Origin of the sequence: Hyphomonas sp. GM-8P (assembly GCF_003263315.1) — a bacterium.
GTDB lineage: Bacteria > Pseudomonadota > Alphaproteobacteria > Caulobacterales > Hyphomonadaceae > Hyphomonas.
In genome coordinates, this window is record NZ_AWFE01000072.1 from 110,720 (window position 1) to 160,123 (window position 49,404).

Sequence of the window (49,404 nt, forward strand, 5' to 3'; positions counted from 1 at the left end):
CGGGAGGACACGGAATGGCCAGCGGAAACACGAATCTGGAAACTGCCACAGCGCTGGACACAGCTGCGCTGGTTCGAAGCGGTCAAATCAGTGCGGTAGAGGCCTGCGAGGCGGCCATCGAGCGGATCGAGGCGAAGAACGGCCCGCTGAACGCCGTGGTCGTCAAGGACTATGACCGTGCGCGCGCCGCCGCAAAGGCCGTGGATGAAAGCCGCACAGCAGACGACGCCCGGCCATTCCTGGGTGTGCCGATGACGGTGAAGGAAGCCAATGATGTCGCGGGCCTGCCGACGACCTGGGGCTTCGAAATGTTCGCGAACTTCCAGCCGCAGGAAGATTCGCCACCCATCGCCCGGCTGAAGGCGGCAGGCGCCGTGATCCTCGGTAAGACGAACGTGCCAGTAGCGCTGGCAGACTGGCAGAGTGTGAACCCGGTTTATGGCCGCACGGTGAATCCCTATGACCACAGCCGTACGCCAGGCGGGTCTTCCGGCGGATCAGCCGCGGCGCTTGCCTCCGGCATGGTGCCGCTGGAGCTTGGCTCGGACATCGGCGGGTCGATCCGCTTCCCTTCAGACTTCTGCGGCGTATGGGGACACAAGCCGACCTATGGCATCGTACCGTTGAAGGGGCATAACGTGCCGGGTACGGATGGTGTGGATGTGCCACTGGCGGTGGTCGGCCCGATGGCCCGCAGCGCGGCGGATCTGAAAGCCGCGCTGGAAGTTGTCGCCGGACCCCTGAATACCGGCTGGAAGCTGGACCTGCCTGCAGCTCGGCACAGCTCGTTGAAGGCCTTTCGTGTACTCGTCCTCTCGGCGGACGACATGCCGCCCGTCGATGACGAAGTCGCCGCCCCGATTGAAACGCTCGCGGGCGCGCTGGAGAAACTCGGCGCCACGGTTATCCGCAAGGTGCATGGCCTACCGGACTTTGCCAGCGTGCATGAAGACTATCTACGACTGCTGAATACTGCGATCATGCGCGGCACGCCCGACGCCCGGCCCATCGATGCGCACACCTACATGAACCTGCTGGACGCCCAGTTGAATCTTCAGCGCCAATGGGCAAACTTTTTCCGCGACATTGATCTTGTCTTGTCGCCCGCCTTCAGCACGGCGGCGTTCCCGCATACGGACGAACCGGACTGGAGCAAGCGGTCAGTGATCGTAAACGGGCAGGCCGTGCCCTATGCGACGCAGCTGATGTGGGCGGGGCTGGCGACTTTTCCTGGCCTGCCGTCGACTGCCGTACCACTGGCGCGCACATCGGAAGGCTTGCCGACAGGCATGCAGGTGGTCGGCAATCTCTATGAAGACCGCACGACGCTGGCATTTGCAGAATTTCTTCAGGCGGAAGGGCTGTCGGCCTAGTCGGTGACCGGCAGGTCCAGCAATAGGGCCGGGTCGATATAGAAATCGCCGCCCCGGTTGCTCGCTTCCGGATTGCGCCACTTCACGGCCCAGTGCAGGTGCGGGCCCGTGGTGCGGCCGGTGTTGCCGGATTTTGCCAGCAGGTCGCCGCGCGCGACCGTGTCGCCTGCTTCCACGTCCACTTCCGACAGGTGCATGAACACCGAGACGAGGCCATGGCCATGGTCGAGGAAGATCGCGCCGCCCTCATAGTAGAGGTCGGGATCGGCGAGGATCACCGTACCGGCGGCCGGAGCCACGATTGGCGTGCCGACCGGTGCGGCCATGTCATAGCCCTGATGGACGGAGACGGATTCGCACGGCTCGCCGGTTACCTTGCTGACGCCGATATATTTCCGCGTCGGGCCGAAGGGCGATGAAGCCGGTGCGTCAGCGGGTTTGATAAAGCCCGTCAGGGCGCCGGGACCGTCATTGAACGTCGCGAACGCGTCCTGCTTCTTCACCCAGGAGCGGGCGGCATGGGCTTTTTGTTCTTCGCTGCGCGCATCGACCTTGTCGCAGTCAAAGCCCTTGATTGTGCGGAAATCGTCATGGCGCGTTTCAATGGCCAGATCGCCGAACGCGCCTGTGTCCGATGACCAGCCGATCACCGAAGGCGCGTCGGTCGCGATACCGAATTGGGCAGAGCCTGATTTCCCGGCGGTCAATTTCCGGCCCGCGACCGTGAACACGGTGCCTGGCGCGCCATGGCAGATGATGAGCCCGCCCTGAGTCAGCGCACCGTCGCAACTTTCCTGGGGTGCCGGAGGAGGTGTGACGGCTGTTTCGGCTCCAGCCATCGGCGCAGCGAGGCATGCACCTGTGCACATCACCACCATCAGGAGCATGTCACGCATCATGCGTGCATCAGTCCTTCGCCGGGACCATGCGGGATGAGGCGGCGTCCGCATCCCAATAGGCTTCCTGCCGGTCGACACTCCAATAGCGCAGGGCCTGGACCGGGATTTTCCGGCTGGTAACGGCGCAGATAACATAATCGCCCGGTGCGAGCACTTCGATGTCGGCATCGAGATAGCGGAGGCGGGCTTCGCCGGCGGGTTGGCTGGATCGTTTAAGCATGGGCAGGAGCATGCCTGAAAGCCGCTTGAAAGAAAAGAGCAGCCTGCAGGAAGTTTCCTGTTTGTTCCGCAGAACAAACGTGGTACACACGATTCAGATGAGGCGACCGGGGGGCCTTGCCAAAAACACCCCCATAGTGGACCAAAGGAGACGACTCATGGCGAAACCAGCGCTGCAACTCGTGGACAAGGAAACCGGCGTGGACAAGCAGAAGGCTCTCGAAACGGCGCTCAGCAATATTGAACGGTCCTTTGGCAAGGGCTCGGTCATGCGCCTCGGTGACAAGAAGGCCATGGATGTCGAAGCCGTTTCAACGGGTTCGCTCGGGCTGGACATCGCCCTCGGCATTGGCGGCCTGCCGAAAGGCCGCATCATCGAGATCTACGGCCCGGAAAGCTCGGGCAAGACGACCCTGTCGCTGCACAGCGTGGCCGAAGCGCAGAAGAATGGCGGTGTGTGCGCCTTTATCGACGCCGAACACGCGCTGGACCCGGTCTATGCTGCCAAGCTCGGTGTGGACCTGGACGATCTCCTGATCTCGCAGCCGGACACGGGTGAGCAGGCGCTTGAAATCGCCGACACGCTGGTACGGTCCGGCGCGGTGGACCTTCTGGTCATCGACTCCGTGGCGGCCCTCACGCCGCGCGCCGAACTGGAAGGTGAAATGGGCGACTCGCTGCCTGGCCTGCAGGCCCGCCTGATGAGCCAGGCGCTGCGCAAGCTGACGGGTTCGATTTCCAAGTCGAAATGCATGGTGATCTTCATCAACCAGATCCGGATGAAGATCGGCGTCATGTTCGGCAGTCCGGAAACCACGACCGGCGGTAACGCGCTGAAATTCTACGCCTCCGTCCGCCTCGACATCCGCCGCATCGGCGCGATCAAGGACCGGGACGAAGTGATCGGCAACCAGACCCGCGTCAAAGTGGTGAAGAACAAGGTGGCCCCGCCTTTCCGGCAGGTCGAGTTCGATATCCTCTATGGCGAAGGGATCTCCAAGACGGGTGAACTGATCGATCTCGGCGTGAAAGCCGACGTGATCGAGAAATCCGGCTCCTGGTATTCCTACAATGGAGAGCGGATCGGCCAGGGCCGTGAGAAAACTCGCCAGTTCCTGAAGGAGAACCCGGCCATTGCGGACGAAATCGAAGATGCCGTCCGTCGCAATGCCGGCCTGCTCGCCGATGAGCTGCTCTCGGCCGGCATGGAGAACTCAGAAGAAGACGATACACCGGATGCTGCCGAGGGCTGATCGGGGCTGACCGGCCCGCTCTCTCGCGTTTTCCCTGCAGAAAGCGTCCTCTCAGGGCCGGTTTCCACTCTCTCGTCCGGCAAACTGGCCCCTTTGTGGTGCGCCAATCTTGGCGTGCGGCAAAGGGGCCTTTATATCGCGCGTAAAGGCCCCGCGCCGGATTCGGCGTTTCGGGACAATTTTATACGCCGAGGACCCTGAGATCATATGACCAGCGTAAACCAGATCCGCGAAGCTTTTCTCGCCTATTTCGAGAAGCACGGGCACACCCGCCGGGCGTCTGCGCCGCTGGTGCCGCAGAACGATCCGACCCTTCTGTTCGTGAATGCCGGCATGGTGCCGTTCAAGAACATTTTCACCGGGGCCGAGACGCCGGACTCCCTGCGTGCAGTGACCTCGCAGAAATGCGTCCGCGCCGGCGGCAAGCACAACGACCTCGACAATGTCGGCTATACGGCCCGCCACCACACTTTCTTTGAGATGCTGGGGAATTTCTCCTTCGGCGACTATTTCAAGGACGAAGCCATCGCCTTCGCCTGGGAAATGGTGACGAAGGAATTCGGCCTCGATCCGAAGCGCCTGCTTGTCACGGTCTATTCCGAGGACGACGAAGCCGCTGCTATCTGGAAAAAGGTCGCCGGGTTCGACGACTCCAGGATCATCCGTATCTCCACCTCGGACAATTTCTGGTCCATGGGCGATACCGGTCCGTGCGGCCCATGCTCCGAAATCTTCTACGACCATGGTGAAGACATTCCCGGCGGCCCCCCTGGCAGCCCGGATGAGGATGGTGACCGGTTCATCGAGATCTGGAACCTCGTCTTCATGCAGTTCAACCAGCTGGCTGGCGGCAAGCGCGAAAACCTGCCGAAACCGTCCATCGACACCGGCATGGGCCTGGAGCGGATTTCCGCCGTGCTGCAGCACGTTCACAATAATTACGAAATCGACCTGTTCCGTAGCCTGATCGAAGCGGAAGAAAGCGTTTATGGAACAAAGGCGGCGGGCGACAAGCTGGCCTCCTTCCGCGTCATTGCGGACCATCTGCGAACGTCCGCCTTCCTGATCGCCGACGGCGTTCTGCCGTCGAATGAAGGCCGCGGCTACGTTCTGCGCCGCATCATGCGCCGCGCCATGCGCCACGGCCACTTGCTGGGCGCGCGCGAGCCGGTGATGCATAAGCTGACCCCGGCCCTGATCAGCGAAATGGGCGAAGCCTATCCGGAGCTCGGCCGCGCCAAGGCCGCCATCGAAGCTGCCCTGGAACAGGAAGAGGCCCGCTTCCAGCGCACGCTGGGCAATGGCTTGTCGCTGCTGGAGAAAGAAACCGAAACGCTGAAGGCAGGCGCCGCCCTGCCGGGCGAGACCGCCTTCAAACTGTACGACACTTATGGCTTCCCGCTGGATCTCACGCAGGACATCCTGCGCGCCCGCGGCATGACGGTCGATGTCGATGCGTTCGATGCTGCCATGGAAGTGCAGCGCGAAGGCAGCCGCGCAGCCGGCTTTGCGTCCGGCGATCAGGCAACGGATGAAATCTGGTTCCGCGTCCGCGACAAGGCCGGTGCCACAAAATTCACAGGCTATGGCAATATGGAAGGTTCCGGCAAGCTCGTTGCGATTGCGGCTGGCGGGGCGCTGGCCGACACGCTGTCGCCCGGCCCGGCAGAACTCGTCTTCGACACGACACCGTTCTACGCCGAATCCGGCGGCCAGGCGGGTGACCATGGCGAGATCGTCTTCGAGGGCGGCGCGCGCTTTATCGTGCGCGACGTGCAGAAACGCGCCGGTGACGTGCATGTTCATATCGGCGAGCTCGTATCTGGTACTGCGAAGACCGGCGCCAAGGCGCAGCTGCATGTCGATGCCGTCCGCCGCAAGGCCGTGATGGCGAACCATTCGGCGACGCACCTGATGCACGCCGCCCTGCGCAAGGTGCTGGGCGAGCATGTCACGCAGAAGGGCTCCCTCGTGGAGGCCGATCGCCTGCGCTTCGACTTCTCGCATGGCGGCCCGCTCAGCGCGGCCGAGATCGAGGCCGTGGAAGACGAGGTCAACGCCCAGATCCGTGCGAATATGCCGACCGGCATTCAGGTGACGTCACCGGAGAAGGCCATCGAGGCAGGCGCACTGGCGCTATTCGGCGAGAAATACGGCGATGAAGTCCGTGTGCTGTCGATGGGAACGGGCGACGACCGGCGCTATTCGGTCGAGCTTTGCGGCGGCACGCATGTGGAACGCGCTGGCGATATCGCCGTGTTCGTCATCACGTCGGAAAGCGGCGTGTCCGCCGGTGTCCGCCGGATCGAGGCTGCCACAGGCGCCGAAGCGCTCGCTTACCTGAAAGGCCGTGCCCAGATCGGCGCCGACATTGCCGACAGTCTGAAAGTGCCGCTGAAAGACCTGCCGAAGCGTGTCGCCACGCTGGGCGAGGAAAAGCGCAATCTTGAGCGCGAACTGGCCGAAGCGAAACGCAAGCTCGCGATGGGCGGCGGTGGCGGTACCCCGGCTGGCCCGGAAGAGATCAATGGCGTGAAGCTGCTGGCCCGCGTGGCCGAGGGCGTCGGCGGGAAAGACCTGCGCGCCCTCGTCGATGAAGCGAAGACGCAGATCGGCTCCGGCATTGTGGCCTTTGTCGGCGTGGCCGATGGCAAGGCCGGAGTCGCCGTGGGCGTCACAAAAGACCTGACGGATAAGTTCTCCGCTGTCGATTTGGTCAAGGCCGCGTCCGAAGCTGTTGGCGGCAAGGGCGGCGGCGGCCGGCCCGACATGGCCATGGCCGGCGGCCCGGATGGCTCGAAAGCCGAAGACGCCCTGAACGCCGTCCGCGCGATCCTGAAGGGCTAGGCATCGCAGCAAAGATATAAAGGCGGGCCGGTTCTCCCGGCCCGCCTTTTCCTATTGTGCCGGGCTGAAGACGGCTTGCTGCTGCGCGGCTTTGAACACCGGAATGGCCAATACCGTCGCCATGACCAGGGCCAGCGCATCCGACACCGGAAACGCGAACCAGATCGCCTGTGCGCCTTTCACCACAGCGAATGCCGCGATCATGGCGGGCAACAGGACGAAGGCTTTGGACAAGGTCAGCAGGCCCGCCTTCTGCGGTAATCCAATGGCCTGGAAGTACATCGCCAGCGACAGGACTGGTCCGGAAAACATGTAGAACACGCCCATGGGCCGCAGAATGTCTGCCACAAGCTCAATGATTTTCGGATTGCCGATGAACGCCGCGCCTATGATGTGTCCGCCTGCCAGGAACAACACTTCCACGCACATGCCATAGACCAGGGCGGTCAGCATGGCGATCTTGAGGACACGCCGTACCCGGTCATGCAGGCCTGCGCCCCAATTGTTCCCGGCGATGCTTTGCAGGGCCAGCGCGATGGCCATGCTGGGCAGGAAGGCAAAACCGAGCACGCGGGTCACGATGCCATAGGCGGCGATCGTGTCCGCATAGCCTGCACCGGCCGTCAGGCGCAGCGCGAGGATGACGCACGAAGACACAAGCGCGATGCCGATGAAGCTGAGGCTGAGCGGCGCGCCGAGCCCGGCGAGCGTGCCCCATCTCCCAGTCCAGCGATGGCGGCGCAAGGCAGACAACGGCACCGCGTCTTGCCCGCGTCCGCGCAGCAACACGAGTAGGAAAAGCCCGAAGACCTGCGCCAGCACGGTGCCCCAGGCAGAGCCTGCCACGCCGAACTCCATCATGCCGATCAGCACATAGTTCAACGCAATGTTCGCGAGCGTCACGCCGACGGACAACAGGGCGACGAGCCCGGCCCGGCCTTCGTTCCGCCAGATGTCCGCATGCAGACCGAGGGCAAACTGAACGGGCACCGCAAACACGGTGATCGCCATATAGGTGTATGCCATGCCGGCGATGGCCGGATCGGACGCGGAAAGCTGGTCCGCTACCACGCGTCCGCCGCCGAGAAAGGCGATCATCACAAAAGCTGCGATGGAAAGGGCCAGGCCATGGGCGCGGGCGACGGTTGCCCCGGCGCCGTCGGTATCGCCTGCGCCTAATTGGCGGGCGAGCAGGCTGGACATGCCGCCGCTGACCAGGTTCGTCAGCGCGATCAGCACCATGACGGCGGGAAAGACGAGGCCAATGGCCGTCATCGCTTCCGTGCCGACGAAATGGCCCAGGAAGGCCGCATCGATAATGTTGAGCAGCCCGTTCATCAGCATGATCAGCATCATGGGCAGCGCGTTGAGCACAAACACCCGGCCGGGTGGCAGATGCAGGAAACGATTGTCGGGCGATGGTCGTGAAGACATCACACACTCCTCAATGGAGGCATTCCGACTGGGATGGGGGCCTGCATTACCCACCGTCGAAATGCATCGAGGGTGAGGGATAGATGTCTTGAAAGAGCTTCACCGTGACGAGACGTCTGCAGGCGGCAGGTGCTCAGGACCTTGCGGGGGCCAATAGTCCGGTCCGGGGCGGTCTGTCAATCGGGGATCGGGGGGTGAGGCAGTAAGAGCGCCTGCTTGCGCGGCGCGCATATCTTTCCTCTTTTTGATCCACCGGATCAGGCGAGGCTTTCGCTTGCGCTTCAGTCATTCTCAAACTGAAATCGATCCGCCGGATCGATTTCTGCGGTTGCGCGTCACCATTTGAGAATGGTCGGAGTGAGAGGATTCGAACCTCCGGCCCCTGCCTCCCGAAGACAGTGCTCTACCAGGCTGAGCTACACTCCGCGCCGAAGAACGGGCTGTTTACGCCCCGCGGCGGATTTTGCAAGGGGGCAAAAGCGGGCGGGTGCAGCTTATCCGGCAACAGGAAGCGCGGGCTCGGCCGCGCCGGGCGCCCATTGCGGATATTTCGCCATGATGGCGCGGAAGCGGGCACTGTCCTTGTGCCCGGCCAGCCAGGTTTTGACCGGGCCGGGCGCGGCGGTCTCCCACCAGTCCAGGTCGATGTGGGCGAACTGGCGCACGAAGGGGAAGATGGCCATGTCAGCCAGCGTCGGCGCCGGGCCGAAGAGCTGCCCGCCATGGTCCGCGATCTGCTCCGACAGGCTCTCGAGGATGGCCAGCCCCGCGTCGCGGTTCTCCACCGGGTCTGCGCCCTCATCCTCATACCGGTTCGGGTATTTGTAACGGTCGAGCGCGCGTTTGAACGGCCCGTCATTCTGGGCGATCAGCGCGTCGGTCTCCGCCGCATCGGCGCTGAGCCAGCCTTTGGGATCCGCCTCAGCCAGCGCCCAGCGCATCACGTCGAGGCTTTCGTCGACCACCTCGCCGTTTGGCAGCACCAGCACGGGCACAGTGCCTTTGGGGCTCGCCTTCAGCATCGCCGCCGGCTTGTCGCGCAGCACCACCTCCCGCACGCGAATGTCCAGCTGCGCCACCGACAGGGCTAGCCGCGCGCGCATGGCATAAGGACAGCGGCGGAACGTGTATAGGATCGGTGCGGCTGGGTCCGGCATCACTTCGCGGGAAAGCCTTCCGGGTATTCCGGAAGAGCATCTTTCGGGTCGTACCAGCTGGCGCAATCAGACCGCCAGATATGGCCCAGCGGATTGCCTTCGATCTCTGTGTCGAGGCAGCCGAGCCGCAACAGCACGACAGGCTGGTTCACCCGCTCCGCCATGATCTGAGATCCGCATTTGGTGCAGAAGTGGCGGAATTTGCCCGTGCTCGATTCAAACCGGTTCAGCGCCTCTTCGCCTGCCGTCCAGCGGAACGCGTCCCGCGCGACCGGCATGACGGAGGAAAACGCCGCGCCGTGCGCCTTGCGGCAGGTGTGGCAATGGCAGTGGATGATCGGGCCAGGATCGGCGGTCACTTCGTAGCGCACCGCGCCGCAGAGACAGCTGCCCTCAAGCATCTTCGGTTCCGGCAGCCTCAGCCTCTGCCTCTTTTGCCTCCAGAGCTTCTTCGCGGCGGCGGGCGGCGACGGCGGCAGCGTCGGGGCCCATATGCGCCTCGCCGCGTTCGCGCGCGAGGTTGATCTGCTTCTGGCGCTCGGCGAAGCGGCGCTTCTGGTCCAGCGTCATTTCGTCGATACAGTGCGGGCAGGACACGCCGGGCACATAGGCATTGCCCTTCTTGTCGTCCTCGGTGATCGGCCGCTTGCAGGCGTGGCACATGTCATAGTCGCCGGGCGTCAGATCGTGCTTCACCGAGACGCGCTCGTCGAACACGAAACATTCGCCGCGCCACAGGCTTTCTTCTTCAGGAACCTCTTCCAGGTATTTCAGGATGCCGCCGTGCAGATGGTAGACGTCGTCGATGCCTTCAGCCTTCACGAAGCTTGTCGCTTTCTCGCAGCGGATGCCGCCGGTGCAGAACATGGCGATCTTCGGCTTGCGGCCTTCGGCTTCGAGTTTTTCGCGGAAGGCACGGAACCATTCCGGAAATTCACGGAAGGTCTTCGTCTCCGGGTCGATGGCGCCCTCGAACGTGCCGATGGCGTACTCATAGTCGTTGCGCGTATCGATCAACACCGTCTCCGGGTCACTGATCAGCGCATTCCACGCGTCCGGCGCGACATAGGTGCCGACGAGGGCATTCGGGTCCGTGCCCGGTACGCCCATTGTGACGATTTCCTGCTTCAGGCGCACTTTCAGGCGCAGGAACGGGTTCTCGTCCGCTTCGGAGAATTTCGCCTCCAGCGCCTCGGCTCCTGGCAGGGCACGCAGCGCGGCGAGCGCCGTATCGATGCCTTCGGGGCTGGCGGCGATGGTGCCGTTCACGCCTTCGGCGGCCAGCAGCACGGTGCCTTTGACACCGGCCGCCTCCAGCGTGGCTCGCAGCGGCTCGCGCGCGGCCTCGAATGTGGGGAACGGGAAGAACAGGTAGAAGGCGGCGATACGTGTGGTCATGGGCCGAGCTTATGACAGATTGTCCGGCAGATTTGAACATTCGGCTGCACGCGGCAAAAAGCCGGTGCGCCGTTCATAGGCATCCGGTTCGCTTTGCCGCATGCAGGTCCGGTTTCGATTGCACCGCACCGGGGCTTCGCTTACCGTCCGCTAGGTAAAGCCCATGGAGACTTTAATGAAGATTCGTCAAACCACCTTTGCCGTCGCCGCGATTGCCGGCGTTTCCCTGCTCGCCGCTTGCGGCGGCAGCGACAGCAGCGCGCCAGCAGCAGACACCGCCGCGCCGGCGGCTGAAGAAGTCGTGCTCGACAACGGCATGACGCCGAAGGAGCAGATCGAGCTGCGCCAGGGCCAGCTGAAGAAAATGGGCAAGGCGTTCAAGACGATCAGCGACGAGCTGAAAGCCAGTGAGCCGGACATGGCCGCCATCCAGGCGGCTGCTGCCAGCGTGCCGGTGGAATCAGAAGGTATGGCAGACTGGTTCCCGGCCGGCACCGGTCCGGACTCCGGCGTGAAGACCGATGCGCTGGCGGCCATCTGGGAACAGCCGGACCTCTTCACCGAGAAAGTCTCCAACTTCCAGATGGCAGCAGGCGCTCTGGCAACGGCCGCGGAGACTGGTGATCTGGCTGTTATCGGCCCTGCCTTCGCCACGACTGGCGGCACCTGCAAGTCCTGCCACGAAACCTTCCGCGCGGACGATTGATCCGTCATGGCCGGCAGCACGCGCATCCTCGTCTGGGACGGGGCCCTGCGCCTGTTCCACTGGTCCGCTGTCCTTCTCGTCGCTGCTATGTGGTGGACGGCGGAGAATGGCGTGATGGACTGGCACAGGCGGATGGGCATGATCCTTGTCGGCCTGCTTGCCTTCCGGATCGTCTGGGGGCTGATCGGTCCGCAGACGGCCCGGTTCGGCAGCTGGCGCATCGGCCCGGCCGCCATCCTCGGCTACATCCGGAACCTGCGCAGAGGCGTCCACAAGCCGAGCTTCGGGCACAATCCCATGGGCACGCTCAGCGTCATTGCCATTCTGGCGGCGCTGTTCGTGCAGGTGGGCACGGGCCTCTTCGCGGTGGATGTGGACGGTCTGGAATCCGGCCCGCTGGCGTCGCTCGTCTCGTTCGAGGCCGGGCGCCAGGCGGCGGAGATTCACGAGATTAGCTTCAACGTCCTGCTGGCCCTGATCGGACTGCACGTTGCGGCTATTGTCACTTACCTGTTCTTCTTCAAGGACAATCTCGTCCGCCCGATGGTCACCGGCCGCCGGGCCAGTGAAGACTTTGGCGATGCTTCCTTAAGCGATGCAAGGCTTTCCTGGCTGCGCCTCACCATTGCGGTCGCCGCAGCGTTTGCCGTCATGTGGGGCGTTTCGAACGCGGGCTGATCGACCCCCCCGCTAGTTGCCTGCCATTGCCTCGTCAGCTGCATGCTCGATCATCCGGCTGATGTGGGAGTTGCGGTTCCGCAGAAACTCCGTCAGCAACTCCGGATAATCCGCACGCACCGCGCCGCGCACCGAAGTGCGGGCAGCAAGGCCTGCGCGCCATTCGGCCAGCGCCGGAAGGCCGTCCATCAGCGACAGGCCTGCCTGCGCCTCGAATGTGTCGAAGTACCGGAAGACCGGGCCATAGACAGCGTCGACCAGCCCGAACGTCCCGCCGTTGAAATAGGGTCCATCCGGACGGCTGGCGCGTTCCGCTTCCAGGCGTTCGAGGCTCGTTCTCAGCGCGTGCGCTTCCTTGTCCAAGGCTGCTTCGTCTTGCGCGTTGTAGAGACGGGATATGCCGGACAGAATGGCAGAGCCGAATTCCATCCAGCCGCGCTGGCGTGCGCGTTCCAGCGGTTCGGAAGGATATAGCGGGTTCGGCTGGGTCTCTTCGAGATATTCGAGGATCACGGCGGATTCGAAGATCACCGCTTCGTCGTCGCCGGTGCCGACCTTCAGGAGCGGCACCTTGCCCAGCGGCGACATATCCAGAAACCAGTCCGGCTTGTTGGAAAGGTCGATATCGATACGCTCGAACGGGATGCCTTTTTCGGCAAGGGAAATAGCGGCGCGTTGCACATAGGGGCAAAGCTTGTGGCTGATCAGGGTCAGGGGCGCCATACTCTCATCCTCCTCTTGGAGGGACGACGTGGGAATGGCTCCGGCAGGCACAATACGCGCTAACGGGAAGTTGATCAGTACGTCAGCCAGTCCGGCACAGCTTCCAATGCCGGCTGATGAAAAAAGCCGGGGACGCGGCAGCGCGCGTCCCCGGCCTTCCGAGGCAACCCCATCCTACTCGGCAGCGACGGGTTGGATCCGACCGGTTTCAAGCGGACGCTCAAGCGCCGCCCAGTCGATCTCCGCATCGGTTGCCGCATTCTCATACTGCAACACGCCGAGCGCCTCGAACTTTGGCTTCACTTTCTCGGTCAGCAGGCCGACCCGTTTCAAGTTCGGGATCATCCGCTCAAAGAGGAAATTGCGGAAGGCCTGTCCGCCCGCTGAGTCGATGGCGGCGCGGCGCGCTTCCTCGCGGTCGAAGCCGAACTCTTCCTCCACCACGGTGGAGAACAGCCGTTCGCGCATGATGGCGCAGGCTTCATAGGCGAACTGGGCGCGTTCCTCGATTTCCTCTTCCGGCAGCGACTTGATCCAGTCTTCCAGATAGTTGACGCCGAAGGCGACGTGCCGGCCCTCGTCACGCATCACCAACGTCACGATCTGGCGCAGCAGCGGATCGCGCGTCGTCTGCGCCATGGTCTGGAATGCGGCCAGCGCGAGCCCTTCGACCAGCACCTGCATGCCGATGAATTTCAGGTCCCAGCGCGGATCGGTCAGGATCTTGTCGAGCAGCAGCTTGAGGCTCGGATTGATCGGATATTCCACCCCGCAGCGCGTGCGCAGGTATTTGTTGAAAACTTCCACATGGCGCGCCTCGTCGAACGTCTGCGAGGAGGCATAGAGTTTCGCGTCATAGGTCGGCGCGCAGGAGACGAGCTGGGAGGCGACCATCATGGCGCCTTGCTCACCGTGCAGGAATTGCGACAGCACCTGTGCCTGCGAGCGCCAGGCATATTCATTCTTTTCATTGTCGCTCATGGCGCGATAGATCGGATGATCGTGCAGCGGATTGAGGCCGGCCTGCGAGGGGCCTTCGCTCTTGTCGAAGGGCACGTCCCAGTCGACATCGAGCTCGGCGTTCCAGTTGAAACGCTTTCCGAGTTCATAAAGGCGGCGGATCTTCGCGTTCGCGCTTTCATAGTCCCAATTGTAGGAGCCGGTCAGCGGCGTGTTGAAGATTTCGCGGATGATTTCGACGTCTTCGGGCGTCAGCTTGTCTGCCAGTTCACCGGGATCCTCGAAGGTGCGGACATCGGTGGGCGGGGCGTCGACGAGATGGACTTTCATGGCATTTCTCCCAGTTTATCGCCGGCCATGAACGGGCGGACTGGCCGGATTGGAGAAACGCTAACTCCTCAAAAACAGGGGCAAAATACGGAAAATGACGTAGGCGTCATTTTTTTTAGGTTAAATTTTGGACAGGTTCGGCGGGGCCGTTTCTATGCTTCCAGCCAGTTCCGCAGGGCCTGCGTCATGGCCTCCGGCTGTTCCAGCGGGGTCATGTGGCCGGCATTCGGGATCATGACGAGATCGGCCCCCGGTGTCAGGGCGGCCATCTCGCGGTGGCTTTTCGGCGTGGTGAGCATATCCTCTTCTCCGCAGGCGACCAGCACAGGGCAGTCCAGCGCTGCCAGCGCATCCCGGTTGTCGGGGCGGGGCAGGCGGGTCTGGCGGGCGAAGACATCGGCGCCGAGACGTTCGGTCATCGCACGGATCTCGGCCACCAATGCTGCATTCTCCCGGTTCTGCGGGGAGAGATAGGCCCCGGCCAACTGGTCGCTGAAGCCATGGAAGCGCGTCGAGCGTTCTGCCATATCGGCCGTCTTGCGCCGTGCGGCGAGCGTCTCCGGCGTGTCGGGCATCATGGTCGTATCGAGCAAAGCGAGCCGGCTGATCCGCTCCGGCGCCTGGCGCACCATGTCCATGGCGACGATGCCGCCAAAGGAGAAGCCGGCGAGCGCGAATGTGTCCTCCGCCATGGACAGCACAGACGCGGCCAGCTCCGCGAAGGAGCGTCCGCGTGTCACATCTGCCACGACCGGGCGGCAGACATCGGCGAGGGCTGCGACCTGATGGCGCCACAGGCCGTCATCATTGAGCCGGCCGGGAATGAGGATCAGCTGCGGCAGGGCCATGCGGGTCGGGTCTTATACGGTCAGGACGCGCGGCAGCTTGAAGGTCACCGTTTCGCGGGCGGTCTCGATGTTCTGGACGGTTACGTCAAACCGGGACCGGCAGGACGCGATCACGCCCTGCACCAGGTCTTCCGGCGCGCTCGCTCCTGCGGTGAGGCCGAGGATGGTGACGCCATCGAACCAGTCCCAGTCGATATCGTCGGCGCTGGCGACCAGTTCGGCCCGCGCGGCGCCTGCGCGCAGGGCGACTTCGACGAGGCGTTTCGAGTTGGAGCTGGTTTCCGCGCCGATGACGAGGACGAGACCCGTGCCTTCGCCGATCACTTTCACCGCTTCCTGGCGGTTGGTGGTGGCGTAGCAGATGTCTTCCTTGTGCGGGGTCGAGATGCCCGGGAACCGCCTTTGAAGCGTCGCCACGATGTCGGCTGTGTCGTCCACGCTGAGCGTGGTCTGGGTGACGAAGGCGAGGTTTGCCGGGTCCATCGGCTGGAAGGCCTCGGCATCCTCGACCGTCTCGATCAAATGGATGCGGCCGGGCGGCAGCTGGCCCATCGTGCCGATGACTTCCGGGTGTCCGGCATGGCCGATCAGCACGATCTCGCGGCCCTCGCGGTCATGGCGTTCGGCTTCGACGTGTACCTTGGAGACCAGCGGGCAGGTCGCATCGACATAGATCATGTTGCGGGACTGGGCCTCCGCCGGCACCGATTTCGGCACGCCATGGGCGGAAAAGATGACCGGGCGGTCTTCCGGGCATTCGTCCAGTTCTTCGACGAAAATGGCGCCCATTTCCTCCAGACGGGAGACGACATGGGCATTGTGGACGATCTCGTGGCGCACATAGACCGGGGCGCCCCATTTCCCCAGCGCTTCCTCGACGATCTGGATGGCACGATCCACCCCGGCGCAGAAGCCTCTCGGGGCGGCGAGGCGGATTGTAAGCGGGCGCCTTTCCGTCATTTCATCTCGTCTCCGGTTGCCTTGGCGACCTACCTGCCTTAGCGGCGTTGCACGGGGGCGCGTAGCCCTTTAACACAGGCCGGGCAAGTTCAGATGGGGCCGCCGGGCCGCCAAGCCAAGAGATACGCCCAGAGATAAGCCCAGAGTTTCTGGCCAAGAAGGACAGCGAAACGCATGCGCATCATCCTACCGATCCTCGCCCTGGCACTGGTGGCCGGCTGCTCCAGCACCAAGGACCTGGCCGAGTCGCTCGACACCCGCCAGAACGCCGGTGCCTGTCCGCCGGTCGGATCGATCTATGATGCCTCCCGGATTGTGGAATTCCGCGACGGTTCGGACGAGCTCTACACCGATATCCGCTACACCGGCGAAATCACCGATGTGCGCAGCTTCTGCCGCTATACCGGCGACAATCCGCTGACCGCCGAGCTGGAAGTGGACTTCGCCTTCGGCAAGGGCGCCGCAGCCGAAGCGAATTCGCACGATTTTGCCTACTGGGTGGCCGTCACGCGCCGCAACGGCAAGGTGCTGGCGAAGGAATACTACACCGTCACCGCCAAGTTCGAGGGCGGCAGCAAGCTCGACGGCACGTCCGCCAGGATCGACCGGATCACCATTCCCCGCGCCGATGAGACCATCGCCGGCTCCAACTTCGAAATCGTGGTCGGCTTCGACCTGACCGAGCAGGAGCTGGAGTTCAACCGCGCGGGCAAACGCTTCCGCATGGACGCCGGGTCCTGATCCATGGCCAGCCTGATGAAAGACCTGTCGGCGGCCGCCAGCGCCGCCTTTGAGGCCATGGGCCTCGAAGCCCGCTGGGGCGATGTCCGCCGGTCCGACAAGCCAGAACTGGCAGACTTCCAGTGCAATGGTGCGATGGGCGCGGCCAAGAAGGCCGGCAAGATCCCGCGCGACGTGGCTGCCGAGGTCGCCGCCGCGCTGAAGGAACATGAGATGGTCCTGTCGGCGGAAGTTGCCGGGCCGGGCTTCATCAACATCCGCGTGTCGGACGAGGCGCTGGCCGCCCGCGCCGAAGCTGTGCGGGGCGAGAAGATGTCTGGCGCCGAAGGCGCGCCGGACCGGCAGGTCACTGTCATCGACTTCGGCGGCCCGAACGTTGCCAAGCCGATGCATGTCGGCCACCTCCGCTCGGCCGTGATCGGCGACACGCTGCGCCGCCTGCTGACCTTCCTCGGCGATGATGTGACGGGCGACGTCCACCTCGGCGACTGGGGCCTGCAGATGGGCCACCTCGTCACCGAGCTTCAGGACGAGCAGCCGGACCTCATCTATTTCGATGCCTCTTTCGAAGGGCCGTACCCGGAGGATCCGCCGGTCACGATCGACGACCTCGCCCGCATGTATCCCGCCGCCAGCGCCAAGGCGAAGGACGACCCGGCACGCCTCGAGCGCAGCCAGAAGGCTGTCGCCGAGCTGCAGGCCGGGCGCCCCGGCTACCGCGCGCTGCTGAAGCATTTCATCGATGTCTCGGTCGCCGCGCTGAAGATCGACTATGAATTCCTGAACGTCCATTTCGACCTCTGGAAGGGAGAAAGCGATGTCGACGACCTGATCCCGGAACTGGTCGAGCGGTTCAGAAATGCTGGCATTGCCGAAGAAGACGCCGGCGCCGTGATCGTGCGAATTGCGCGCGACAGCGACAAGAAAGAAATGCCGCCCGTCATGCTGATCAACAGCCGCGGCGGCACCGGCTATCACACGACCGACCTCGCCACGATCATGGATCGGATGGAGAACCTGAAGCCGGTGCCCCAGCGCATGCTGTACGTGGTGGACCAGCGTCAGGCGCTGCACTTCGAACAGGTCTTCCGCGCCGCCGAAATGGTCGGCCTGATCGATGAAGGCCGCCTCGAACATATTGGCTTCGGAACGGTCAACGGTCCGGACGGCAAACCCTTCAAGACCCGCGAAGGCGGCGTCCTGCGCCTGGCTGACCTGAACGCCATGGCGCTGGAAGAGGCGCAGAAGAAGATCGTCGAGGCGGGCAAACTGCCGGAAGACATGGGCGCAGAGGAACGCGATCAGGTCGCCGCGAACGTTGCGCTCGCCGCGCTACGCTTCTCGGACCTGATGAATACGCGGACCACGAACTATGTCTTCGACCTCGACAAGTTCACGAGCTTCGAGGGCAAGACCGGGCCGTATCTGCTATACGCCGCCGTGCGCGTGAAATCATTGCTGCGCCGCGCCGAGGCCGACGGCAACAAGGCAGGCGACATTGTTATCGGCCACGATGCCGAACGTGCGCTGGTCCTGCAGCTCGACCATTTCGCGACCGCCTGCCTTCAGGCGCGCGAAAAGCGCATGCCGCACGTCCTGTGCGAGCATCTCTACAATCTGGCGCAGGCCTTCAGCAGTTTCTATGCGGCCCTGCCGATTGCGGCGGAGTCGGATGATGCCACGCGCGCCAGCCGTCTCGGTCTTGCCTCTGCGGTGCTGAAACAGCTGGAGACGGGCCTGGACCTTCTGGGCATTCGCGTGCCGGAACGGATGTAACGGCGCCCGCGCGCTCAAGACAGCAGATCTGAATGAAGGCCACGGCCTGCAGTGCGGCCAGCATCAGCGCGGGCAGGAACACGGCGTCCGTCGGCATCATGCGGCGGAAGTGGCGCGGGTCCGGGTCTCCGCTGATCCAGTAGAGCGCCGCCACGGCCGGGATCAGCAGCACGATGACGGCGTCGAATATCCGGTGCAATCTGCGCTGGTGCCTGTGGTCCGCCGCATGCCGGGGCAGCAACAGCGTGCCGAAAGACCAGGCCGCGTACCAGATCACGCCGCCGGCCAGCAGCCAGAGATTGGCGTGCAGTTTTGCGCGCTCCAACACGAAGGCGAAGCTCTGGTCCGGCTGCCGCTCCAGCAGGAAACTGCCCAGCCACAACCACGGTCCGCCAGCGAGAAAGGCGGTAGTCCAGCAGGCATGGCGGGCAGGGGCGCGCAGGCGGGTCATGGGAGGGCTCCGAAGGTCGGCTCCCGATGTGGCATGTCCCGGAAATCCGGAAAAATCACATGGGCTCACACTTGCGTGGGCGGCGGGTGATACGGGTAAGTCCGGTATAGTCCGTCATGGTCTTGGATGATCATGCCTGGTCATGGCGTAGACGGATTTGGTGCTGGTGTGATCATTCCCCACACGCGTCACGCCCGCTGGCCAACGGCCATCTCCGAACGCGCAGGCAAACACGTCAAGTCATGACGTTCCCGAGGTCATGTTCAGAGCTGGATCCCCAGACCGTTGCGCGGTCGGGGATGACGCAAGTGGGGCGCTATCCACCAGCCCGATGCACTGAACCTGCTGCAATCACTGCCTCAAGAACAAAACTATCCGACACCTCTGTATCCGGATGTATATTGCCCGGCATGTCGCTGTTTCGCCTTCCTCCGGGCTGCCCGCCGCAGCTTGCCTTTCTCTGGCCCCTGATCTGGGTCCAGATACTGATGCTGCGCGCGCAGATCTGGGCGGCCTATGGTCGGGGTGTGAAGTATCGTTGGAGCGTGACGGACAATCTCCGTCTACCTGGTCAGCATCGACTGGATTCCGGGGTAGAAAAGCGAACGCGGGTGGCTGAAGCCGCGTGCGCATTCCAATGACCGCCTCGCTGCGGCCTGCGACGGCCGGGCGGCGGCGCCAGAATATCTCCACCTGCAGCCCCTCATCTCAACACTTGCTCCGGCGGACGACGCGCGTCTGCGTGTCGTCGAAAGCCGAGGGGAGCGAGGCTTTCTTCTCCCCCTGCCGGAAACCCGACGCGTTTCTGCCCTCCGAAAATCTGACCTTCCACCAAGCGCCTTCACGGGCGTCGGTCCTGCTTGTGCAAAGGCGGGGGTGTTGCGTCTGCTCCAAGGCTATCCCACCTATAAGGGGGAGTTCAGCTCAAGAGCAGGGAGGATACGCGACATGGCCAAAAAAAAGGCCAAGGCGGTACCGGGCCCGGACCAGCCCGCCAAGGACGGCATGGAGTGGGAGCTTGCGTCCCAATGGGCGCAAGGCTGGAAATTCCTCAAATGGTCGGCCACCGCCTTTCTGGTGATCGCCTTCCTCGTCGTGATCGGGCAGGGCTTCCTGTTCTATCGCATGTTCGACGATGTCCATCCGGTGCTGGGCTATGCCTATATCGTCATCCTGGCGCTGATGCTGGTGGTGCTGGTCGGCCGGCCCATCATGGGCTTTCTCGCCATGCCGGTCGCCGCGAAGCCGCCTGCCATTGCGATTGACCCGAAAGCGCCCGCCCCGAAAGCGCTGGCTGCGCGGCTGCGCTATGACCTGAAATACCTGCTGATGCTGTCTGAAAACCCGCTGGTTCAGGAGGAGCGCGGCGAACTGGAAGAAAGCATCCTGCGCGGACAGGCCCTGCTGGAGCGCGCGCGCCGCGCCACGCCGGAAGAAGCGCTGATGATCTCCGCCGACCTCGAACACTTCGAGCGCGACCATATCGAGGCGGTCCTGAAGCCGCTCGACAAGAAAGTCGACCAGCTGATCCATGCCGAAGCAGTTGCTGTCGGCGTCGCCACGGCGGTCTCTATGAATGGCACGGTGGATGCCTTCATTGTGCTGTGGCGGAACGCGAATCTCGTGGCCAAGGTCGCCCGGACCTATTTCGGCCGCCCGCACCTCTGGGGCAGTCTGCGCATCCTGCGCGATGTTGCCGCCATCGTCGTCGTCGCCCGCGCGCTGGAGGATGTGACGGATCTCACCGGCGATGTCATCGGCAGCCTGCTCGGCCGGATGGGCGGCCTCGTCGCCGGGCCGGTCATGGATGGCGGGGTGAACGCGATGATGACGCTGAAGCTCGGCTATCTCGCCAAGCGCCGCTGCCGCAGTTTCAAGGGCTGGTCGTCCGGGCAGGCAAAAGCGATTTCGGCCGAGGCGCTGAAGGATGTGAAGGAAGAATCGGGCTCGGTCATCGGCGACCTGCTGAAAGGCGTCGGCGGGCTCACCTCCACCGCGACGCGGGCGACGGAGAAGGCGCTCGCCGGCTCCCGCAGCGCCTGGGGCCTAGTGCAGAGCTGGTTCGGCGGCAACAAGCCCGCCGGAACAGGGCCGGGCAGCTGATTGGGGTGCTGGCAGCCGCCTCATTCTGAGGCAGGCCTGTGGATAGCGCCTCTGGCAAGGCGCTACGCGCTTGCTGGCGCCCGGAATCCACGCTAGCAGGGGGACAGTATAAGTCCCCCCCGGGAGAGAGCGGGTATCAAGCCCCGCCGCCGAAGGCGCAACCGCCCCGGAAACGCTCAGGCAAAAGGGCCGGGAGAGGACCAACACGCTGGAAAGAGGCGGGCCGTCTGGCGCCACCTCGCCGAAGGAGCAAGCCCGGAGTTCAAGGGCGGAATCTCTCAGGCGCCGAGACAGCGGGGGCGACGGACATGCGGCCGAGGCCGCTGACGTCTCCTGTGATGAGGGCGCCCATGGCCAACACAACGGCGGACACAACGACCGAAACCCTGAAGCGGACCCCGCTTTATGACCTGCACGCCGAGTGTGGGGCGAAACTGGTGCCGTTTGCCGGCTATGAAATGCCGGTCCAGTTCCCGGCCGGTGTCATGGAAGAGCACAACTGGACCCGCGCGCATGCCGGCCTGTTCGATGTCTCCCACATGGGGCCATGCTTTCTGACCCTCGAAGACGGGATCGGCGGCGGCGACGAAGCGCACGCCAAGATCGCGGCCATGATCGAGGAACAGGTGCCGAGCGACATCACCAGCCTGAAGCCCGGCCAGGCACGCCTCACCGTGCTGCTGAACGAAGACGGCGGCATCCTGGACGACCTTATCATCACCCGTCCCATCGGAGACGACGCGCAGGGCAGCCTTTACATCGTCGTCAACGGCGCCATGAAGGAGCAGGACTGGGGCATCTTCGAGAAGAAGCTTGCCGGCCGTGCCGTGCTGACCCGCGCCGACGACCGCATCCTGTTCGCCCTTCAAGGCCCGGAAGCGGCCGACGTGATGAAGGATTTCTTCCCCGGCTGCGAAGCGCTGAGCTTTATGCATCACATGCCCTTCGAACTGAACGGCACGCGCTGTATCGTCTCCCGTTGCGGCTACACTGGCGAGGATGGGTTCGAAGTCCTCGTGAAGCCGGAAGCCGGTATTCCGCTGGTCAAGGAAATGCTGACCGATGAGCGAGTGAAGCCCATCGGCCTCGGCGCGCGGGACTCGCTGCGCCTTGAAGCGGGCCTCTGCCTGTATGGGCATGACCTCGATCCCACGACGTCGCCGATCGAAGCCGATCTCGGCTGGGTCATCCAGAAGCGCCGCCGTGAGGCGGGCGACTTCCCCGGCGCCGAGCGCATTCTCCGGGAACGGAGCGAAGGCCCGGCCCGCAAGCGCGTCGGCATCAAGCCGCTGGAGCGCGCCCCGGCCCGCGAAGGCACGGAAATCCATATCGGTGGCGAAAAGGTCGGCGTGGTCACGTCCGGCGGGTTCGGCCCAAGCGTCGGCCATCCGGTCGCCATGGGCTATATGGCCACGGCGCACGCCGCGCCGGGCACCGAAGTCCAGTTGATGGTGCGCGGCAAGGCGCGCCCGGCGGTTGTCGCCGACCTTCCCTTTGTTCCGCATAATTATAAGCGATAGGAGCCAGACCCCATGACCCGCTACACACAGCCGACGACCTTCTACACCGAAGACCATGAATGGGTGACGGTTCACAACGACCTCGCCACGGTCGGTATCACGCACTATGCCGAGAACGCCCTCGGCGACATCGTTTTCGTTGAACTGCCAGAGGTCGGTGCCGAGTTCGCGCCGGGCGACGACATGGCCGTCGTCGAAAGCGTGAAGGCCGCGTCCGATGTCTACGCCCCGATCCACGGCAAGGTGGTGGAGGTGAATGGCGCGCTTTCCGACAAGCCGGAAACCGTCAACGAATCCCCGACGGAAAAAGGCTGGTTCTGCGTCCTCGAAATCAAGGACGGCGCCGAGATTGCCGGCCTGATGGATGAGGCCGCTTACAAGGCCTATTGCGAGACCCTTTAGGTTTCACGGACACTTACGGAGTACGGGATGCGATACCTTCCCCTGACAGCGGATGACCGCGCGGAGATGCTGAACACCATCGGCGCGAAATCGGTCGATGATTTTTACGCAGACGTTCCTGAATCTGCCCGCCTGCATGGCACGGTGGAGGGCCTGACGGACCATCAGGGGGAACTCGCGGTCGAACGGCACATGTCGAAGCTGGCGGCGAAGAACCGCGCGGCTTCGTCTGGCCCGTTCTTTGTCGGTGCCGGTGCCTACAAGCACCATGTGCCGGCCACAGTGGACATGATTATCCAGCGCTCCGAATTCCTGACGACCTACACGCCCTATCAGCCGGAAATCGCGCAGGGCACGCTGCAGACCCTGTTCGAGTTCCAGACGCAAGTTGCGGCGCTCACCGCCATGGATGTGGCCAACGCCTCCATGTATGACGGTTCGACGGCCTGTGCCGAAGCGGCTGTGATGGCGACCCGGGCAACGCGCCGGAAAAAGGTGATCCTCTCCGGTGGCCTGCACCCGCACTACGCAGCCGCCACAAAACTTCTGTGCGAAGCGCAAGGCATCGAAGTGGTGCAGCTCGAGCATGCCATCGATGGCGAACTGGCGCTGGCTGATGCCGTGGATGATCAGACGGCCTGCGTGATCGGCCAGTCGCCGAACACATTCGGCACCGTGTCGGATCTCTCACCGGTGGCCGAAGCCGCGCACGGCAAGGGTGCGCTTCTGGTGTCGGTGTTCACCGAAGCCGTCTCCCTTGGCCTCGTCACGCCGCCTGGCGAAATGGGCGCGGATATCGCCGTTGGCGAGGGCCAGTCCATCGGGAACGGCCTGAACTTCGGCGGACCCTATGTGGGACTCTTCGCCTGCACGCAGAAACTGGTCCGCCAGATGCCGGGACGCCTCTGCGGTGAAACGACCGACGCCGAAGGCAAGCGTGGTTTCGTGCTGACGCTTTCAACACGCGAGCAGCACATCCGGCGCGACAAGGCGACGTCGAACATCTGTACGAACTCCGGCCTGTGCGCGCTGGCCTTCACGGCGCACATGACGTTGCTTGGCGGCAAGGGGCTGGAGCAGATGGCCGTGCTGAACCACGAAGCGGCCTGCGACCTTGCTGATGCGCTGGCCGCCGTGCCGGGCGTCGAGATCCTCACGCCGCGCTTCTTCAACGAGTTCGCCTTCCGTACGCCTATGAATGCCGAAGCCGTGCTCGCCATGCTGGACGAAGCCGGCATTGTTGGCGGTGTTCGCGCCAGCCGCCTGTTCCCGGGAGACCATATGGGCGACGTGATTCTTTGCGCCGCCACCGAATGTACAACGCCAGAAGACATAGCGGCTTACGCGGCTGCCCTTAAGGAGATCATCTGATGAGCATGAACACTCAGGGCCGCCCTACGTCTCCGGAGTCTGTCTCCATGTCGTCGATTGAAACCGTGTCTGGTTCTCGCGGTCTACTGCAACACGAAGATCTGCTGTTCGAGATCGGTACGCCGGAAACGACAGGCGTTGATCTGCCGGCGCCGAAAGGCACCAAGAACCGTCTCGGCGGTGTGACGCGCAAAGTGCCGACCGGATTGCCTGGCCTGTCGGAGCCGCAAGCGGTGCGCCATTACATGCGCCTCAGCCAGAAGAACTATGCCATCGACCTTGGCCTGTTCCCGCTCGGCAGTTGTACGATGAAACACAATCCGCGCCTCAACGAAAAGATGGCGCGCCTGCCGGGCTTTGGTGACATCCACCCACTGCAGCCACAGGCGACCGTGCAGGGCGCGCTGGAGCTGATCGATGAGCTGGCGACCTGGCTGAAGACGCTGACCAACATGCCCGCCGTGGCGATGAGCCCGAAAGCCGGTGCGCATGGCGAGTTCTGCGGCATGATGGCCATCCGTCAGGCGCTGATCGCGCGCGGCGAAGTCGAGACCCGCAAGCGCGTTCTGGTGCCGGAGTCTGCCCACGGAACAAACCCGGCAACGGCGGTCCAGTGCGGTTTCATCGTTGACGAGATCAAGGCCAACAAACGCGGCCGGGTCGACATGGCTGACCTGAAAGCGAAACTGGAAAAGTCTGACGACATTGCCGGCATCATGCTGACCAACCCGAACACGTGCGGCCTGTTCGAAACAGACATCAAGGAAATCGCTGACCTGATCCACGCGGCAGGCGGCTATTTCTATTGCGACGGCGCGAACTTCAACGCGATTGTCGGACGGGTGCGCCCGGGTGACCTGGGCGTCGATGCGATGCACATCAACCTGCACAAGACCTTCTCCACGCCGCATGGCGGTGGCGGTCCGGGGTCCGGCCCGACCGTTCTGTCTGAAGCGCTCGCGCCCTATGCGCCTGTGCCGTTTGTCGTGAAGGATGCCGACGGCATGTATCGCCTCGTCGAGGACATCGAAGGCGTCGCGTCGGAAAGCTTTGGCCGCATGGTCGCCTTCCATGGCCAGATGGGCATGTTCGTGCGCGCGCTGACTTACATTCTGAGCCATGGTGCAGACGGGCTGAAGCAGGCCTCGGAAGATGCCGTGCTGAACGCCAACTACATTCAGGCCCGCCTGAAGAAAGTGATGACGGCGCCGTTCGAAGGCTATTGCATGCACGAGGCGCTGTTCTCGGATGCCTTCACCGCCGAAGGCATCGAGACGATCGACATTGCCAAGGCGCTGATCGACGAGGGATATCATCCGATGACGATGTATTTCCCGCTGGTCGTGCACGGCGCCATGTTGATCGAGCCGACGGAGTCGGAATCGAAAGCTGAGCTCGACCGTTTCTGCGACGCGTTGGAATCGATTGCCCGCCGGGCGGCGCAGGGCGACGAAGCGCTGAAAGGCGCGCCGTATCTTGCCCCGATGCGACGTCTTGATGAGACGAAAGCTGCGCGCAAGCCGGTCCTGAAATGGGCGGAGCCGGAAGAAGCCCCGCCGGTCGCAGCCGAGTAGAGTGATTGTTCAGGCCGGGGTTGGTTGCGGCTGGACCTGGCGGAACAATGACTTTCTAAGACGTCCGAACTGGACGGTCAGCGGTTGCTCGTACATTCGGTAGCTGAGCCACGATACCAGAAGCGTGCAGACGATGCCGCTCGTGGCAAAGGCGAGATTGTCCAGCACGCCGGGATGACCCAGCCGGAACAGGGGCGCCAGCGCATCTGACCGGCCGAGCAGGCTGAAGACCACCCGCAGGCCGCTGAGCACAATGAGGTGGCAGAGGTAGAGCGCAAAGGACCAGTCGCCGAGCTTTACTGCCCCGTCGAGCACGTGCCGGAAGAAGGCGCGTGTTCGCTGCAACAGTTCGGGTGCACCCTGGCCCAGAAGCCAGCCGAACCAGATAACGATCAGCATGGCGATGCCGCCAACGGTGACCGTCAGGATTGTGGCGCAGCGCCTGGCTGCATCGGCGCTGTCGCCGTCGAGGCCGGTCAGTTGATAAAGGCCTATCGTCACGAGCCAGCCGAACAGGGCAGGGATGAGCCAGGTATGGCGAGCCTGAAGGTCCAGCCCGGCCACCGCATAGACGAGCAATGCGGCGGGAACGCCGTACCAGAGCACGCGGGTCCACAGAAGCAGGGATTTTGATTCCTGACCCTGATAGCAAAGCCCTGCCATCAGCAGCATGCTGGCAACAAGGGTCAGCACACCGCTGCGCCAGACCAACCCGTTTGTGATGGCGAGGCCGGCAATGGCGCCAAGAATGAATTCGAGGGTCATGGGATGGACCGCCAGCGAGACCCAGCCCATCGCAACGGGATTCGACAGGCCCATCATGGCGCCACCCGTCACGAGTGCCGCCCAGACGCCGAGCAGCACGGGCAGCCATTTACGCGGCGCCAGCATGAACAGGGTGAACATGATGTAGAAATACACTTCGTGAACCAGCGTCCAGCCGACATTGAGGATCGGGAAGGCGGGCTGTGGGATCAGCAGGAAGGATTTGATCAGAAACGGAACCATGGGCTGGCCGAAGGATGCCTTCTGCCAGGCGGCATTCTGTCCCGACAGTCCGTGCGCTGCGAACATGTAGATCGTCAAACACCCGGCGAAGGCCCACCAGACCGGATAGATCCGGGTCACGCGTCCGAACAGGAAGTTTGCCGCCTGCCTGAGGCCTGACACGCTATTGCGCGTCACATAGACCATAATGAAGCCGGAGATGACGAAGAACAGATCCACCCCGGCATAGCCATTTGTGAACAGGCCACCGACCCAGGCGCGTTCCGTCAGGTTATTGTCAGCAATGGCCAGCACTTCCAGTTCATGGATATGGAAAATCAGAACCAGCATTGCCGCAAGACCCCGAAGCGCCTGGATGGACTGCAATTTCATATCGGCCTCGCTGTCCAACGCCCCCGGCGGTCAATTTCTATGCAGGGTGTAGCAACCGGGCAACGTGGTTGCCAGACTTTGGACACATGGAAGTGATTTTACTTGGCAATGAAATTGCTCTGAACCCATATCCTTTCCATGTCCTCAACTGAACCGCCAATGACTGACACACCCGCCGGCTCTTTTCGCAAACCTATCGAGTCGGCCCGTAAACATGTCGGGGGCTTTTTTCGCCAAATGCTGGCGGTCGTCGGCCTGGTGCACATTGCGGTTGCCATCCCGGTTGGCATGGCAACGCCGTTCCTTCCGATCGGTCTGCCCATCGCGATTATTGGAGTGATCCTGCTCGGCCGGAACTCTGTCTGGGGACGCCGGTGGATGGAGGGCATAATGACGCGCCATCCACGTGTAGAGCGGTTTGCGCCGAACTGGTTGATGCGGCTGGTCTTCGGGCGCGACAAGCGTGAAAACCTGAAGGCCACCCCTGACTGAATTACTGGGTGCATGCCTTGCGGTTCGACCTGATCCGCGCTCTATGAGGCTGGCACGAAACGGGAAGAACCGGGGCGAAAGAATATGACAAGACGGAACTGGGTGGCACTCGCCGCAGGGGCCATTTTTCTTGCCGCTTGTGGCGGCAGCGGAGACGGCGACGGACCGGCGATCAAGCCGTTCACACCAAATGAACCCTTCGATCCGGACCCCTATCCGTCAACCTATGTTGCGTATCCCAACGCCCCAGTCCTGATTACCAATGCGACAATCCTGGATGGAGAAGGCGCGAAGATCGAAGACGGCAGCCTGCTGCTTCAGGACGGCAAGGTCGCGGCCATTGGCGCTGACCTGGAGACCCCGGAAGGGGCGACCGTGATTGACGCGTCCGGCCGCTGGGTGACGCCGGGTATCATCGATAACCACAGCCACCTCGGGGCCTATCCGTCGCCCTCCGTTTCAGCCCATCAGGATGGCAATGAAGTCTCCGGACCGGTGACGGCGGAGGTCTGGGTGGAGCATGGCATCTGGCCGCAGGACCCGGGATTTGACCGGGCGCTCGCTGGCGGGGTCACCTCGCTGCAAGTCCTTCCGGGCAGTGCAAACCTGTTTGGCGGCCGCGGCATTACGCTGAAGAACGTGCCGGCACGCACGGTTCAGGGCATGAAATTCCCGAGCGCGCCCTACACGCTGAAAATGGCCTGCGGAGAAAACCCGAAGCGTGTCTATGGCTATGGTAATGGCAGCTTTCCGGGCGGCGCACCATTCTCCCGCATGGGGAACATGGCTGGCTACCGGGCAGCCTGGATCAAGGCAGCCGAGTACAAGCGCAAATGGGACAAGTATTCCGCTGAAGGCGGCGAAATGCCTTCGCGCGATCTGGAGCTGGATACCCTTGCCGGCGTTCTGGCGGGCGAGATCCTCGTCCACATGCACTGCTACCGCGCGGATGAAATGGCGCAGATCATGGATCTGTCGAAGGAGTTTGGATACAAGGTCACCGCATTCCACCATGCTGTGGAAAGCTATAAGATCGCCGACAAGCTGGCCGATTATGGCGCCTGTTCGTCCATGTGGGCAGACTGGTGGGGCTTCAAGATGGAAGCCTATGACGGCATCCCGGAAAACATCCCGATGGTGCACAATGCCGGGGCCTGCGCCATCGTGCATTCCGACAGCGATATCGGCATCCAGCGCCTGAACCAGGAAGCGGCCAAGGCATGGGCCGATGGCAAGCGCGTCGGCATAGACGTTCCTATTGAAGTTGCCTGGGAATGGTTGTCGCTGAACCCGGCGAAGTCGCTCGGCATTGAAGAGCGTACCGGTTCCCTAAAGCCCGGTAAAATGGCCGATGTGGTGATCTGGTCCGGCAATCCGTTCAGCGTCTACACCAAGGCCGATCAGGTCTTCATTGATGGGGCGCTCATGTATGATCGCGCCGACAATTCAGTTCGTCCTGTACGGGACTTTGAACTCGGCCAGCCTGGCGAAGGAGACATGAAATGATCCGCAAGCTGATGGCAAGTGCTGCAATTGTTGCCGTGGCCGCGCTCGGCGCCTCGGCACAAACCTATGTCGTCGAAGGCAAGAAAGTGTGGACGGGCACGGATGCCGGCACCATCGAGAATGGCGTTGTGGTCATCCGCAATGGCACGATCATGTCGGTCGGGCCAGCGTCGACGTCCAAGCCGGAAGGGGCTGAAGTGATCAGTGCCGAATGGGTGACCCCGGGTCTCATCTCGGCATTTTCCCGGACAGGCATCATCGAAGTCGATGCCGAGGACTCGACCAATGATGCCGTTGCGGCCCTGTCGGGTTTTTCAGCTTCGCTGGATGCATCGGATGGTTTTAACCCCGATGATACGGCGGTCGACGTCAGCCGGCTCGGCGGCGTGACACGCGTTGCGGTTGCACCGCAGCCTTCAACGAACCTGTTCGCCGGTCAGGGCTTTATTGCTGACACAAGTGGTGCGCAGGACACAGACCTGACATCAGATGCTTTCACCTTCATCACGCTTGGCGAAGGTGGAGCAGGGCTGGCCGGTGGGTCGCGTCCTGCAGCGTGGGCCCAGCTTCGCGCCGCCTTTGACGATGCCCGCGCCTATCCTACCCGCTACATTGCGGGCGGTGAAGGAGATGTCCTGTCCCGCCGGGATGCGGAAGCGCTTGCGCCGGCCGCACGTGGGCGACAGCTGATCGTGATCGATGCCCGCAGTGCGACCGACCTCAACGCTGTGATGGACCTCGCCGAGTCGAATCGGAACCTGAAGTTTGCGATCCTCGGCGCGGATGAAGGCTGGCGTGTGGCTGACCGGCTGGCAAAGCTGAAGATTCCGGTGATCGTGGACGGGTTCGCAAACCTGCCGGCCAGTTTTTCACAGTTGGCCGCGACGCAGGAAAATGCCGCGCGCCTCGATGAGGCCGGGGTCCAGGTGGCGATCGTGAATCTGGACGACTCTACCCATCTTGCCCGCTTGATGACGCAGATTGCGGGCAATGCCGTGGCCAATGGCATGGACTGGGATGATGCCATGAAGGCGCTGACCGTGACGCCTGCGTCCATCTACGGATTGTCTGGCTACGGTATTCTTGCACCGGGTGCGCACGCCGATGTTGTGGCGTGGGATGGAGATCCGCTGGAAGTGACCACGAATGCCGACGCTGTGTTCATCGACGGCGAACCGCAGGACATGACCTCGCGCCAGACGGAGCTTCGGGACCGCTACCTGTCGCTTGATCAGACGGATCGCCCGTACGCCTATGTGAAGCCGTAAGCCGCGTGGGTATCAGCCTGCGCTGGCGCCGGCGTTCAGAGTATCGATCAGATCGGACGTCACCGTGCCTGTCACGGGCAGGTTGTTGGCACGCTGATATTCGCGGATTGCCGTCGCCGTGCCATCGCCCATGATGCCATCCGGCGTGCCAGCTGCGTAGCCAAGGCTGTTCAGGGCTTTTTGAATGGCCTGAACCTGCAGCGGGTTGCCCATGTTCCATGGCTGCGCGCCAAAGCGGCCATTGGCAATGGCGTTGGCCGTCGCAGGCTGCCAGGTTGCGGCGCGGCTGCGGGCCTGTGCGGCGGCTTCTGGTGAAACACGCTCGATCAGTTCGGAAATTTTTGCCGGTGCGCCGCCATCCCCATTGCGGTTCGCCACATCGAACCAGAACAGGGATTCGGTGAGGTTTGGGCTGATGCCGAGGCCCTGTTCGTAAAGGACGCCGAGATTGTACTGGCTGTCGACCACGCCGTACTCAGCGCCTTTGCGGAACCATTCCACGGCGCCGGCATAAGTCTGCTCGCCGCCTTCGCCTTCGGCCATGAAGACGGCAAGGTCGTGCATCGCCTTCACGTTGCCGCCTGTGGCCGCCTTCTCCGTCCACTCACGGGCGAGGGAGAGGTCTTTCGGCACGCCGGTGCCGCGCTCGTGCAGCTTTGCGAGCGCGTATTGCGCAATTGGCAGACCCTTTTGGGCCGACTTGCGCATCAGCGCCGCGCCATCGGCATAATCACCGGAAGTCAGCTTCTCCTGTGCCAGCTGATACTGGGCGATATAATTGCCCGATGCCGCGGCAGCCTGAACCGTGACGACCGGCGGAACCGGGGCATAATGGGCTGGGGCAGGCGGCGTGGCTGGCTCCCCGAACAGGTCTTCTTCGATCGCTGCTGCAGCTTGGTCTTCCGTCTCTGCCGTTTCTTCAGTGGCCGTGAGAGAGGCAGCGGTGGCGTCTGATGCACCCGGATCAACATATGTGCTGACCGGCGTGGATTGAACCGGCGCTTCCTGCTTGCCGCGAATGTAGAGATAGCCGCCTGCTGCAACACCAGCGACAGCAACAGCGGAGGCCGCCGCGATGAGGGGGAGGCGGCTCGCGCCTCCAACGGACGTCATCCGGACGACCGGGCGCCCGGAGGCGCCGACAGTTTGAGTGTTGCTCTTGCCGAAGCTCGCTGCCATCGCGGCCTTGCGGGCGCGTGTCAGATAATCTGCCGTGTCGTCGTCCAGCTGCTTGTCTGCTTCTTCTGAAACTCTCAGCTCAGCCTCTTCGGGCTTTTCTTCGGCTTCGACGGAGACTTCGTCAGCTGCAGGCAGATCGATCTCTTCAAATTCCTCGTCGTCGAAGATGTCGGATTCCCGAGCCTCAGTGTGCGCCTCATCGAGATCTTCCAGTCCCTCAAGTGCTTCCAGCGGGTCGATGAAGTCATCCTCATCACCCTCAACGAGCAGGTCAGATACGCTACTTTCGTCCGTAATCGTCTCATCACCTTGTGCTTCCGCTTCCTGCGTAGCGAAGCTCAATCCTTCGACAGCGGCGCGGATGGCATCGAAATCATCCTCGAAGGATTCGGCCGTCTCTGCCTGGATGTCGTCATCCGGTTCGGATGACCAGGATTCGATACCGGCTTCGAAGACTTCGGTGTCTTCTGCCACATCAGTTTCAACTTCGGCATCGGCAGTCAGTTCTTGATCATGGTCTTCGTCAGACTCGAACGCGACGCCATTATCGTCTTCGGAGGCGTCGATCTCCGGGGAGGCCTCGTCCAGCTCCGGTTCGTCAAGGGCTGGTGCCGTATCTTGGGAGTCAGGTAAGGTAACCACCGGCTCAACATCAACGCTGGCTTCATCGGTATCGAGATCAGCAAAGGCTTCGAATGTACCGAAGTCTTCGAAACTGTCGAAGTCGGATGGGTCGTCGAATGCCTCGAACTGTCTGTCTGACAGCGGATCATCATCGATGTCCATCAGGCTGGCAGGCACGCTGTCCAGCTCCGCTGGTCCGCCGGGGGGCGGAGTGTTTTCTTCGAGGTTTTCCAGACGCGCGGCCAGCATCGCGATCGCTTTTTGAACCGGCGACAGGGATTCGTTGGCCTGCGACTGCAAATGTTCCAGGCGGTCTGTCACGTTGGCGAGGGCATCAGACAAATGGGCATCGGCCTTCCGGCGGTTCTCGTCGACCTGTTCGGCCAGCGTCTTGATCGCCTCATTCTGGCGCAGCTGCAGCCGGTTGTTCGCTGCGGCGACCTGATCACCAATCTGCTCGATGGCTTCAGCGCTACGGGCTTCACTGTCATTGACCCGTTTGGTCAGGTCTTCGGCCAACTCATCGATCCGGTCGCTTACCGTTTTGCCAAGGCGCTCGATCTCATCGCGCACAGCTTCTCCAGTCGCTGCATCGCTCCGTTCTTCGACTTCACGCAGACGTGTATCGAAGGTCTCGTTCAGCGTGCTGACCTGCTCGGACACTTTCTCAATGGCGCTGGCCTGGCGCTCTTCGCTGGCATCCAACCGTTCCTGCACGCCGCCGAGCGTTTGTTTCAATTCAGTTATGGCCTCGATGTCGGATTCCGCTGCCGTACGTGCGATTTCCTCTGCCAGTTCCTGGCGTACTGCATCTACCGTTTCGCGGACAGATGACATCATCTCTTCGAAGCGGGTCTCGAATTCTGTGCGCAGGCGGCTCGCAAGATCCGGATCCATCTTGCTTGCGACATCGCCAATGCGCGCATCCAGGCTTGAGACGGTCGTTTCAAGATTCTTCAGCGCGGAATCCGTGGTGGTTTCCGCGAGCGTCAGCCTGTTCTGGATCTGATCGAAGCGCATATCCAGTGAATCAAGCGCCCCGGAGACATCGGTCTCTATGGCTTCCATACGCGTTTCTGTCGCTTCTAGGCGTTCTTCGCGATCGCTCAGCGCGGCGAGGCGTTCATGCACTTCTGTTTCCAGGCCATCCACGCGTTCGGAAACCTGACGGGCAACACCTGCTGCGCGCAGGGCGGCCTGTTCCACGCCTTGCTTGATTTGCTCGGCAGTTTCGGCGCGGCTGGTCTCAACCCGCGTCTCCATGGCCTCGACGCGTTCAATAATATCCATGAAGCCGGACTCGACCCGGCCCTTGATCGCCTGGGTTTCCTGCTCAGCCAGCTCGTTCTCTTCATAGACATGGCTGGCCAGCTTGCCGAGCGCACTTTCGAGCGCTTTCAGGGCTTCGAGGTTTTCCTGTTGGGAATCATCCTCTTCCAGCCGGCGGACTTTTTGCTTCAGGGCATCGTGAGTTTCTCGCAGCTGGTCGATAACGCCTTCAACGTGGCCAGCGATTGCGGCGGTCGTTTGCTGCGTGTCTTCAAGACGGCCAACCAGATCATGGATGGTATCGTCCATGCTGGTGATTGCCATGGCCGAGCGGGCCTCGGTGGCTTCGATCCGCCGGGTCAAGCGCTCCAGCGCCTCGTCTGTTGTGCTGGAATGCGGCCGTCGCATCCGGGCCGGGGCGGCCACTTCATTCGGCTGACGACCCTCGGCGGGAGCTTTCATCAGTCGGTCGAGGTATTCGCCCAGGGTCAGGCCTTCCGAACGGGCGGCCTCCCTTGCGGCTTCGCGGGCGCGCTGGTCGATTCCCTTCGCGGCCCCTGTGCCTGACTGACTCATCCCCATACTCCTGACAGCCAACCGGCCCGTGCCGGTTAACGAAACGGGCAGATTTGTTCATTTTCCCAATGTTTGATGGCAGGAGCCGTCTTAAGGGGAGGTTAAAGGTAAAGATTTCCGCTTAATCTGATAACAGTGGGGTAATTTCCGGTTAATTGGCTCAGAAGTGCGGAATAGCGCAAAATTTATTCGGAGCTTACGTTGACGTTCGCGTAAGGTTTGATCTAAGTTGACCTTATGTCACACAAGCACCCCTCGATTTCCGCTGCAGATTCCCGCACCTACACCATCTCTGAACTCGCCCGGGAGTTCGGAGTGACACCACGGGCCCTGCGTTTCTATGAAGACAAAGACATGCTGCACCCGGCGCGCGACGGCATGATGCGGGTTTACTCAAACCGCGACCGCGCCCGGCTGACGATCATCGTCCGCCTCAAGCGCCTCGGTTTGCCGCTGGCCGACATCCGGGAGATCCTCGATCTCTACGCGCTGAATGACGGCAAGCGGGCGCAGACGCGCATGATGCTGGAGAAATTCCGCAAGCAGGTCAAAGAGCTGGAAATCCAGCGTGAAGATATCGACACTGCGCTCGGCGAACTCCGCAAAGGCATCGTCTGGCTGGAAGGCTTGGTTGACCAGGTTGGCCCGACTGAAGAAGGCAAGCGTCAGGCCGCTGCATATGAAGCCGTGGCGCGTCGTCAGCTTGACGAAGTCTAATCGGTAAGGCGGGTTTCCGCCAAATTAGAAAGACCTTTCCAGAAGGGCGCGCTACGAAAGTGGTGGTCGCCCTTCACGCATTAAAGGACATGCACAAATGCCTCGTTACGACGCTCCCATTCGCGATATGCGCTTCATTCTTCAGGAAGTTCTCCAGATTCAGAATTATTCGAACCTGCCGGGTTTCGAGGAGGTGACACCGGATCTGGTCAACGCGATTCTCGAGGAAGGCGGCAAGTTTGCGAAGGAAGTGCTGTATCCGCTGAATGCAGTCGGAGACCGCCAGGGCTGCGTCCGCAGCGATGACGCGAGCGTCAAGACGCCGGACGGTTTCCCGGAGGCCTACAAGCAACTGGTCGAAGGCGGCTGGCCGCTTCTTTCGGTGGATCCGGAAATGGGCGGGCAGGGTCTGCCGCATGTCGTGAACATCGCCTGGACCGAAATGGTGTCGTCCTCGAACATGGCGTTCGGCATGTATCCGGGGCTGACCCATGGCGCGTTTCAGGCGTTGATGGCCGGCGGGTCTGACGAGCTGAAGGCCAAGTACGGTCCGAAAATGGCATCGGCTGAATGGGCTGGCACGATGAACCTGACCGAGCCGCAGTGCGGCACCGATCTGGGCATGATCAAGACGAAAGCCGTGCCTCAGCCGGACGGCACCTACAAGATTACCGGTCAGAAGATCTGGATTTCTGGCGGCGAGCAGGATCTGACTGACAACATCATCCACCTGGTTCTGGCCCGCATCGAAGGCGGTCCGGAAGGCATTAAGGGCATCTCGCTGTTCCTCGTGCCGAAATACATGGTCGGCGAAGATGGCGCGATCGGTGAGCGCAACGCCTGCTCCTGCGGTGGCCTCGAAGAGAAAATGGGCATTCACGGAAATGCGACCTGCGTTATGAACTATGACGGCGCGACCGGTTTCCTCGTGGGTGAGGAGCACAAAGGCATGCGCACCATGTTCGTTATGATGAACGAGGCGCGCCTAGGTGTTGGCCTGCAGGGGCTGTCTCAGGCCGAACTGGCCTACCAGAACGCCGCTGACTTTGCACGCGACCGCGTCCAGGGCCGTTCGCTGACCGGCGTGAAATCACCTGAGCAACCGGCAGATCCGATTATTGTGCACCCGGATGTGCGCCGCATGCTGATGGACCAGAAAGCCTTTATCGAGGGTGCGCGCTGCTTCACCTACTGGACGGCTTTCCAGGCTGATCTCCAGCACAAATCGCCGGATGACAGCGTGCGTGAGAAGTCTTCCGATTATATGGCGCTGCTCACGCCGGTGGTCAAAGCCTATCTGACGCACAAGGGCTACGAGTGCGCGAACTGGGCGCTGCAGCTGCATGGCGGTTCGGGCTTTACCCGCGAATGGGGCATGGAACAGATCGTCCGCGATTGCCGGATCACCACCATCTACGAGGGCACCAACGGCGTTCAGGCGCTGGACCTCGTCGGCCGCAAGCTGGCCGCTAATGGTGGGCGCGCCGTGTTCTCGTTCTTCTCCGATATCGACGAGTTCATCGCGGCGAACGAGGGCAATGAAGAAATGGCGCTGTTCGTGGAAGGCCTTCAGAAGATCAAGGCCGAGCTGCAGGAAGGCACGATGTGGCTGATGCAGAACGGGATGTCCGACTTCAATAATGCCGGTGCCTCCAGCCACGATTACCTGCACCTGTTTGGTTTGGCCGCTCTTGCTTTCATGTGGGCCCGGATGGCCAGGATCGCGCTGGACAGCAAGGACAAGGAGCCTTTCTACGAGCAGAAACTGGCCACCGGACGTTACTTCGTCGAGCGTCTGTTGCCGGATGGCGCAGCTCATCTCGCAAAAGTGAAGACTGGTGCAGCACCTCTGATGAGCCTTCAGGCTGACGCCTTCTGAGGCGAATTTTTCCAGTTTTTGATGGTCTCGGGCTTCTCACGGGAGTGTGGTACACTCCCGGCGGCTGCCTGCGGCAAAATTTTCCCTGAAACAGAGCAGATCTGACGCCGGGGAAGGTCTGGGAAAAGCAGGATCGGGCGGCTACATGTTTACGTGAACGTAAGCGGCAATTGCCCGCTTGCTCACTATATTCAGAGGAAAGCCGGAGACCGATCATGCAACAGAGCCCGCTCAATGTACCCAAGGCCGCCTGGCGGCAGGATGAGGAGCTCGACATTTTCTCCGATGCGGTTGGCCAATTCTTTGAAAAGGAATGTGCCCCGCACGTGCCGGAATGGCGTAAGGCCGGTATCGTGCCGAAGGAGATCTGGAAGAAAGCGGGCGAAATGGGCCTGCTGGGCGCATCGGTTCCGGAAGAATACGGCGGCGCAGGCGGTGATTTCCGCCATGAGGCGATCATCATCGAACAGCAGCAGTGGAAGGGTGTCGATGGCTTCGGCATCACGCTGCACAACGCCATCATCGCGCCCTACATCACGGCCTACGGTACAGAAGAACAAAAGCGCCGCTGGCTGCCGGGCATCTGCTCTGGCGACATCGTCACCGCCATCGCGATGACCGAGCCGGGGGCTGGCTCTGACCTGCAAGGCATGAAGACGACGGCCAAGCGCGACGGCGACGAGTATGTCATCAATGGTTCGAAGACCTTCATTTCCAACGGCCAGACCGCCAACCTGATCCTGCTTTGCGTCAAGACCGACCCGAGCCTTGGCGCGAAAGGCATCTCGATCATCGGCGTTGAGACGGACAAGGTGGAAGGCTTCCGCCGTGGCCGGAACCTCGAAAAAGTCGGCCAGCACGCCGCCGACACGTCCGAGCTGTTCTTTGACGATGTGCGCGTGCCTGCCTCCAACCTGTTGGGGGAGGTCGAGGGCAAAGGCTTCATCCAGCTGATGCAAAAGCTGCCCCAAGAGCGCCATATCATCGGTCTTCAGGGCATCGGCATGATCGAGCGCGCCATCCATGAGACAGTCGAGTATGTGAAGAACCGCAAGGCATTCGGTGGCACGATTTTCGACTTCCAGAACACACAGTTCAAGCTCGCCGAGTGCAAGACCGAAGCGACCGTCGCGAAGGTGTTCGCTGATCACTGCACGGAGCTTCTCCTGAAGGAGGAACTCGACGCCGCGACCGCCTCCATGTCGAAGTACTGGATCAGTGATCTGCAGTGCAAGATCATCGACGAGTGCCTGCAGCTGCACGGAGGCTTCGGTTATATGGATGAGTACCCCATTGCACAGATGTATGCGGACGCCCGTGTCCAGCGCATCTATGGCGGTGCCAACGAAGTCATGAAAATGCTGATCGCGAGGACACTCTAGTCTCACATGCCTGACAGCCACCTCATTCGTGATGTCTTTCCGGCGCCAAGCCCGAGTTCAACCTCACTTGGCTTCGAGCTTCTTGCGCTCGACATGAAGGAATTGACGACGCGGGTGCGTTTCGAGGGCCGACCGGAATTCTGTAATCCGGCCGGTGTCATTCAGGGCGGGTATCTTGTCGCCATGATGGATGATACGATTGGCATGCTGGCGGGCATGAAAGCCGGCAAGACGAAATTGCCTTCGACGGTGGATCTGCATACCCACTTCCTCCGTCCTGTTCGTAAAGGTGCCATCGAAGTAGTGGCCCGCCTGCGCAATGTCGGCCGGGCAATGCTTTTTGCCGAAGCCGAACTTTACGACTCTCGCGGGAAGGAAGCTGCCCGCTCCGCCGCGAGCCTTACCCTGAACCCGGTTCTGAAGCCGGCCAAGGAGAGGTGAAATGGCTGTGATGCAGAACTATGCCGAACTCCTGTTTACCGATGCGGTAAAAGCCTATCAGGAGCAGGTTGGTATGCGTGAAAAATACGAAAGTATCTACGCCAACCGGCATCGAGGTCCGCTGGACGACGATACGATTGCATTCCTCTCGGGTATGACCAGCTTCTATATTGCCACAACCGGCAGCAATGGGTGGCCTTATATCCAGCATCGCGGCGGTCCTGCTGGCTTCGTGAAGATCCTCGGACCGGACACGATCGGTTTTGCGGACTATCTTGGCAACCGGCAGTTCATCACGCGCGGCAATCTCGATGGATCAGATCGGGTTTCTCTTTTTTTCATGGACTATGCCCGCCGTGCCCGGCTGAAAATGCTCGGAGAAGCCCGCATGATCGATGCCGCTTCAGACCCGGAATTGCAGGATGTTCTGGCTCAGGATGGGCAAGGGCCGGTGGAACGTCTGATGACGATCAAGATCGTCGCCCGCGATTGGAATTGCCCGAAATACATCCTGCCGCGGTATACAGAGGAACAAGTCGCTCAGTTGATCGCCCCAAGGCTCAACGAGTTGGTGGAGGAGAACCAGCAACTCAAGGCCCGGGTCGCGCAGCTGGAAAGCAGGCAATCGCCTGAAACAAAGTCAGAATAACATCCACTCCAAGGAAAGGAGTCACTTCAAATGACTGAAGCCTATATCTACGACGCGGTCCGCACGCCGCGTGGCAAGGGCAAGAAAAGTGGTTCGTTGCACGAAATCACGTCGCTTAGCCTCGCCACGCAGGTGCTGCAGGCCATCCGTGAGCGGAACGACCTCGACACGTCTAAGGTCGATGACGTTGTCCTCGGCTGCGTTTCGCCGGTGGGCGAGCAAGGCGCAGATATCGCCCGTGTTGCTGTGCTGAACGCTGATTACGCGGAAACGACCGCCGGTGTGCAGGTCGACCGCTTCTGCGCTTCCGGTCTCGAAGCCTGCAACATGGCCGCATCCAAGGTCATGACCGGCGAGGCCGACATGGCTATCGGCGGCGGTGTTGAATCCATGAGCCGCGTGCCGATGGGCGCGTCCGGCGGTGCCTGGTCGACCGATCCGCAGGTCGCCCTGAAGACCTACTTCACCCCGCAGGGTATCGGCGCCGACACGATCGCAACAAAATACGGCTTCTCGCGAGACGACGTTGACGCCTTCGCAGTCGAGAGCCAGCGCCGCGCCGCGCAGGCCTGGAAGGAAGGCCGCTTTGCCAAGTCCATCGTGCCTGTAAAAGACCAGATGGGCGGTATCCGCCTCGATCATGATGAGCACATGCGTCCTGATGCGGACATGCAGTCTCTGGCTGGCCTTCAGCCGTCCTTTGCCGGCATGGGCGCGATGGGCTTCGATGAAGTCATCAAGCAGCGCTATCCGGAACTCGAAAAGATCAACCACGTCCACCATGCCGGCAATTCGTCCGGTATCGTCGATGGTGCGTCGGCTGTCCTGTTCGGCTCGAAGGAAATGGGCGAAGCGCTTGGCCTGAAGCCGCGCGCCCGCGTCAAGGCCATGGCCTCCATTGGCTCCGAGCCTGGCATCATGCTGACCGGTCCGACCTATGTCAGCCAGAAGGTCCTGAAGAAAGCCGGCATGAACCCGGAAGATATCGATCTTTATGAGCTGAACGAGGCCTTTGCCTCGGTCGTGCTCCTGATGATGCAGAATCTCAATATTCCGCACGACAAGATGAACGTGAACGGTGGTGCCATTGCGATGGGTCACCCGCTGGGCGCTACCGGCGGCATGATTCTCGGCACGATGCTGGACGAGCTCGAGCGGGCCGACAAGGAAACGGCCCTGATCACGCTCTGCGTCGGTGCCGGCATGGGCACGGCCACAATCATCGAACGCGTCTAATCCTTACTCAGAATAATCGGAACACAGTATCATGAAACTCGAGACATTTGGTTGGGACATTGACGCAGACGGCATTGCGCACGCTGTATTCGACGTGCCGGGCCGTAGCATGAACACGCTGACGGGCAAGGCGGTCGCCGACATCATCGCAATCGCTGACGAAGTCGCTTCCAACGATGCCATCAAAGGCCTGGTCATTTCCTCCGGCAAGCCGAGCGGCTTTTGTGCTGGGGCGGACCTGGGCGAAATGGGCCAACGCGCTGGCGGCGGTGAGAAAAAAGAACTCTCCGAAGCCGAACTGAAGAAACAGCAATTTGACCAGGGCTTTGCCCTGAACGGCACGCTGCGCAAATTGGAAACCTGCGGCAAGCCGGTTGCTGTGGCGCTGAACGGGCTTGCTCTTGGTGGCGGCCTCGAAGTGGCACTCGCCTGCCATTACCGCGTTGCAGCAAATGACAATCCGAAGCTGCAGTTCGGTCTGCCGGAAGCCAAGATCGGCCTTCTGCCGGGCGCTGGTGGCACGCAGCGTCTGCCGCGCCTCGTCGGCGTCCAGGCCGCTCTGCCGCTGATCCTGCAGGGTGAAAGCTTCAATGCCGAGAAGGCGCACGCCATGGGCGTTGTTCAGGAGCTCGCACCTTCTTCAGAAACCGTCGAAAAGGCCAGGGCTTGGGTCAAAGCGAACCCGACCGCCAAGGCGCCGTGGGACGAAAAAGGCTACAAGGTTCCAGGCGGCGTGCCGCACAAATCACCAGGTGCCGGCCAGGTTGCCACGATGGCGAACATGATGCTGTCGTCGAAAACCTACGGTAACTATCCGGCCCAGAAGAACATCCTGTCCTGCATCTATGAAGGCATTCAGGTGCCGATCGATGCCGGTCTGCGTATCGAGACGCGTTACTTCATCAACACCCAGCAGCGCCCGGAAGCCAAGGCGATGATCCGTTCGCTGTTCCTGTCGATGCAGGAGCTGTCGAAAGGCGCGAACCGTCCGGCTGGACATCCGAAGACGGAGTTCAAAAAGATCGCCGTGATCGGCGCCGGCCTGATGGGCGCGGGTATTGCCTATGTTCAGGCGAAAGCTGGTATCCCTACGGTTCTGGTCGATGTCTCGAAAGAGAACGCCGAGAAGGGCAAGGATTATTCCCGCCGCCTCGTCGACAAGGATGTTTCGCGCGGCAAGTCCACGAAAGAGAAGGGCGACGCCCTGCTCGACCTGATCACCACGACCGACTCTTATGACGATGTCAAAGGGGCTGACCTGGTCATCGAAGCTGTCTTCGAAAATGTCGAACTGAAAGCGAAGATCACCGAGATGGCTGAAGCCGTTCTGGATGATAACGCAGTCTTCGGATCCAACACGTCGACTTTGCCCATCACGGGCCTCGCCAAGGCGTCCAAACGTCCGGAGAACTTTATCGGCATTCACTTCTTCTCACCGGTGGAGCGTATGGGACTGGTTGAGATCATCTCCGGCAAGGAAACCAGTGAAGCGACACTCGCCAAGGCGATCGACTATGTGCTTGCCATCCGCAAGACGCCGATTGCCGTGAACGACAGCCGTGGTTTCTACACCTCGCGCTGCTTTGGCACCTATACGCGCGAAGGCATGGAAATGCTGGCCGAGGGCATCAAGCCGGCGATCATCGAGAATGTTGGCCGTCAATGCGGCATGCCGATGGGCGCGCTTGAAGTGTCCGACTCGGTCGGTCTCGACACGGCTCTGAAAGTTACACGCGCGACGGCTGAAGCTGCGGGTGTAGACCTGCAGGGCGATGACCGGACCCAGTTCCTTGCCTGGCTGGTCGAAGACCAGGGCCGTGTCGGCCGAAAGGCCGGCAAGGGCTTCTACGACTACAACGAGAAGGGTAAGCCGGAACGCCTCTGGCCGGACATCAACAAGATGATCGAAGTGAAGGTGGACGAATGCCCGCCGGACCTGAAGAAAGAGCTGACCAATCGCTTCCTCGTCCGTCAGGCTATCGAAGTGGCCCGCTGCTTCGATGAAGGCGTCATCACCGATGCGCGCGATGCTGACATCGGCTCGATCCTTGCCTGGGGCTTCGCGCCATTCACCGGCGGTTGCTGTTCTTATGTCGACCTGATCTGGGGCATCAAGGAGTTCGTCGCCGAGGCTGACCGCCTTGCCGCCAAGTATGGCGAACGCTTCGAGCCGCCAGCTGTTCTGCGCGACATGGCTGCCAAAGGCGAAGGCTTCTACGACCGGTTCCCGCCAGCCGGGACGAAGGCGAAAGTTGCCGCATAAGAGCGACATGAACCGAATAGAAAAGGCCGGAGCATCGCTCCGGCCTTTTTTGTTTGAGCGCTAATGATTTGAAGCGTTACTTGCGGGCGCGAGACCACCAGCCCGTGCGGCGGGGCGCAGACGGCTCAGACTTCTGTTTTGCCTCAGCTTCCAGTCCTGCCGCGCTTTCGTCCATATGCGCGATGACCGCTTCTGCCTCGACTTCCGCTTCGATGGAATCCTGGGCTTCGGCTTCGGCCGACATGACTTCCGCCTGGGCCAGCTCATCCGGTTTGGATTCCTGCGTCTCTGCAGTCGGTTCGTTTTCGACTTCGGCTGGGCTGGTTTCAGCGACATCCTCTTCCGCCGGCGCTTCTTCTTTCGGCTCGGTCTTGCGTGCGCGGGAACGGCGGGTGCGTTTCGGCTTCGGCTTTTCCTCGGTCTCGGTGTCAGCCTCAGCTTCCGCTTTCACTTCGGCGACAACCTCCTCAGCGACGGATTCCGGCTCGATTTTCGGTTCAGACGCTTCCGGCTGTGCTGGCGGTTCCTCATCCAGCATGTCTGGTGCGCTTGAGGCCAGGCCATCGAGATATGCGCCACCATCGGCTGGTGCGTTTTCGTTCTCGCCTTCGGTACGGTCTGAGTTGTTCCGGCGACGACGGCGGCCACCCCGGCGTCCGCGACGGCGGCGCTTGCGCGGGGCGCCATCGCCTTCGTCGCCGGATGCGTCTGCGCCTTCGCTATCGTCTTCATCGGAGTCGTCATCATTGCTGTCAGAGGTTTCATCCTCCAGCGCGACGATGGGCGCGTCGCCATCGACGACTTCCATGCCGGTTTCGCGGTCACCCTTGTTGCGGCGGCGTCCACCACGGCGGCGGCGCTTGCGGCGGGACGATTTCTGCTCGTCGTCATCGCCATCGGCTTCGGTTTCGTCACCAGCATCGTCCAAGTCTTCGTCCTCGATGCTTTCATCGTCCTCATCGGATGGGGCCGGTTTGGATGGCTTCTGCAGGGAGCGCGGCTGTTTGCGCTTCTTCGGCTTGGCGTTCTGGTCGCGCTCGGCATCTATTGTGAAGTCGCCCGGCAGCATCTCTTCGGAAGAGTGGATGGAAACGGCAAAGCCAGCTATCCGTTCGATTTCGATCAGGGCTTCGCGCTTGTTGTTCAGGATGTAGAGCGCCACATCCGTCGGTGCTTTCACCGAGATGGATTTCAGACCGCCAGTGGCCGCACGGGCCTCGATTGCCCGGATCAGCTGCAGGGCTGCCGACGAGATCGAGCGGCGACGTCCGGTGCCGTTACAGGACGGGCAGGGGTCGGACGTTGCCTGCAGCACACCCTGGCGGCGGCGCTGGCGGGAGATCTCCATCAGGCCGAATTGCGAGATCCGGCCGTGCTGGACCCTGGCCCGGTCGACCTTGAGGCATTCTTTCAGCTTCTTCTCGACGGCGCGGTTGTTCTTGTTCTCATCCATGTCGATGAAGTCGATCACGATGAGGCCGGCGAGATCGCGCAGGCGCATCTGGCGGCAGGCTTCCTCGGCGGCTTCAAGATTGGTGCGGGTCGCAGTCTGTTCGATGTTCCGTTCGCGCGTCGCCTTGCCGGAGTTCACGTCGATCGCGACCAGCGCTTCGGTCTGGTTGATGACGAGATAACCGCCGGATTTCAGCTGAACAACCGGGGAGTAGATCGAATCGAGTTGTTCTTCGACTGCTTCGGAAACGAAGAGGGGGTCCTCTTCCTTCCATTGCTGAACCTTCTTCGACTGGCTCGGCATGATCAGCTTGGCCAGATCCTTCGCTTCGCGATAGGCATCTTCGCCTTGCACAAGGACTTCTTCGATCTCCTTGTCGAACATGTCCCGCATGGCCCGGTGGACCAGCCCGCCTTCGGCATTGATCAGCATCGGGGCTTCGGAGGCCAGCGTCTTTTCGACGATCGTCTCCCAAAGCTTGGAAAGATATTCGTAGTCGCGCCGGATCTCGGCCTTGGTGCGCTTTGCACCAGCCGTGCGCACGATCAGGCCCATGCCGTCCGGCACATCCAGTTCGGACACGATGGACTTCAGGCGCTTGCGGTCGGAGCTGTTGACGATCTTGCGGGAGATGCCGCCGCCACGAGGCGTGTTCGGCATCAGGACCGAGTAACGGCCGGCGAGCGAGAGATAGGTGGTCAGCGCAGCGCCCTTGGAGCCGCGTTCTTCCTTGACCACCTGGACCAGCATCACCTGGCGGCGGCGGATGACTTCCTGGATCTTGTAGCGCTTGGAGATCGATGTCCGGCTGGATTTTCGCGCCGGGCGGCGGCCAGACGACTTGGCGGATTTGGCTTTCTTGCCACCATTGTCGCCGTTGTCGTCATTTTCATCGTCTTCGCCGTCAGAGGAAGCTTCGTCGGCCTCATCATCCGCATCCGAGTCGTCGGATGCGCTGGCTTCGTCGTCATCGCCGTTGGAGTCGTCGCCGTTCTCAGCGTCGGCCGAGGCTTCATCGTCCTCGTCATCGTCTTCTATGGCGGCGGCGGCTTCTTCGGCAGCTTCGCGAAGCAGGGCTTCGCGGTCTTCGGCCGGCAGCTGGTAATAATCCGGATGGATCTCGCTGAAGGCGAGGAAGCCATGGCGATTGCCGCCATATTCAACGAACGCCGCCTGCAGGGACGGCTCAACCCGCGTTACCTTTGCGAGGTAGATGTTGCCGCGGAGTTGTTCGTTACCGGTTGTTTCGAAGTCGAAGTCGTCGACCTGCCCGTTGTTGACGATCGCCACACGGGTCTCTTCCGGGTGGGCGGCGTCGATCAGCATGAGTTTGCTCATGTAGAGGAACCTTTTGATCCGGCGCTGCTGTAACGGGCGGTTTTCGCCTCAGGCAGTCTAGCTGGCCGGTCTGAATATTGAGGGAATGGGTGCAGGCACGACCGCCTTCATGCCGTCTTGGCGGCATCGAAAAAGCGTAATTAAGGGCGGCACCCTGGTACATTTGCTCTGCTTTCCGGAGCGCGGCGCCCGCTGACCTGTGTTGGGTGAGCCGGGATCGCTGGCGCGTCATAAGGAAACTTGCGTTGTAGCACGGTAATCCGGCTACGACCCGAATAGTGCCCAATTTTCCCGGCCAAGAAAAGAGTCAAATGGTGAATTGGCTGCTGTTCCTCGTTAGCTCTGGTCAATCGTGGGTTAATGTTCGGTTTGTTATGGAGGCAGTTCGATCAGTCATTTCGTTGTCTTCTGGTGGTAAAAGTCTCAACTGAATGTTGAAATTCCGGGTGATTTTTCTGGCGATAGCCGTCTGCTTCGGGGCCCTCCAGGCCTCGGCCGAGGTGCGCGATGTCCGTGTCGTGGGCAACGGGGCGCCAACCCGAATCACAATTTGGACAGACACACCCCAGGATCCGAGAGCCTATATGGTCGAAGGCGCCAGCGGGCGTTTCGTCATTCTGCCCCTGCACGGGGCTGCCACAGAGCAGTCCGGCAATGGTATGGGCGGCGTGCCCGCGTGGACCGTGTCAGGGTCGGAGCTGCGCTTCAGCCTCGATCGGCCGCTGATGGTGACCCGCGTCCTGACCCTGCCGCCCACCGGAACGGCGACCAATCACCGGGTGATCATCGATCTCGACACGGTTTCGGAGGCCCGCTTCGCCAGCGTGGCACGGCGCGACATGCGCCAGCTGGCCAAAGCCCTGACAGCCCTCAATGAGGCAGGCCAGCGCAGGGAAGTCGCGGCGCTGCGGCCCGGGGTCGGTCAGAAGAAATACGTAATCGTTGTCGACGCCGGACATGGCGGGAAAGACCCGGGCGCACTGGCTGTGACCGGCAAGAAGGAAAAAGACATTACGCTGGCGGCGGCGCTGCAGCTGAAGGAGCTGCTGGAGGCAGATCCGCGATACGAAGTCCGCCTGACACGCGAAACCGATACTTTCATCGAACTGGAAGACCGGGTGACGCTGGCCCGGAACTGGGGTGCGAACCTGTTCATTTCGCTGCATGCCGATGCGGCGGGCCGGGATAGCGTCTCCGGGGCGTCGGTCTACACGATTTCGGCACGCGGCGAATCCCGGATCGACAAGGAAGCCAGCAAGAACGACTGGGAAATCCCGCTTGAGGACGGCACTGCGCAGTCGATTACCGGCATCCTGAAGGACCTGGTGAAGCGCGAGACCAAGACCCATTCCGCCGAATTTGCCGAACTGCTGCTGCCGGAGCTTCAGCAGGCCGGACCTGTGCTGCGCGATACCCACAAGAATGCCGGGTTCTACGTGCTGCTGGCGCCGGATGTACCGGCAGTCCTGCTGGAGCTTGGCTTCCTGACCAACCGGGACGATGCCAACCGGCTGCAGTCCCGTTCCGGACGTCAGAAATCGATGAATGCCGTGAAGCGTGGCATCGACCGCTTCTTTATTCAGCAGGAAAAGCTGCTGGCAGACCGTTCCGGCTGATCCTACGGGGAAATTCGCTTGCCGGGCTGGAAACGAACTGAGACACTTTCATGATGAGACGAACCGGGGCCGTTTCCGCATTTCTGCTGTCGCTGAGCTGCGCGGCGTGCGCCTCCTATCCGGGGTTCGGTCCACACGGTTTTTCCATCGACTCCCCTTATGCGCCCCCCGCCGATGCGGCCGCGCTGGGAGACTTTCTGGTCGCACGCTACGCCGCGATGACCAACGATCCGCGGGAAGCGGCCAGCCGTTATGCCGCGTCCATCGACACAGCGCCGGAATCTACCGGCATCGCCGAGCGCGCCGTATTCTCGGCGCTCCTGTCCGGGGACTACCAGCAGGCCGTACGCCTCGCAGAAAAGGCACATGGCGCAGGAAATTTCGGAACGCTGGTGCGCCTGACGCTTGGCATCGAAGCCTTTTCCGAGGGAAAGGATTCCATCTCCGCCGCTTACCTCGCCGAAGACGGGTTCGGGCCATTCAACCGGACGGTCGCCCGTGGAATCTCGGCATGGCGTATCCTCGGAACGGATGGGGCGGATGCGGCCGAGGCCTATCTGCAGGAAACCCTGACCGGTGATCCACGCCTCGACAGCGCAACGCTCTACATGATGGGCCTTATTCAGCTGTCGGCGCACAGCGATGCAGACGCACTGGCAACGTTTGAGACGCTTTGGGAGTCCGGCGCGCGTCTGGCTATCGGCCTCGATGCGCATGCCCGGCTGCTGGCGGCAAAGGGTGACCGGGCCCGTGCGCTGAGCCTGCTGAACACTTTCCACGACGAGATTGGCGAGAATTCGGCTCTGGAAAGCCTTCGCAAGGATATCCAGGCGAGGCGGGACATACACGTCACGCGTCTGACACCCCGGCAAGGCGCGGCGCTGGCCGTCTATGTGCCCGCTGCGGCGCTGATCACGCGGACGGACGACGACGTCGCCTCTGTCTATTTCGTGCTGGCCCTGGCGCTCGATCCGGACCTGCATGAGGCGCGGACTCTGTGGGCCCAGTCGCTGGAAAAGGCCGGGCGAGAGCCGGAAGCGATCGGCGTCCTCGCGGACATTCCCGAAACATCTCCCTACTACTCTCCGGCGCGCGGGCAGATCGCTTGGGCGCTCCTCCGGCTCGGCCGTGAGGACGAGGCCGTGCAGGTTGCCCGACAGGCGCTGGCGCAGGCGCCGGACCGCGGACTGCAAGTGCAGCTGGCCGAGATCTACCGCGCGCAGACGCGGTATCGGGAGGCAGACCGCCTGCTGACGCAGATCATTGAGGACGATGCCCTGAACGGGCGCGAGGATTGGCGGCTCCTGTTCTCACGCGGTGCGACCCGTCATGCGCTGGATGACTGGGAGGGTGCAGAGGCGGATCTGAAGCAGGCACTACAGATTCAGCCGCACAGCCCTCTGGTTTTGAACTATCTCGGCTATGCCTATGTGGATCAGGGAATCCATCTGGAGGAGGGGCTGAGCCTGATCCGGACGGCGCTGACCTATGACCCGGATTCCGGCTTCATCACCGACAGCCTCGGCTGGGCCTATTACCGTCTTGGCCGGTATGAGCTGGCCGTCTACTTCCTTGAAAAAGCAGTGGAATTAGAGCCCGGCGACCCGACCCTGAACGACCATCTGGGCGACGCCTACTGGCGCAGCGACCGGAAACTGGAGGCGAAATACCAGTGGGAGCGGTCGCTGAAGCTGGAGCCGGCGGAACAGGTGCGGGCGCGCATCGAGGTGAAGCTGCTGAAGGGGCCGGACGCGCCTGCCGTCGTGCAAGCCGAGTCCGACGCGCCCCTGCCGCACCGGCCTTAAGACCAATGAAATCAGGCGATTACAGCGCGCTGGCCCCGGCCAAGGTGAACCTGTTCCTGCATGTTGGGACGCTACAGGCGAACGGCCGCCACCCGCTCGACTCGCTCGTCATGTTCGCAGGCGAGGCGGCGGCAGACCGGCTTTCCGTCATGATCAGCGATGACTTGTCCATGACCATAACCGAACCAGGCATGACCAATCCGGACTATATCGGACCAGTGGACGACAATCTCGTGCTTCGCGCGGCGCGCGCCCTGAAGGCCGAAACGGGCACCTCCAGGGGCGCCACCTTCACCCTGGAAAAACACCTCCCCATCGCTGCCGGCATCGGGGGCGGCTCTGCCGACGCCGCCGCCGCGCTGCGCCTGCTCACGGACCTCTGGGGCACAGACCCCGCCGCCGCCCGCAGGATCGCTCCGGCGCTTGGCGGCGACGTCCCGGTCGCGCTGGAGGGCCATGCGAGCCTGATGCAGGGTGAGGGCGAACGGGTGCGCCGCGCCGCGGGCCTGCCGCGCGTGCCGGCCCTCTTGGTCAATCCGAACCTTGCCTGCCCGACGGGGCCGATCTTCCGCGCCTTTGACGAGGCGGGCGGCGGGGCAGGCTTCCGC

The 49,404-nt window shown here is 62.1% G+C and carries 37 protein-coding genes, 1 tRNA gene, 1 pseudogene and 1 riboswitch; of the genes and pseudogenes, 25 read left to right on the top strand and 14 right to left on the bottom strand.

What is annotated here, in order from left to right; translation table 11 throughout:
- The first annotated feature begins 14 nt into the window (after window positions 1-14).
- Window positions 15-1,373, top strand: a complete 1,359-nt coding sequence (locus HY26_RS10890) for an amidase family protein (RefSeq protein WP_112073592.1) — start codon at window positions 15-17, stop codon at window positions 1,371-1,373.
- Here HY26_RS10890 and HY26_RS10895 read toward each other — a convergent pair.
- Window positions 1,370-2,272, bottom strand: a complete 903-nt coding sequence (locus HY26_RS10895) for a M23 family metallopeptidase (RefSeq protein WP_233351601.1) — start codon at window positions 2,270-2,272, stop codon at window positions 1,370-1,372. The two genes, HY26_RS10890 and HY26_RS10895, sit on opposite strands and share 4 nt — an antisense overlap.
- A gap of 7 nt (window positions 2,273-2,279) precedes the next feature.
- Window positions 2,280-2,492, bottom strand: coding sequence for a DUF2093 domain-containing protein (locus tag HY26_RS10900; RefSeq protein ID WP_034766366.1), 213 nt, complete (start codon window positions 2,490-2,492; stop codon window positions 2,280-2,282).
- Window positions 2,493-2,649: 157 nt separating this feature from the next.
- Between HY26_RS10900 and recA the strand changes: the two genes are divergently transcribed.
- On the top strand, window positions 2,650-3,744 hold the full coding sequence (recA, locus tag HY26_RS10905; RefSeq protein WP_034766085.1) for a recombinase RecA: 1,095 nt from the start codon (window positions 2,650-2,652) through the stop codon (window positions 3,742-3,744).
- A gap of 207 nt (window positions 3,745-3,951) precedes the next feature.
- Window positions 3,952-6,591 carry an alanine--tRNA ligase gene (gene alaS, locus HY26_RS10910; protein WP_034766088.1) on the top strand — a complete coding sequence of 880 codons (2,640 nt, stop codon included), beginning with the start codon at window positions 3,952-3,954 and terminating at the stop codon, window positions 6,589-6,591.
- Window positions 6,592-6,642: 51 nt separating this feature from the next.
- Here the strand turns inward: alaS and HY26_RS10915 are convergent, their stop codons facing one another.
- The 5 genes from HY26_RS10915 to HY26_RS10935 form a co-directional block, all read right to left on the bottom strand.
- Entirely contained in the window at window positions 6,643-8,025 is a 1,383-nt protein-coding gene (locus tag HY26_RS10915) for an MATE family efflux transporter (protein ID WP_112073594.1), read from the bottom strand.
- 349 nt (window positions 8,026-8,374) lie between these two features.
- Window positions 8,375-8,451, bottom strand: a tRNA-Pro gene (locus HY26_RS10920).
- A gap of 68 nt (window positions 8,452-8,519) precedes the next feature.
- Window positions 8,520-9,182, bottom strand: coding sequence for a glutathione S-transferase (locus HY26_RS10925; protein WP_112073595.1), 663 nt, complete (start codon window positions 9,180-9,182; stop codon window positions 8,520-8,522).
- Window positions 9,182-9,583: a GFA family protein gene (locus HY26_RS10930; protein ID WP_112073596.1), complete on the bottom strand. Its 402-nt coding sequence runs from the start codon at window positions 9,581-9,583 to the stop codon at window positions 9,182-9,184. Before HY26_RS10930 ends, HY26_RS10925 begins: the two co-directional genes overlap by 1 nt.
- Complete coding sequence (locus HY26_RS10935; protein WP_051599896.1) at window positions 9,576-10,580, bottom strand: rhodanese-related sulfurtransferase; 1,005 nt, start codon at window positions 10,578-10,580, stop codon at window positions 9,576-9,578. The genes HY26_RS10930 and HY26_RS10935 overlap by 8 nt, the downstream gene beginning before the upstream one ends.
- 175 nt (window positions 10,581-10,755) lie before the next feature.
- On the opposite strand from HY26_RS10935, the gene HY26_RS10940 reads away from it, so the two are divergent.
- Together HY26_RS10940 and HY26_RS10945 are read left to right on the top strand one after the other, a co-directional pair.
- Window positions 10,756-11,286, top strand: coding sequence for a cytochrome c (locus HY26_RS10940; RefSeq protein WP_051599899.1), 531 nt, complete (start codon window positions 10,756-10,758; stop codon window positions 11,284-11,286).
- 6 nt (window positions 11,287-11,292) lie between these two features.
- Window positions 11,293-11,964 (top strand): cytochrome b/b6 domain-containing protein, encoded by a 672-nt coding sequence (locus HY26_RS10945; RefSeq protein WP_112073597.1) that lies wholly within the window; start codon window positions 11,293-11,295, stop codon window positions 11,962-11,964.
- A 12-nt stretch (window positions 11,965-11,976) separates the two neighbouring features.
- Here HY26_RS10945 and HY26_RS10950 read toward each other — a convergent pair whose 3' ends face one another.
- The 4 genes from HY26_RS10950 to ispH all read right to left on the bottom strand — a co-directional run bounded on the left by HY26_RS10950 (window position 11,977) and on the right by ispH (window position 15,785).
- Window positions 11,977-12,687: a glutathione S-transferase family protein gene (locus HY26_RS10950; protein ID WP_112073598.1), complete on the bottom strand. Its 711-nt coding sequence runs from the start codon at window positions 12,685-12,687 to the stop codon at window positions 11,977-11,979.
- Between the two features lie 174 nt (window positions 12,688-12,861).
- Window positions 12,862-13,977 carry a ferritin-like domain-containing protein gene (locus tag HY26_RS10955; protein WP_112073599.1) on the bottom strand — a complete coding sequence of 372 codons (1,116 nt, stop codon included), beginning with the start codon at window positions 13,975-13,977 and terminating at the stop codon, window positions 12,862-12,864.
- A gap of 152 nt (window positions 13,978-14,129) precedes the next feature.
- Window positions 14,130-14,825 carry an alpha/beta fold hydrolase gene (locus HY26_RS10960; RefSeq protein ID WP_034766195.1) on the bottom strand — a complete coding sequence of 232 codons (696 nt, stop codon included), beginning with the start codon at window positions 14,823-14,825 and terminating at the stop codon, window positions 14,130-14,132.
- A 12-nt stretch (window positions 14,826-14,837) separates the two neighbouring features.
- Window positions 14,838-15,785: a 4-hydroxy-3-methylbut-2-enyl diphosphate reductase gene (gene ispH / locus HY26_RS10965; protein ID WP_034766197.1), complete on the bottom strand. Its 948-nt coding sequence runs from the start codon at window positions 15,783-15,785 to the stop codon at window positions 14,838-14,840.
- 174 nt (window positions 15,786-15,959) lie between these two features.
- On the opposite strand from ispH, the gene HY26_RS10970 reads away from it, so the two are divergent.
- The 7 genes from HY26_RS10970 (at window position 15,960) to gcvPB (ending at window position 25,723) form a co-directional block, all read left to right on the top strand.
- Window positions 15,960-16,526, top strand: coding sequence for a hypothetical protein (locus HY26_RS10970; protein WP_065382912.1), 567 nt, complete (start codon window positions 15,960-15,962; stop codon window positions 16,524-16,526).
- 3 nt (window positions 16,527-16,529) lie between these two features.
- A complete protein-coding gene (gene argS, locus HY26_RS10975; protein ID WP_112073600.1) occupies window positions 16,530-18,302 on the top strand; it encodes an arginine--tRNA ligase in 1,773 nt (590 codons plus the stop codon).
- A gap of 1,399 nt (window positions 18,303-19,701) precedes the next feature.
- The gene (locus tag HY26_RS10980) at window positions 19,702-20,856 is read left to right on the top strand and encodes a DUF697 domain-containing protein (protein WP_112073601.1); all 1,155 of its coding nucleotides are present in this window, start codon (window positions 19,702-19,704) and stop codon (window positions 20,854-20,856) included.
- 110 nt (window positions 20,857-20,966) lie between these two features.
- Window positions 20,967-21,058: riboswitch (glycine riboswitch) on the top strand.
- A gap of 148 nt (window positions 21,059-21,206) precedes the next feature.
- The gene (gcvT, locus tag HY26_RS10985) at window positions 21,207-22,376 is read left to right on the top strand and encodes a glycine cleavage system aminomethyltransferase GcvT (RefSeq protein ID WP_112073602.1); all 1,170 of its coding nucleotides are present in this window, start codon (window positions 21,207-21,209) and stop codon (window positions 22,374-22,376) included.
- A gap of 12 nt (window positions 22,377-22,388) precedes the next feature.
- The gene (gene gcvH, locus HY26_RS10990) at window positions 22,389-22,778 is read left to right on the top strand and encodes a glycine cleavage system protein GcvH (protein WP_034766201.1); all 390 of its coding nucleotides are present in this window, start codon (window positions 22,389-22,391) and stop codon (window positions 22,776-22,778) included.
- Window positions 22,779-22,805: 27 nt separating this feature from the next.
- The gene (gcvPA, locus tag HY26_RS10995; protein WP_112073603.1) at window positions 22,806-24,149 is read left to right on the top strand and encodes an aminomethyl-transferring glycine dehydrogenase subunit GcvPA; all 1,344 of its coding nucleotides are present in this window, start codon (window positions 22,806-22,808) and stop codon (window positions 24,147-24,149) included.
- Entirely contained in the window at window positions 24,149-25,723 is a 1,575-nt protein-coding gene (gene gcvPB / locus HY26_RS11000; RefSeq protein ID WP_112073604.1) for an aminomethyl-transferring glycine dehydrogenase subunit GcvPB, read from the top strand. The genes gcvPA and gcvPB overlap by 1 nt, the downstream gene beginning before the upstream one ends.
- Before the next feature lie 9 nt (window positions 25,724-25,732).
- Here the strand turns inward: gcvPB and HY26_RS11005 are convergent, their stop codons facing one another.
- A complete protein-coding gene (locus tag HY26_RS11005; protein ID WP_146740210.1) occupies window positions 25,733-27,103 on the bottom strand; it encodes an acyltransferase in 1,371 nt (456 codons plus the stop codon).
- Window positions 27,104-27,262: 159 nt separating this feature from the next.
- On the opposite strand from HY26_RS11005, the gene HY26_RS11010 reads away from it, so the two are divergent.
- From HY26_RS11010 to HY26_RS11020, 3 genes are all read left to right on the top strand, one after another.
- A complete protein-coding gene (locus HY26_RS11010) occupies window positions 27,263-27,595 on the top strand; it encodes a hypothetical protein (RefSeq protein WP_199288550.1) in 333 nt (110 codons plus the stop codon).
- Window positions 27,596-27,679: 84 nt separating this feature from the next.
- Window positions 27,680-29,101, top strand: a complete 1,422-nt coding sequence (locus tag HY26_RS11015) for an amidohydrolase (protein WP_034766208.1) — start codon at window positions 27,680-27,682, stop codon at window positions 29,099-29,101.
- Window positions 29,098-30,369, top strand: coding sequence for an amidohydrolase family protein (locus HY26_RS11020; protein WP_034766210.1), 1,272 nt, complete (start codon window positions 29,098-29,100; stop codon window positions 30,367-30,369). The genes HY26_RS11015 and HY26_RS11020 overlap by 4 nt, the downstream gene beginning before the upstream one ends.
- Window positions 30,370-30,381: 12 nt before the next feature.
- Here the strand turns inward: HY26_RS11020 and HY26_RS11025 are convergent, their stop codons facing one another.
- Window positions 30,382-34,017, bottom strand: a complete 3,636-nt coding sequence (locus HY26_RS11025) for a peptidoglycan-binding protein (RefSeq protein ID WP_158531477.1) — start codon at window positions 34,015-34,017, stop codon at window positions 30,382-30,384.
- 237 nt (window positions 34,018-34,254) lie between these two features.
- Here HY26_RS11025 and HY26_RS11030 point away from each other — a divergent pair, with 237 nt between their 5' ends.
- The 7 genes from HY26_RS11030 to HY26_RS11060 all read left to right on the top strand — a co-directional run bounded on the left by HY26_RS11030 (window position 34,255) and on the right by HY26_RS11060 (window position 42,584).
- Window positions 34,255-34,734: a MerR family DNA-binding transcriptional regulator gene (locus HY26_RS11030; protein ID WP_051596365.1), complete on the top strand. Its 480-nt coding sequence runs from the start codon at window positions 34,255-34,257 to the stop codon at window positions 34,732-34,734.
- A 97-nt stretch (window positions 34,735-34,831) separates the two neighbouring features.
- The gene (locus HY26_RS11035; RefSeq protein ID WP_112073607.1) at window positions 34,832-36,613 is read left to right on the top strand and encodes an acyl-CoA dehydrogenase C-terminal domain-containing protein; all 1,782 of its coding nucleotides are present in this window, start codon (window positions 34,832-34,834) and stop codon (window positions 36,611-36,613) included.
- Window positions 36,614-36,828: 215 nt separating this feature from the next.
- Window positions 36,829-37,995, top strand: a complete 1,167-nt coding sequence (locus HY26_RS11040; protein ID WP_034766216.1) for an acyl-CoA dehydrogenase family protein — start codon at window positions 36,829-36,831, stop codon at window positions 37,993-37,995.
- 6 nt (window positions 37,996-38,001) lie between these two features.
- On the top strand, window positions 38,002-38,436 hold the full coding sequence (locus HY26_RS11045) for a PaaI family thioesterase (RefSeq protein ID WP_034766217.1): 435 nt from the start codon (window positions 38,002-38,004) through the stop codon (window positions 38,434-38,436).
- Between the two features lies 1 nt (window position 38,437).
- Complete coding sequence (locus HY26_RS11050) at window positions 38,438-39,085, top strand: pyridoxamine 5'-phosphate oxidase family protein (protein WP_233348735.1); 648 nt, start codon at window positions 38,438-38,440, stop codon at window positions 39,083-39,085.
- A 30-nt stretch (window positions 39,086-39,115) separates the two neighbouring features.
- A complete protein-coding gene (locus HY26_RS11055) occupies window positions 39,116-40,321 on the top strand; it encodes an acetyl-CoA C-acetyltransferase (RefSeq protein WP_034766219.1) in 1,206 nt (401 codons plus the stop codon).
- 31 nt (window positions 40,322-40,352) lie between these two features.
- On the top strand, window positions 40,353-42,584 hold the full coding sequence (locus tag HY26_RS11060) for a 3-hydroxyacyl-CoA dehydrogenase NAD-binding domain-containing protein (protein WP_112073608.1): 2,232 nt from the start codon (window positions 40,353-40,355) through the stop codon (window positions 42,582-42,584).
- A 76-nt stretch (window positions 42,585-42,660) separates the two neighbouring features.
- Here HY26_RS11060 and HY26_RS11065 read toward each other — a convergent pair whose 3' ends face one another.
- A complete protein-coding gene (locus HY26_RS11065; RefSeq protein WP_112073609.1) occupies window positions 42,661-45,375 on the bottom strand; it encodes a ribonuclease E/G in 2,715 nt (904 codons plus the stop codon).
- 431 nt (window positions 45,376-45,806) lie between these two features.
- Here HY26_RS11065 and HY26_RS11070 point away from each other — a divergent pair, with 431 nt between their 5' ends.
- The 3 genes and pseudogenes from HY26_RS11070 to HY26_RS11080 form a co-directional block, all read left to right on the top strand.
- On the top strand, window positions 45,807-46,991 hold the full coding sequence (locus HY26_RS11070) for an N-acetylmuramoyl-L-alanine amidase (protein WP_051599901.1): 1,185 nt from the start codon (window positions 45,807-45,809) through the stop codon (window positions 46,989-46,991).
- A gap of 50 nt (window positions 46,992-47,041) precedes the next feature.
- Window positions 47,042-48,796 (top strand): tetratricopeptide repeat protein, encoded by a 1,755-nt coding sequence (locus HY26_RS11075; RefSeq protein WP_112073610.1) that lies wholly within the window; start codon window positions 47,042-47,044, stop codon window positions 48,794-48,796.
- A 5-nt stretch (window positions 48,797-48,801) separates the two neighbouring features.
- Window positions 48,802-49,404 (top strand): annotated as a pseudogene (locus HY26_RS11080) (4-(cytidine 5'-diphospho)-2-C-methyl-D-erythritol kinase); the annotation flags it as partial.

Excerpts from the sequence above, each read along its gene's own strand:
- HY26_RS10895 (WP_233351601.1), bottom strand. The coding sequence starts at position 2,272 with ATGATGCGTGACATGCTCCTGATGGTGGTGATGTGCACAGGTGCATGC.
- HY26_RS11060 (WP_112073608.1), top strand. The coding sequence starts at position 40,353 with ATGAAACTCGAGACATTTGGTTGGGACATTGACGCAGACGGCATTGCG.
- gcvH (WP_034766201.1), top strand. The coding sequence starts at position 22,389 with ATGACCCGCTACACACAGCCGACGACCTTCTACACCGAAGACCATGAA.
- HY26_RS11055 (WP_034766219.1), top strand. The coding sequence starts at position 39,116 with ATGACTGAAGCCTATATCTACGACGCGGTCCGCACGCCGCGTGGCAAG.
- HY26_RS10945 (WP_112073597.1), top strand. The coding sequence starts at position 11,293 with ATGGCCGGCAGCACGCGCATCCTCGTCTGGGACGGGGCCCTGCGCCTG.
- HY26_RS11025 (WP_158531477.1), bottom strand. The coding sequence starts at position 34,017 with ATGAGTCAGTCAGGCACAGGGGCCGCGAAGGGAATCGACCAGCGCGCC.
- HY26_RS11045 (WP_034766217.1), top strand. The coding sequence starts at position 38,002 with ATGCCTGACAGCCACCTCATTCGTGATGTCTTTCCGGCGCCAAGCCCG.
- HY26_RS11075 (WP_112073610.1), top strand. The coding sequence starts at position 47,042 with ATGATGAGACGAACCGGGGCCGTTTCCGCATTTCTGCTGTCGCTGAGC.
- HY26_RS11070 (WP_051599901.1), top strand. The coding sequence starts at position 45,807 with ATGTTGAAATTCCGGGTGATTTTTCTGGCGATAGCCGTCTGCTTCGGG.
- HY26_RS10890 (WP_112073592.1), top strand. The coding sequence starts at position 15 with ATGGCCAGCGGAAACACGAATCTGGAAACTGCCACAGCGCTGGACACA.
- HY26_RS11065 (WP_112073609.1), bottom strand. The coding sequence starts at position 45,375 with ATGAGCAAACTCATGCTGATCGACGCCGCCCACCCGGAAGAGACCCGT.
- HY26_RS10955 (WP_112073599.1), bottom strand. The coding sequence starts at position 13,977 with ATGAAAGTCCATCTCGTCGACGCCCCGCCCACCGATGTCCGCACCTTC.
- HY26_RS10930 (WP_112073596.1), bottom strand. The coding sequence starts at position 9,583 with ATGCTTGAGGGCAGCTGTCTCTGCGGCGCGGTGCGCTACGAAGTGACC.
- gcvPA (WP_112073603.1), top strand. The coding sequence starts at position 22,806 with ATGCGATACCTTCCCCTGACAGCGGATGACCGCGCGGAGATGCTGAAC.
- alaS (WP_034766088.1), top strand. The coding sequence starts at position 3,952 with ATGACCAGCGTAAACCAGATCCGCGAAGCTTTTCTCGCCTATTTCGAG.
- HY26_RS11020 (WP_034766210.1), top strand. The coding sequence starts at position 29,098 with ATGATCCGCAAGCTGATGGCAAGTGCTGCAATTGTTGCCGTGGCCGCG.
- HY26_RS11040 (WP_034766216.1), top strand. The coding sequence starts at position 36,829 with ATGCAACAGAGCCCGCTCAATGTACCCAAGGCCGCCTGGCGGCAGGAT.
- HY26_RS10960 (WP_034766195.1), bottom strand. The coding sequence starts at position 14,825 with ATGGCCCTGCCGCAGCTGATCCTCATTCCCGGCCGGCTCAATGATGAC.
- argS (WP_112073600.1), top strand. The coding sequence starts at position 16,530 with ATGGCCAGCCTGATGAAAGACCTGTCGGCGGCCGCCAGCGCCGCCTTT.
- HY26_RS10925 (WP_112073595.1), bottom strand. The coding sequence starts at position 9,182 with ATGCCGGACCCAGCCGCACCGATCCTATACACGTTCCGCCGCTGTCCT.
- HY26_RS10940 (WP_051599899.1), top strand. The coding sequence starts at position 10,756 with ATGAAGATTCGTCAAACCACCTTTGCCGTCGCCGCGATTGCCGGCGTT.
- HY26_RS11030 (WP_051596365.1), top strand. The coding sequence starts at position 34,255 with ATGTCACACAAGCACCCCTCGATTTCCGCTGCAGATTCCCGCACCTAC.
- HY26_RS10900 (WP_034766366.1), bottom strand. The coding sequence starts at position 2,492 with ATGCTTAAACGATCCAGCCAACCCGCCGGCGAAGCCCGCCTCCGCTAT.
- HY26_RS11035 (WP_112073607.1), top strand. The coding sequence starts at position 34,832 with ATGCCTCGTTACGACGCTCCCATTCGCGATATGCGCTTCATTCTTCAG.
- ispH (WP_034766197.1), bottom strand. The coding sequence starts at position 15,785 with ATGACGGAAAGGCGCCCGCTTACAATCCGCCTCGCCGCCCCGAGAGGC.
- HY26_RS10915 (WP_112073594.1), bottom strand. The coding sequence starts at position 8,025 with ATGTCTTCACGACCATCGCCCGACAATCGTTTCCTGCATCTGCCACCC.
- HY26_RS11005 (WP_146740210.1), bottom strand. The coding sequence starts at position 27,103 with ATGAAATTGCAGTCCATCCAGGCGCTTCGGGGTCTTGCGGCAATGCTG.
- HY26_RS10980 (WP_112073601.1), top strand. The coding sequence starts at position 19,702 with ATGGCCAAAAAAAAGGCCAAGGCGGTACCGGGCCCGGACCAGCCCGCC.
- HY26_RS10970 (WP_065382912.1), top strand. The coding sequence starts at position 15,960 with ATGCGCATCATCCTACCGATCCTCGCCCTGGCACTGGTGGCCGGCTGC.
- HY26_RS11010 (WP_199288550.1), top strand. The coding sequence starts at position 27,263 with ATGACTGACACACCCGCCGGCTCTTTTCGCAAACCTATCGAGTCGGCC.
- HY26_RS11050 (WP_233348735.1), top strand. The coding sequence starts at position 38,438 with ATGGCTGTGATGCAGAACTATGCCGAACTCCTGTTTACCGATGCGGTA.
- gcvPB (WP_112073604.1), top strand. The coding sequence starts at position 24,149 with ATGAGCATGAACACTCAGGGCCGCCCTACGTCTCCGGAGTCTGTCTCC.
- recA (WP_034766085.1), top strand. The coding sequence starts at position 2,650 with ATGGCGAAACCAGCGCTGCAACTCGTGGACAAGGAAACCGGCGTGGAC.
- HY26_RS10935 (WP_051599896.1), bottom strand. The coding sequence starts at position 10,580 with ATGACCACACGTATCGCCGCCTTCTACCTGTTCTTCCCGTTCCCCACA.
- HY26_RS11015 (WP_034766208.1), top strand. The coding sequence starts at position 27,680 with ATGACAAGACGGAACTGGGTGGCACTCGCCGCAGGGGCCATTTTTCTT.
- HY26_RS10950 (WP_112073598.1), bottom strand. The coding sequence starts at position 12,687 with ATGGCGCCCCTGACCCTGATCAGCCACAAGCTTTGCCCCTATGTGCAA.
- gcvT (WP_112073602.1), top strand. The coding sequence starts at position 21,207 with ATGGCCAACACAACGGCGGACACAACGACCGAAACCCTGAAGCGGACC.